This window comes from Alteromonas sp. 14N.309.X.WAT.G.H12, assembly GCF_036697315.1.
GTDB lineage: Bacteria > Pseudomonadota > Gammaproteobacteria > Enterobacterales > Alteromonadaceae > Alteromonas.
This window is the reverse complement of record NZ_JBAHZB010000010.1, coordinates 1-57,671: the sequence shown is the minus strand read 5'-3', so window position 1 is coordinate 57,671 and position 57,671 is coordinate 1. Positions and strand designations below refer to the sequence as shown.

The 57,671-nt window shown below is 46.6% G+C and carries 59 protein-coding genes (1 of these 59 running past the window's edge); 36 read left to right on the top strand and 23 right to left on the bottom strand.

Translation table 11 applies throughout. The features are described from left to right. Positions 1-86 carry the start of a benzoate/H(+) symporter BenE family transporter gene (locus V5298_RS05815; RefSeq protein ID WP_332930527.1) on the bottom strand. It extends 1,102 nt beyond the left edge of the window, so 86 of the gene's 1,188 nt are visible here — the first part of the coding sequence; it begins with the start codon at positions 84-86; the stop codon falls past the left edge of the window. Between the two features lie 115 nt (positions 87-201). On the opposite strand from V5298_RS05815, the gene V5298_RS05810 reads away from it, so the two are divergent. Then, positions 202-759 carry an XRE family transcriptional regulator gene (locus V5298_RS05810; RefSeq protein ID WP_332930526.1) on the top strand — a complete coding sequence of 186 codons (558 nt, stop codon included), beginning with the start codon at positions 202-204 and terminating at the stop codon, positions 757-759. A 56-nt stretch (positions 760-815) separates the two neighbouring features. On the opposite strand, the gene V5298_RS05805 is transcribed toward V5298_RS05810, so the two are convergent. Next, the gene (locus V5298_RS05805) at positions 816-1,811 is read right to left on the bottom strand and encodes a YhdH/YhfP family quinone oxidoreductase (protein ID WP_332930525.1); all 996 of its coding nucleotides are present in this window, start codon (positions 1,809-1,811) and stop codon (positions 816-818) included. A 141-nt stretch (positions 1,812-1,952) separates the two neighbouring features. Between V5298_RS05805 and V5298_RS05800 the strand changes: the two genes are divergently transcribed. Then, positions 1,953-2,324, top strand: coding sequence for a winged helix-turn-helix transcriptional regulator (locus V5298_RS05800; protein ID WP_332930524.1), 372 nt, complete (start codon positions 1,953-1,955; stop codon positions 2,322-2,324). A 37-nt stretch (positions 2,325-2,361) separates the two neighbouring features. Here the strand turns inward: V5298_RS05800 and rdgC are convergent, their stop codons facing one another. Further along, positions 2,362-3,270 carry a recombination-associated protein RdgC gene (gene rdgC, locus V5298_RS05795; protein WP_332930523.1) on the bottom strand — a complete coding sequence of 303 codons (909 nt, stop codon included), beginning with the start codon at positions 3,268-3,270 and terminating at the stop codon, positions 2,362-2,364. An 87-nt stretch (positions 3,271-3,357) separates the two neighbouring features. Beyond that, positions 3,358-5,088: a HAMP domain-containing sensor histidine kinase gene (locus tag V5298_RS05790; protein ID WP_332930522.1), complete on the bottom strand. Its 1,731-nt coding sequence runs from the start codon at positions 5,086-5,088 to the stop codon at positions 3,358-3,360. A 194-nt stretch (positions 5,089-5,282) separates the two neighbouring features. Between V5298_RS05790 and phoB the strand changes: the two genes are divergently transcribed. The 10 genes from phoB (at position 5,283) to V5298_RS05740 (ending at position 14,515) form a co-directional block, all read left to right on the top strand. Beyond that, the gene (gene phoB / locus V5298_RS05785) at positions 5,283-5,972 is read left to right on the top strand and encodes a phosphate regulon transcriptional regulator PhoB (RefSeq protein ID WP_332930521.1); all 690 of its coding nucleotides are present in this window, start codon (positions 5,283-5,285) and stop codon (positions 5,970-5,972) included. Between the two features lie 77 nt (positions 5,973-6,049). Continuing rightward, positions 6,050-7,348 carry a phosphate regulon sensor histidine kinase PhoR gene (gene phoR, locus V5298_RS05780; protein ID WP_332930520.1) on the top strand — a complete coding sequence of 433 codons (1,299 nt, stop codon included), beginning with the start codon at positions 6,050-6,052 and terminating at the stop codon, positions 7,346-7,348. After that, positions 7,345-8,301 (top strand): phosphate ABC transporter substrate-binding protein, encoded by a 957-nt coding sequence (locus V5298_RS05775; protein ID WP_332930519.1) that lies wholly within the window; start codon positions 7,345-7,347, stop codon positions 8,299-8,301. Before phoR ends, V5298_RS05775 begins: the two co-directional genes overlap by 4 nt. A 237-nt stretch (positions 8,302-8,538) precedes the next feature. Next, a complete protein-coding gene (locus V5298_RS05770; protein ID WP_332930518.1) occupies positions 8,539-9,297 on the top strand; it encodes a DUF3450 domain-containing protein in 759 nt (252 codons plus the stop codon). A gap of 12 nt (positions 9,298-9,309) precedes the next feature. Further along, the gene (locus V5298_RS05765) at positions 9,310-10,674 is read left to right on the top strand and encodes a MotA/TolQ/ExbB proton channel family protein (RefSeq protein ID WP_332930517.1); all 1,365 of its coding nucleotides are present in this window, start codon (positions 9,310-9,312) and stop codon (positions 10,672-10,674) included. 3 nt (positions 10,675-10,677) lie between these two features. Then, complete coding sequence (locus tag V5298_RS05760) at positions 10,678-11,205, top strand: MotA/TolQ/ExbB proton channel family protein (protein ID WP_332930516.1); 528 nt, start codon at positions 10,678-10,680, stop codon at positions 11,203-11,205. Positions 11,206-11,229: 24 nt separating this feature from the next. Next, the gene (locus tag V5298_RS05755) at positions 11,230-11,637 is read left to right on the top strand and encodes an ExbD/TolR family protein (RefSeq protein WP_216028619.1); all 408 of its coding nucleotides are present in this window, start codon (positions 11,230-11,232) and stop codon (positions 11,635-11,637) included. A gap of 3 nt (positions 11,638-11,640) precedes the next feature. Beyond that, positions 11,641-12,249, top strand: coding sequence for an energy transducer TonB (locus V5298_RS05750; protein WP_332930515.1), 609 nt, complete (start codon positions 11,641-11,643; stop codon positions 12,247-12,249). A 53-nt stretch (positions 12,250-12,302) separates the two neighbouring features. Then, a complete protein-coding gene (locus V5298_RS05745) occupies positions 12,303-13,562 on the top strand; it encodes a tetratricopeptide repeat protein (protein ID WP_332930537.1) in 1,260 nt (419 codons plus the stop codon). A gap of 305 nt (positions 13,563-13,867) precedes the next feature. Beyond that, positions 13,868-14,515, top strand: a complete 648-nt coding sequence (locus V5298_RS05740) for a class I SAM-dependent methyltransferase (RefSeq protein ID WP_332930514.1) — start codon at positions 13,868-13,870, stop codon at positions 14,513-14,515. 14 nt (positions 14,516-14,529) lie between these two features. Here the strand turns inward: V5298_RS05740 and V5298_RS05735 are convergent, their stop codons facing one another. Beyond that, positions 14,530-14,985 (bottom strand): hypothetical protein, encoded by a 456-nt coding sequence (locus V5298_RS05735; protein ID WP_332930513.1) that lies wholly within the window; start codon positions 14,983-14,985, stop codon positions 14,530-14,532. A 64-nt stretch (positions 14,986-15,049) separates the two neighbouring features. On the opposite strand from V5298_RS05735, the gene V5298_RS05730 reads away from it, so the two are divergent. From V5298_RS05730 to V5298_RS05705, 6 genes are all read left to right on the top strand, one after another. Further along, positions 15,050-16,171, top strand: coding sequence for a PQQ-dependent sugar dehydrogenase (locus tag V5298_RS05730; protein WP_332930512.1), 1,122 nt, complete (start codon positions 15,050-15,052; stop codon positions 16,169-16,171). A gap of 185 nt (positions 16,172-16,356) precedes the next feature. Next, positions 16,357-18,969, top strand: coding sequence for a bifunctional aconitate hydratase 2/2-methylisocitrate dehydratase (gene acnB, locus V5298_RS05725; RefSeq protein WP_332930511.1), 2,613 nt, complete (start codon positions 16,357-16,359; stop codon positions 18,967-18,969). 90 nt (positions 18,970-19,059) lie between these two features. Continuing rightward, a complete protein-coding gene (locus tag V5298_RS05720; protein WP_332930510.1) occupies positions 19,060-19,506 on the top strand; it encodes a DUF192 domain-containing protein in 447 nt (148 codons plus the stop codon). A 35-nt stretch (positions 19,507-19,541) separates the two neighbouring features. Continuing rightward, complete coding sequence (gene lysC / locus V5298_RS05715) at positions 19,542-20,891, top strand: lysine-sensitive aspartokinase 3 (RefSeq protein WP_332930509.1); 1,350 nt, start codon at positions 19,542-19,544, stop codon at positions 20,889-20,891. A 33-nt stretch (positions 20,892-20,924) separates the two neighbouring features. Continuing rightward, the gene (locus V5298_RS05710; protein WP_332930508.1) at positions 20,925-21,632 is read left to right on the top strand and encodes an AraC family transcriptional regulator; all 708 of its coding nucleotides are present in this window, start codon (positions 20,925-20,927) and stop codon (positions 21,630-21,632) included. Positions 21,633-21,741: 109 nt separating this feature from the next. Next, positions 21,742-22,680, top strand: coding sequence for a DMT family transporter (locus tag V5298_RS05705; protein ID WP_332930507.1), 939 nt, complete (start codon positions 21,742-21,744; stop codon positions 22,678-22,680). Here V5298_RS05705 and V5298_RS05700 read toward each other — a convergent pair. The 7 genes from V5298_RS05700 to V5298_RS05670 all read right to left on the bottom strand — a co-directional run bounded on the left by V5298_RS05700 (position 22,677) and on the right by V5298_RS05670 (position 31,595). Next, the gene (locus V5298_RS05700) at positions 22,677-24,701 is read right to left on the bottom strand and encodes a methyl-accepting chemotaxis protein (RefSeq protein WP_332930506.1); all 2,025 of its coding nucleotides are present in this window, start codon (positions 24,699-24,701) and stop codon (positions 22,677-22,679) included. The two genes, V5298_RS05705 and V5298_RS05700, sit on opposite strands and share 4 nt — an antisense overlap. A 253-nt stretch (positions 24,702-24,954) precedes the next feature. Next, positions 24,955-25,770 carry a symmetrical bis(5'-nucleosyl)-tetraphosphatase gene (locus tag V5298_RS05695; protein ID WP_332930505.1) on the bottom strand — a complete coding sequence of 272 codons (816 nt, stop codon included), beginning with the start codon at positions 25,768-25,770 and terminating at the stop codon, positions 24,955-24,957. A gap of 45 nt (positions 25,771-25,815) precedes the next feature. Next, on the bottom strand, positions 25,816-26,193 hold the full coding sequence (apaG, locus tag V5298_RS05690) for a Co2+/Mg2+ efflux protein ApaG (RefSeq protein WP_332930504.1): 378 nt from the start codon (positions 26,191-26,193) through the stop codon (positions 25,816-25,818). Continuing rightward, a complete protein-coding gene (gene rsmA, locus V5298_RS05685) occupies positions 26,193-27,014 on the bottom strand; it encodes a 16S rRNA (adenine(1518)-N(6)/adenine(1519)-N(6))-dimethyltransferase RsmA (protein ID WP_332930503.1) in 822 nt (273 codons plus the stop codon). The genes apaG and rsmA overlap by 1 nt, the downstream gene beginning before the upstream one ends. Then, a complete protein-coding gene (gene pdxA, locus V5298_RS05680; protein ID WP_332930502.1) occupies positions 27,011-27,994 on the bottom strand; it encodes a 4-hydroxythreonine-4-phosphate dehydrogenase PdxA in 984 nt (327 codons plus the stop codon). The genes rsmA and pdxA overlap by 4 nt, the downstream gene beginning before the upstream one ends. A 16-nt stretch (positions 27,995-28,010) precedes the next feature. Continuing rightward, the gene (gene surA, locus V5298_RS05675; protein ID WP_332930501.1) at positions 28,011-29,291 is read right to left on the bottom strand and encodes a peptidylprolyl isomerase SurA; all 1,281 of its coding nucleotides are present in this window, start codon (positions 29,289-29,291) and stop codon (positions 28,011-28,013) included. Between the two features lie 60 nt (positions 29,292-29,351). Continuing rightward, positions 29,352-31,595 carry an LPS-assembly protein LptD gene (locus V5298_RS05670; protein WP_332930500.1) on the bottom strand — a complete coding sequence of 748 codons (2,244 nt, stop codon included), beginning with the start codon at positions 31,593-31,595 and terminating at the stop codon, positions 29,352-29,354. A 311-nt stretch (positions 31,596-31,906) separates the two neighbouring features. On the opposite strand from V5298_RS05670, the gene djlA reads away from it, so the two are divergent. The 11 genes from djlA to mazG all read left to right on the top strand — a co-directional run bounded on the left by djlA (position 31,907) and on the right by mazG (position 42,852). Beyond that, on the top strand, positions 31,907-32,743 hold the full coding sequence (gene djlA, locus V5298_RS05665; protein WP_332930499.1) for a co-chaperone DjlA: 837 nt from the start codon (positions 31,907-31,909) through the stop codon (positions 32,741-32,743). A 3-nt stretch (positions 32,744-32,746) separates the two neighbouring features. Further along, complete coding sequence (gene xerD, locus V5298_RS05660) at positions 32,747-33,658, top strand: site-specific tyrosine recombinase XerD (protein ID WP_332930498.1); 912 nt, start codon at positions 32,747-32,749, stop codon at positions 33,656-33,658. Positions 33,659-33,820: 162 nt separating this feature from the next. After that, positions 33,821-34,591 carry a DsbC family protein gene (locus V5298_RS05655; protein WP_332930497.1) on the top strand — a complete coding sequence of 257 codons (771 nt, stop codon included), beginning with the start codon at positions 33,821-33,823 and terminating at the stop codon, positions 34,589-34,591. Positions 34,592-34,601: 10 nt separating this feature from the next. After that, positions 34,602-36,341 carry a single-stranded-DNA-specific exonuclease RecJ gene (recJ, locus tag V5298_RS05650; RefSeq protein ID WP_332930496.1) on the top strand — a complete coding sequence of 580 codons (1,740 nt, stop codon included), beginning with the start codon at positions 34,602-34,604 and terminating at the stop codon, positions 36,339-36,341. After that, entirely contained in the window at positions 36,325-36,600 is a 276-nt protein-coding gene (locus V5298_RS05645; protein ID WP_332930536.1) for a hypothetical protein, read from the top strand. Before recJ ends, V5298_RS05645 begins: the two co-directional genes overlap by 17 nt. An 8-nt stretch (positions 36,601-36,608) precedes the next feature. Beyond that, positions 36,609-37,304, top strand: a complete 696-nt coding sequence (recO, locus tag V5298_RS05640) for a DNA repair protein RecO (protein ID WP_332930495.1) — start codon at positions 36,609-36,611, stop codon at positions 37,302-37,304. Positions 37,305-37,391: 87 nt separating this feature from the next. Beyond that, positions 37,392-38,135 carry a pyridoxine 5'-phosphate synthase gene (gene pdxJ, locus V5298_RS05635; protein WP_332930494.1) on the top strand — a complete coding sequence of 248 codons (744 nt, stop codon included), beginning with the start codon at positions 37,392-37,394 and terminating at the stop codon, positions 38,133-38,135. Positions 38,136-38,138: 3 nt separating this feature from the next. Then, positions 38,139-38,525, top strand: coding sequence for a holo-ACP synthase (acpS, locus tag V5298_RS05630; RefSeq protein WP_332930493.1), 387 nt, complete (start codon positions 38,139-38,141; stop codon positions 38,523-38,525). A 3-nt stretch (positions 38,526-38,528) separates the two neighbouring features. Further along, complete coding sequence (gene rlmD / locus V5298_RS05625; protein WP_332930492.1) at positions 38,529-39,860, top strand: 23S rRNA (uracil(1939)-C(5))-methyltransferase RlmD; 1,332 nt, start codon at positions 38,529-38,531, stop codon at positions 39,858-39,860. 15 nt (positions 39,861-39,875) lie between these two features. Next, positions 39,876-42,062, top strand: coding sequence for a GTP diphosphokinase (gene relA, locus V5298_RS05620; RefSeq protein WP_332930491.1), 2,187 nt, complete (start codon positions 39,876-39,878; stop codon positions 42,060-42,062). Beyond that, positions 42,040-42,852: a nucleoside triphosphate pyrophosphohydrolase gene (mazG, locus tag V5298_RS05615; protein WP_332930490.1), complete on the top strand. Its 813-nt coding sequence runs from the start codon at positions 42,040-42,042 to the stop codon at positions 42,850-42,852. The genes relA and mazG overlap by 23 nt, the downstream gene beginning before the upstream one ends. On the opposite strand, the gene V5298_RS05610 is transcribed toward mazG, so the two are convergent. Beyond that, on the bottom strand, positions 42,849-43,745 hold the full coding sequence (locus V5298_RS05610; protein ID WP_332930489.1) for a hypothetical protein: 897 nt from the start codon (positions 43,743-43,745) through the stop codon (positions 42,849-42,851). The two genes, mazG and V5298_RS05610, sit on opposite strands and share 4 nt — an antisense overlap. Positions 43,746-44,064: 319 nt before the next feature. Between V5298_RS05610 and rplM the strand changes: the two genes are divergently transcribed. Next, the gene (rplM, locus tag V5298_RS05605; RefSeq protein WP_216028648.1) at positions 44,065-44,493 is read left to right on the top strand and encodes a 50S ribosomal protein L13; all 429 of its coding nucleotides are present in this window, start codon (positions 44,065-44,067) and stop codon (positions 44,491-44,493) included. Positions 44,494-44,505: 12 nt separating this feature from the next. After that, positions 44,506-44,898: a 30S ribosomal protein S9 gene (gene rpsI / locus V5298_RS05600; RefSeq protein WP_216024532.1), complete on the top strand. Its 393-nt coding sequence runs from the start codon at positions 44,506-44,508 to the stop codon at positions 44,896-44,898. A gap of 130 nt (positions 44,899-45,028) precedes the next feature. Here the strand turns inward: rpsI and V5298_RS05595 are convergent, their stop codons facing one another. Then, entirely contained in the window at positions 45,029-46,198 is a 1,170-nt protein-coding gene (locus V5298_RS05595; protein ID WP_332930488.1) for a M14 family metallopeptidase, read from the bottom strand. Positions 46,199-46,884: 686 nt separating this feature from the next. Here V5298_RS05595 and petA point away from each other — a divergent pair. From petA to V5298_RS05570, 5 genes are all read left to right on the top strand, one after another. Continuing rightward, positions 46,885-47,517: a ubiquinol-cytochrome c reductase iron-sulfur subunit gene (gene petA / locus V5298_RS05590; protein ID WP_332930487.1), complete on the top strand. Its 633-nt coding sequence runs from the start codon at positions 46,885-46,887 to the stop codon at positions 47,515-47,517. A 1-nt stretch (position 47,518) separates the two neighbouring features. Continuing rightward, a complete protein-coding gene (locus V5298_RS05585) occupies positions 47,519-48,784 on the top strand; it encodes a cytochrome b (RefSeq protein WP_332930486.1) in 1,266 nt (421 codons plus the stop codon). Then, positions 48,781-49,515 carry a cytochrome c1 gene (locus V5298_RS05580; protein WP_332930485.1) on the top strand — a complete coding sequence of 245 codons (735 nt, stop codon included), beginning with the start codon at positions 48,781-48,783 and terminating at the stop codon, positions 49,513-49,515. Before V5298_RS05585 ends, V5298_RS05580 begins: the two co-directional genes overlap by 4 nt. 109 nt (positions 49,516-49,624) lie before the next feature. Beyond that, complete coding sequence (gene sspA, locus V5298_RS05575) at positions 49,625-50,257, top strand: stringent starvation protein SspA (protein ID WP_216028654.1); 633 nt, start codon at positions 49,625-49,627, stop codon at positions 50,255-50,257. A gap of 5 nt (positions 50,258-50,262) precedes the next feature. Next, positions 50,263-50,712 (top strand): ClpXP protease specificity-enhancing factor, encoded by a 450-nt coding sequence (locus V5298_RS05570; RefSeq protein WP_332930535.1) that lies wholly within the window; start codon positions 50,263-50,265, stop codon positions 50,710-50,712. A 30-nt stretch (positions 50,713-50,742) separates the two neighbouring features. Here the strand turns inward: V5298_RS05570 and mgtE are convergent, their stop codons facing one another. From mgtE to V5298_RS05525, 9 genes are all read right to left on the bottom strand, one after another. Next, positions 50,743-52,101, bottom strand: a complete 1,359-nt coding sequence (mgtE, locus tag V5298_RS05565) for a magnesium transporter (protein WP_332930484.1) — start codon at positions 52,099-52,101, stop codon at positions 50,743-50,745. A 172-nt stretch (positions 52,102-52,273) separates the two neighbouring features. Beyond that, positions 52,274-53,026, bottom strand: coding sequence for a substrate-binding periplasmic protein (locus tag V5298_RS05560; RefSeq protein ID WP_332930483.1), 753 nt, complete (start codon positions 53,024-53,026; stop codon positions 52,274-52,276). Positions 53,027-53,185: 159 nt separating this feature from the next. After that, positions 53,186-53,461 carry an HPr family phosphocarrier protein gene (locus tag V5298_RS05555; protein ID WP_416351151.1) on the bottom strand — a complete coding sequence of 92 codons (276 nt, stop codon included), beginning with the start codon at positions 53,459-53,461 and terminating at the stop codon, positions 53,186-53,188. Then, positions 53,458-54,303, bottom strand: coding sequence for an RNase adapter RapZ (rapZ, locus tag V5298_RS05550; RefSeq protein ID WP_332930482.1), 846 nt, complete (start codon positions 54,301-54,303; stop codon positions 53,458-53,460). The genes V5298_RS05555 and rapZ overlap by 4 nt, the downstream gene beginning before the upstream one ends. Positions 54,304-54,349: 46 nt before the next feature. After that, entirely contained in the window at positions 54,350-54,793 is a 444-nt protein-coding gene (ptsN, locus tag V5298_RS05545) for a PTS IIA-like nitrogen regulatory protein PtsN (protein WP_332930481.1), read from the bottom strand. An 8-nt stretch (positions 54,794-54,801) separates the two neighbouring features. Continuing rightward, complete coding sequence (gene hpf, locus V5298_RS05540) at positions 54,802-55,089, bottom strand: ribosome hibernation promoting factor (protein WP_332930480.1); 288 nt, start codon at positions 55,087-55,089, stop codon at positions 54,802-54,804. Positions 55,090-55,116: 27 nt separating this feature from the next. Next, positions 55,117-56,604: an RNA polymerase factor sigma-54 gene (locus V5298_RS05535; protein WP_332930479.1), complete on the bottom strand. Its 1,488-nt coding sequence runs from the start codon at positions 56,602-56,604 to the stop codon at positions 55,117-55,119. Positions 56,605-56,673: 69 nt separating this feature from the next. After that, on the bottom strand, positions 56,674-57,399 hold the full coding sequence (lptB, locus tag V5298_RS05530) for an LPS export ABC transporter ATP-binding protein (RefSeq protein WP_332930478.1): 726 nt from the start codon (positions 57,397-57,399) through the stop codon (positions 56,674-56,676). Next, positions 57,399-57,671: LptA/OstA family protein (locus tag V5298_RS05525; protein ID WP_332930477.1), on the bottom strand; the 273-nt coding region annotated here is incomplete at its 5' end. The genes lptB and V5298_RS05525, both read right to left, overlap by 1 nt.

Below are 57,671 nucleotides of genomic sequence, written 5' to 3'. Positions count from 1 at the left end.
ACAATAACTACGGCACCACTATAGCCCACAAGTACGGCGGTAAATCCAGCGGTTAGATGACTGATATCGGGGAATTTTTTGCTCACAACCTATTACCTCACTAATAAATGTGCGTTATAGCGCACAAGTAGAGTCTATCATTGTGCGTTATAGCGCACAATGATAAAGTAATCCGCAGAATTGGCGAAAGAGTACGAGGCAATGAGCAACAATACTCAGGTTGGCAGGCAGATTGCCAACGTGTTGAAAAAGGAACGTCACGCCAGGGGATGGTCGCTGGATAAGACGGCGCAAATCACCGGTGTCTCTAAAGCGATGCTCGGTCAAATAGAGCGCATGGAATCCAGCCCTACCATTGCCACACTTTGGAAAATTGCTACTGGGTTACAATGCTCTTTTTCATCCTTTATTACGGCGCAAGAAAATAATGCGGTGCCAGTAACCCTGTTTGCCGATGATGACGGGTTCACTGAGGATCCCAATGTGGAAGTGAAAACCCTGTTTCGCTACTCACCCATCACCAAATTTGAAACCTTCGAAATTACCATTAAAAGTCATCATGAACAGCGCTCCGAGCCTCATCAGCAAGGGGTGTTAGAACACATTCATGTTATTGAGGGAAAGGTGACGGTGTTTGAGGGTGATCATGCCCATATTGTTGCAGCCGGCGAGCAATATATCTTTCATGCTGATAAAGCCCATGGCTATCGGGATGAAGCGGGAAAAACACGATTTTTGGATATTATTTTTTACCCATAAACCGTACTGGCAGATTATTAGGCTACCAGTACAGGGTTATCAAATTATTTTATTGTTTATGACAGCTTAACAACAACGCGGCCGGCAATTTTTCCCGCAAGGATGTTGTCAATATACGAGTCGACTTGTTCCAGCGTAATTTCTTCGGTCAGTGCCTCTAAACCATCCAGTTTCCATTCACTTGCCAGCTTGTTCCACAGTGCCTGGCGGGGAGGCATGGGACACTGAACAGAATCAATGCCCAATAATGATACACCGCGCAATATGAAGGGGAAGACATTAATGGGTAATTCTGGGGACGCAGTAAGACCGCAGCAGGTAACTGCACCGCCATAACGGGTGGATTTTATTGCCGCGGCCAGATAGTCACCACCAACACAATCTATACAGCCTGCCCAACGTTCTTTTAACATGGGCCGCTCATGGTTGGTTAATAATTCCTCACGGCTAATGACGTCACTTGCACCAAGGGATTTTAAAAAGTCGTGCTTGTCTGCTTTTCCGGTAACGGCCACGACTTGATAACCGATGTGATGTAGTAAGGCTACGGCCACAGAACCCACACCGCCAGTGGCGCCGGTCACTAAAACTTCACCGTCTTCTTTTTTTACGCCGGCATTTATTAACCCTTGCACTGATAAGGCAGCGGTAAAGCCTGCGGTGCCAATTACCATGGCATCGCGGGTGGATAAACCTTGGGGTAAGGGGACAACCCACTCGGCAGGAACCCGAATTTTACCGCCAAAGCCTCCGGGGGTGTTCATACCCAAATCGAACCCTGTTACCAATACTTGGTCACCGGCTGAAAAATCTGCACTGTCGCTGCTAACTACGGTACCTGCTGCATCAATGCCGGGGGTATGGGGAAAGTTGCGCGACACGCCGGGATTACCGGTAGCAGACAGGGCATCTTTGTAATTCAAAGAGGAATAGGCGACTTCGATGACCACGTCGCCAGCTGGCAGATCATCAAGTCGACGGGTGGTCAATTTACGGGTGAAGGTTTTCTTATCCACCTGCTCCACAAGTAGTGTTTTGAATGTATCGGTCATAAGTACTCCGTTTAATGGTGACGTTATGTGAAGGCAGCTTCTCAATGTTGCCAGTATGGGCTATTATGCACCTAACAAACTAAATGGCTAGTATGCACTTTTTGGTAGGGTACTTACTAAAAGGATACTATTGGAGGGGGAATGAAAGACGAGAATGATCCTGCGTGCCAGTCAGATTACTTGTGTGGCGTTGCGGTGGCACTGAGCCTGATCGGTGGTAAATGGAAGGGAGTTATTTTGTGGCACCTAACCTTTAAAACCTTGCGTTTTAGTCAGTTGCGAAGACGACTGCATGGGGTAACGCAAAAGATGCTGACCCAACAATTACGGGAATTGGAAAAAGACGGTCTGATCCATCGGGAAGTGTATGCCGAAGTTCCGCCGAGAGTGGAGTATTCATTGACTGAACGGGGCGCAAGTTTGCAGCCCATGTTGCAGCAAATGTGTGATTGGGGCCGGGCATATCACGAGAATTACGTTCGTCCAAAGGACACAGACAAAAAGGCGGGGTAAGTGTGCCGCGGCTTTTTCGCGGCGACACACAATACGATTATTCGTCTTCGGTTAAATTAAGGGTGGTTCGCATGAATGATAAAAATGCACAGAGTTCGGCAGACATGAGGGCAAACTCTGCATCCAGTCGGGCAGTGGCCTGATCCTTTGGAATGTCGTCGGTTTCTTCTTTTAGTCTGTCGGTAAATTTCACCCGTTTAAATGAACCGTCTTCTGCAATGGTGGCGGTGAGTACATCGTCATAGGCAAAACCCACTTTTTGCACCAGCTTGCCGTTATCCAGGTGCATGGTAATTTCATCGCTGTCTAAGGGCTGATTTTTACAACGAATAATGCTTTCCAGTTCGTCTGTTGATTTCAGTTCCGCTTCTTCGAGCAAGGTTATCCCTTCTGGCGCACCCTGGGTTAGCCAGTGAGTTAATTCACTTTGCAAGCTTCTACGGGCTAAAGGCACCACAGGCAATGAGGTGATGGCTTTTCTTACAAGGGCCAACCAGGCTTCTGCTTTGCCATCTGCCGAGGCATCCACCACAACGAGTTTTTCGGGAATAGAAATAAACCCGTGGGTATAGGTATTGCGTACAAAAGCCTGGGGCAACAACCTAAACATGATTTCTTGCTTAAGATCTTGCTGTTGTTTTTTGCCCACCGGGGAACCGGTTTCCGCTTCAATGGCAGCCACTTTTTCCGCCAATTCCGCGTTTACCACACTTGAAGGCAGAATTTTTTCCTGTTTTTTAACTGTCAGCCAATAGCGCTCTTGCACCTTATGAAACATCACCCCTTCGTTGCCTACCTGAGCGAAGGGGGAAGCAAACCCCATGGTGGCGGTATCTTGTTTGCCGCAAGGGCGAAATCCGTTGTCCATTAACGCTCTGTTTAAATCATCATCGTCTAGGGAGAGAGTTTGCGTGAGTTGATATGCCTTTAGGTTTTTAAACCACATAGAAATGAATCCTGATTTGCTCGATGAAAATTTTCGGGGGGCAAGCGTACCAACGGCGAGGCAATGCTGCAATGATGTATTTAACGGTTATTGGTGTTTATTTAAAAAGCGAATGATGTAGCGCAGACCTTTTCCCGGTTCACTTTGCGCTTCGATGGTGCCGTTTAAGGTTTGGGTGACAAGGTTATACACGATATGGGTACCCAGTCCGCTACCGCCTTTATCTCTGTTGGTGGTGTAAAAAGCATCGAAAAGATGATTAAGAGCCTTTTTCGTCATGCCCTTGCCATCGTCACGATAGTCCATTGTGACGTAACCGTTTTGTTCCGACACATTCAAGGTAATATGCCCTTCATCCCGATCTTCGAAACCATGTACCAGCGAATTGATGATCATGTTGGTGGTGATCTGGGCAATCACACCGGGTGCGCACAATATTTCCAAATCCAAAGGACAGGATATACTGACTTTATGCCGGCTTTTTTTGATGGTGGGCTGTAATGACAGTAATATCTCATGCAGGTAGGTGTTTAAGTTAAATAAGCGTTCTGCCTCACTGGTTTGATCCACCGCAACCTGCTTAAAGCTCGCGACCAGTTCTGAAGCCCGATTTAAATTGCTCATCAACAATTCTGCGGTTTGTCCGGCCTCTTCGATGAAGGTCGTCATTTTTTTGCCAGACAAGGCCTTCTCTTTATAGGCGGTATTCAATGCGTCTATACGTTCTTGCAGGTAACTGGCTGCGGTCACACTAACGCCGATGGGCGTATTAACGTCATGGGCGATACCGGCCACCAAACCGCCAAGGGAAGCCATACGTTCGGATTCCACCAACTGTTCTTTGATAAGATTCATCATTTCCATATTTTTCGCCAGTTCGCTATTACGTTTACGTAATTCATCTTCTATATATTGGCGGTTTTCATTTTCTTGGCGAAGCTCTCGCTGATTGGCAATCAGCTCGTCTTTTTGCTGCTCCAAATCGAGCATGATTTGTGACAATGACGCGGTTTTCTTGGCCACTTCCTGTTCAAGGATAAGGTTTTGATCGTCAAGCTTCTTGTTCGCTTGTGTCAGCGCCTTTTGTACACCTTTGAGTTTCGATTGGGAGCTGATGAGATCGTCGATAACCTGATTAAAGGATTGTTGTAACAAGCGCAGCTCATTATCGTCATCGGTGGTAACTTTAACTTTAGACTCTTCGGGGTATTCCGGATCGAAGGAGGTCATTTGCTCGGTGAGTTCAGACAGGGGCTCTGATAACATGCGTTTAAACGCAGTCATGAAAAGAAACACTAAAAATGCGGTTTTTACGATGGCGTTACCGATTAAAAAGAAAATTCCTACTTCAATACGGCTTAAAATAATGTCGAAACTAGAATAAAGGGTGACATCCCCCACATAAGACTGTCTTCCTGAAAATTCAAACACAAGGGGAAAGCTGTAGCTAAAAATCCCACCGGGATGATCTTGTTTGATGCCTGATTGAACCGGTGGGCCTGATACCGGTATGGTTTGGCCATCATCAGCGATGAGGTCGCCATTTTCGTCTCGTACCTGAACGCCTTCTACAATGGGCAGTTTGGTTAGCCCTTCAGCAATAACCCTGGCCTGCACTTTGTTGAGTTCCCAGTTGGCACGGGTCAGGCTTTCTGCAAAGGTATTCTTCAGGGTTTGGAGTTCACTTTCTATGTGATTTTTCGTACTGAGGTATTCAGTGAATATTTGACCGATGGTCACAAGCAGTGTGAGGATGAAATAAACGGACAGCACGCGGGTTAATAATTTGCGTGACAATCCTGTCTTCACAGTGGCCATCCTTTTGCGTCCTCACCGGTAGGAAATTCTGTATGCAACAGAATAGGCGTAAATTGCTGAATAAACAAGCTACTTCAATTTCCAAAGGCATTAAAAATACCTTTTGTCTTGACACAAAAATGTAATCGTTTTAATAAAAGTGTCACAGACCCCATCAATAATAGCGGCGATTTGTCATGAGCAGGAAAAAAGTTATGTCTCGATCAGTCTTAATTGTAGAAGACGAAGCGCCCATTCGCGAAATGTTGAAATTCGTCCTGGAACAGTCGGGTTTTGATACCGTTGAGGCTGAAGACTACGATGTCGCCCAACAAAAGATCTGTGAGCCTTACCCTGATCTTATCTTACTGGATTGGATGCTACCCGGTGGCTCAGGTGTGCAATTGGCGAAAGGCTTAAAGCAGCATGAATTTACCCGGGATATTCCGGTTATTATGCTCACGGCGCGGGGCGAAGAGGAAGATAAAATCAGAGGGCTGGATGCCGGTGCCGATGACTATATTACGAAACCTTTTTCACCTAAAGAACTCATTGCGCGCATCAAAGCGGTAATGCGCAGGGTAACCCCCACCTCAAGTGAAGAGCCCATCGAATTTAACGGTTTAAAACTAGAGCCTATTTCCCATCGGGTAATGGCCAATAATGATCCCTTGGATATGGGGCCCACAGAATTTAAATTGTTACACTTTTTTATGACTCATCCAGAGCGGGTCTATAGCCGCGAGCTGTTGCTTGATAACGTGTGGGGAACCAACGTGTATGTGGAAGATCGTACCGTCGACGTCCACATTCGGCGATTACGAAAAGCTGTCTCTTTGCATGGTCATGATGCCATGATTCAGACCGTGCGTGGCGCAGGTTATCGGTTTTCAACTAAAATGTAATTGGCCGGTGCAGATTGCATGCTGGCCCCAGCATTGTCACAATAGCCGTTCACCCTCATTACAAGGCCGTTTACTGCATGTATTATCCGTTTTCCTGGCTTAGAAGTGCGGTACGCTTAATTTCGTACTTGCTGATCTTTGCGATAACCGGCTGGTATATGGATGACATGTTACTGGCGGTGGCCGTTGGGGCTGTAGGCTTACTCGCCATTAATTACTGGCAGCTTTATAAGCTAAATCGCTGGCTATGGCATAGCCGTAAAATGTCGCCGCCTACGGTCACCGGTGTGTGGGAACATATTTATGAAGGTATTTACTATCTTCAGCGCCGGAACCGTAATAAGCGCAAAGAACTCGGCGAACTGGTTAAACGTTTTCGGGAAGGATCTGAAGCCTTGCCTGATGCGGCTGTGGTGGTGGACTCCAAAGCCTGTATTATCTGGTGTAACCGCTTAGCACGCCTTGAATTGGGGCTGAAATGGCCCAGTGATGCGGGTCGTCGTCTTGATAACCTGATCCGTCACCCCAGCTTTATTGCCTACTTCCATGAAGGTGATTTTAAACATCCTATAGAAGTGCCATCACCCACCAATGCCAGCAAAACCTTCGAATATCGGGTGATGCCCTACGGTGAAGAGCACCTATTGGTGATTGCCCGTGACGTTACCCGTGTATCCCAACTGGAGGAAATGCGTAAAGACTTTGTGGCCAATGTCTCCCATGAATTACGCACCCCTTTGACGGTGATTTCCGGCTATGTTGAAATCTTACCCAATGATGAACAAAACCCCATGGTTAACAAAGCCCTTGGTGAGATGAGCGCGCAAACCCAACGCATGCAAAGCCTTATTGAAGATCTGCTGGTATTGTCCCGTATTGAAGCCAGTTCAGAACGGATTTACGAAAATACCGTCAATATGCCTGCTATGCTAACCCAGTTAGAAAAAGAAGCCGGTAGCCTAAATAAAGAAAAACAGCACCAAATTCACTTTCATGTGGATAGGGAATTAATTGTGTATGGTGTGGAAACCGAGTTACGCAGCGCCTGCTCCAACCTGGTTTTCAATGCCGTAAATTACACGCCTAAAGGGGGAGAGATCCAGGTGTGCTGGTGTCGTGATGGTGATGGCGCGAGATTTACCGTAGCCGATAACGGTGATGGGATTGAGCAGAATCATCTCGCCCGGTTAACCGAACGTTTTTATCGGGTTGATAAAGCCCGTTCTCGAAAAACGGGGGGATCAGGACTTGGGTTATCCATCGTGAAACATGTGCTTAGTCACCATAATTCCCACTTGGAAATTTCCAGTGAAGTAGGAAAAGGCAGTACGTTCTCATTTCTTTTAGATAAAGAATTAATTACGGAGAAGCCATGATGAACATGAAGTGGCGTTTATTGCTGGTTTGTTGTTTTTGTTCATGGACTGTATTGGCTCAAACTGCGGTGCCTGAGTACAAACGTGTGCCGGGCGTGGCGGGTAAAATTACATCGGTGGGATCCGATACGCTGGCCAACTTAATGGCCTTATGGTCTCAGGAATTTCAGGTTTTATATCCCCAGGTTAAATTTCAATTACAAGCCTCAGGATCGTCAACGGCACCGCCGGCGCTAACCGAAGGTACTGCCACCATCGGCCCGATGAGCCGGGAACTGAAGCCCAGTGAAATACGGGATTTTGTGCGCGCCCATGGTTACCCGCCTACGGTGCTTAAGGTGGCTGTGGATGCCATTGCCATTTTTGTTGAGCGGCGTAATCCTATACAAGGGCTTACCACCGAGCAGGTCGATGGGATTTTTTCTGTCACCCGTTACTGTGGGGCAAGCACCCCGATTACCCATTGGGAACAGTTACAGCAAATTTCCCAAGATACCGTTACTCCCATTCGCCTGTTTGGCCGTAATTCGGTGTCAGGCACCTATGGCATGTTTAAATTAATGGGGTTGTGCAATGGTGATTTTCGCCCCACAGTAAATGAACAACCAGGATCAGCGTCTGTGGTGCTATCTGTGGCCACCAGTAAAAACGGTATGGGCTACACCGCCTATGGCTATAAAACCGCCGGCGTTAAAGCCTTGGCCATTGGGCGGGGGAACGGTGAAAAAGTGCCTCTTACCAGAGAGACTGTACGGAATGAAACCTACCCCTATACCCGTTTTCTTTACCTGGTGGTAAATAAAGTGCCCGATGAACCCCTGCCAACTTTGGAGCGGGAGTTTTTGCGCTATGTATTGTCACGTCAAGGTCAACAACAAGTTGAGCGAGATGGCTATTTCTCGGTGCTTGATGATGTACTGCTGCGACAGCGACGGCTACTGAGCAACGACTAGGTCACGACATCTTCTCTTGTTACGGGTTCATTATGTGTAGTGAGCCTGCCTGTTTTGCTTTTTCCTTTACCCATCAGCCAGCGCGGCTAATGGGACACGGTTTTTATGCTTCGCTCTCTTTTTATGACACAACAATATGACAGTCATGTAATAAAACTGTCATGGAAACTTCCTATCCTACCCGCAGAATTTTTAGTCGGTGATTACCGATTTCTATTAACAGTAAGGTTTGAATGTATGAAGCTTTTCAACTCGTTGCTGCTGGCGAGTGCCTTGTCGGCCACGTCTGCCATGGCACAAGACGACAGCGTCTTGAACCCCGTTGTCGATGAAGCGGCCAAGATTAATGAAAGTGCCGCTAAGTCACAGGATAAAATCAACACTATCGCTGACCAAATCGATAACAAACTTCAAGCGTTCAAAACGTTGAATAAGGAAATCGAAGGGCTGGAAGTTTATAACGACCAATTGCGTAAACAGATTGCCAATCAGGAACAGGAAATGGCGGATCTTAATGCGTCCATTGATGAAGTGTCGGTGATTGAGCGTCAGATTACGCCGCTGATGATTCGTATGATTGACGGTTTAGAGCAGTTTATCGCACTGGATGTCCCCTTCCTTGCCGAAGAGCGTGAAAACCGTGTTGCCGATCTTAAAGCCATGATGGATCGCGCCGACGTGGCCCCTTCAGAGAAATTTCGTCGGGTTATGGAAGCCTATCAAGTTGAGATGGATTATGGCCGGACCTTGGAAGCCTACAGTGGTATTCACACCATTGACGGCACAGAGCGCGATGTAGAGTTCCTGCGCCTAGGTCGTACCGCATTGATTTATCAGACGCGTGACGCGAGTAAGCAAGGCGTGTGGAACAAGCAAACCCGACAGTGGGAAGAGTTAGACAGCAGTTATCGCACGCAAATTACCAAAGGCCTTCGTATGGCGAAGAAACAACTTGCGCCAGACTTACTCATGCTGCCTGTAGCAATCACGGATTAAGAGGTAAAGACCATGTTTAAACAAATGAAATGGTTAGCAGTAGGTCTGACCGCTGCCACATTGAGCGTAAGCGCCCTAGCACAAGATGATCGAGCGCTGGATCTTGATGCTCTGCTCAAACAGTTAGAAGAAGGCCAGTTTGCCCAGTCGCAACAAAACAAACAGCGTGAGCAGGCATTTATCAGTCAGCGTGCCCAGCAGGATCAAATTCTTGCCGATACCCGTACAACGCGGGATCAAAAACTGGCCGCCTCAGAAGCACTGGAAACCCAGTTTGAAGAAAACGAGTTTAAGTTGGCAGACCTTAACCAAGCCCTTGACGCGCGGTTAGGCTCACTTAAAGAACTGTTTGGTGTATTGCAGCAAGTTGCTGGCGACACCAAAAGTAAGTTTCAAAATTCCATGATTTCAGCCCAAATTCCAGGACGAGCGGATTTTCTCGATAACATGGCACAGGAAATGGGGAAAAGCTCCAAACTGGCGTCAATCGACGAAATCGAACGCGTCTGGTTTGAAATGCAACGGGAAATGACCGAATCGGGCAAGGTCACTAAATTTACCACCAACGTGGTGGAAGCCGGTGGCGAGAAGGTGAGTAAAGAAGTGGTGCGGGTTGGCCCCTTTGCTTTGGTCTCCGATGGTAAATACCTCGATTACAACGGCATTACCGGCACGGTGGCGGAATTGATTCGCCAACCCGCCGACCGCTACGGCAACTCTGCGGCGGATTTGCAGGCTTCTAACGGTGAGTTGGTCCAATTGGGTATCGACCCCACCGGTGGTTCTATCTTAGGTTTGCTGGTACAAGCCCCTGATTTACAAGAACGTGTAGAACAAGGGGGTGTTGTGGGTTATATCATTCTTATTGTGGGCGCCTTTGGTTTACTGCTGGCGTTAGAGCGATTGATTACCCTTACCTTGGTGCGCACTAAAGTTAACAAGCAGCTTAAAAGCAAGTCTATTAACCCTAACAATCCATTAGGGCGCGTATTAAAAGTACGTGAAGATTTCCCTAAGGCGGATGTAGAAGCACTGGAACTGCACCTCACTGAAGCTATTTTAGGTGAAGTACCTAAGCTAGGTCGCAACCTTACCATCATAAAGATCATTTCTGTTGTTGCGCCACTGATGGGACTGCTAGGTACGGTCACCGGTATGATCAATACCTTCCAGGCCATTACCTTGTTTGGTACGGGCGACCCTAAATTGATGGCGGGTGGTATCTCTACTGCGTTGGTTACCACGGTGCTAGGTCTGGTGGTTGCTATTCCTATGACATTGCTTTACGCCATGCTTAATACTCGCAGCAAGAACATTGTGTATATTCTGCAGGAACAAGCTTCTGGTGTAATCGCAGAGCGCGCAGAGCGGGGCTAAGCCATGATCGCATTTCTCGAAGCAATACGCGATTTTACAGAGACAGGTGGTCAGGTTCTCCTGGTCATCGGTCTGCTGATATTCACCATGTGGTTGTTGATCCTCGAGCGTGCGATGTACCTGATGATTTGGCATAAGAACTTTAAAAAGCAAGCGGTAGCAGACTGGAAAGCGCGACAAGATCGCTCCTCCTGGCTAGCAGAACAGATACGTCAAAAGACCATCTCCCGTTTGTCCATTCAGTTAACCGGCAGTATTCCTATTATTCAGTCGTTAGTGGCACTTTGCCCACTACTAGGATTGCTAGGTACTGTCACCGGTATGATTGAAGTGTTCGACGTTATGGCTATTTCAGGCTCAGGTAACGCCCGTTCTATGGCCTCCGGGGTATCGAAAGCCACCATCCCAACCATGGCCGGTATGGTGGGAGCCCTGTCAGGCGTATTTGCGTCTACTTGGTTAAACAGAAAAGCAAAAACTGAGCGCTCGCACCTTGAAGAAGCGCTAATTATTGACCGTAAAGCCAGTTAACGGCACGAGTCTAAGGTAATCACTATGAAGCAGCACTTTCAAAATCTGGTGGATGAAGAAGAAGCCACTATCGATATGACGCCCATGCTGGACGTTGTTTTTATCATGCTTATCTTCTTTATTGTAACAGCCTCGTTTGTTAAAGAAGCCGGGATCGATGTGAATCGACCAGAAGCCGCCACAGCGGTAAAACAAGACCGAGCGAATATTCTTATTGCCATTTCTGATACCGGTGAGATTTGGATCAACAAACGTCGAGTGGATGTACGGGCGGTACAGGCAAACATTGAACGCTTGCATGCCGAAAATCCCCAAGGGACGGTGGTGATTCAGGCGGATCAAAAATCCACCACAGATACATTAATCAAAGTTATGGATGCCTCCCGAGCGGCAGGTGTTTACGAAGTTTCCATTGCTGCACAAGAGCCATAAACCATGCCACGATTTATCATTGCATTTGTTATATCGCTGGCCATTACGCTGGGCTTATTTTTCTTAATGCAGTCACTGATCAAGATGGGCGGGAGTGCTTTAACCGAGCCGCCAAAAGGCAGTGTGCTCGATTTTGTGCGGGTAAAAAAGGAAGAATCCGTTGAACAAAAAGATCGTAAACCCCGTAAGCCGCCGCCTCCGAAAGCGCCGCCGCCTCAGATGAGTCAACCGCAGATGGACTCACCGTCACCGGATGCCAATGGAACCTCCATGAACTTTGGTGGCGATGTGGCCGCAGATGTTTCCTTAGAGGGTGGATTAGCTCTGGAATCTGGCGATGGTGAATACCTGCCCATCGTCAAGGTGGCACCGGTTTATCCCCGTCGGGCATTGCAGCGGGGGATCGAAGGCTTTGTGATTGTGGAGTTTACGGTTACTAAGCTCGGCACAGTGCGGGATCCTGTTGTGGTGGAAGCCACACCAGAAGGCATTTTCGAGCAAGCGGCCATGGATGCTGCACTTAAATTTAAATATAAACCTCGGGTGGTAAATGGTGAAGCAACGGAAGTTTCCGGTGTGCAAAACCGTATTACCTTCCAGATTGATGGGTAAATGATATGAAATGGGTATTATCCACACGTTTGGTTTTTGCAATGTCGTTGGCAATGGGGCTGGTATTCACCAGTGCATCGTTGACCTATGCCTACGGGCAGGACGTAAAAGCCAGTGACAAAAAGACCCGAAAAGTACCTACGTTGCGCGCTAAGGTGTATGAACAATTGGCCCGGGCACAGGCGGCGGCAGATGAGGACGATACTGCGCAAGCCATTGCTATTCTCGATGAAGTAGAAGCTAAGAAAGGTTCAATGAATAGTTATGAGCGTGCCATGCTGTATAATTTTTACGGCTTTATTTACTACAATGCTGAAGCCTATGATGATGCCTTGGCATCCTTCGCCCAAGTTGTGGAACAGCAGCCCATTCCTGAAGCTTTTGAGTTAACCACCTTGTTTACGTTGGCCCAACTCAATTTAATGCAGGGTAACTATGGGCAGAGTATTCATTATCTGGAACGTTGGGAAGCGTTAAATACCGGCCCCGTGCCGCCTAAAAATTTGATAATTAAAGCCCAGGCTTATTATCAGAGCAAGGAATACGAGAAAGCCGAAAAATACATTACCCAAGCCATTAATGATCATGAAGCTCAAGGCATGATCCCTGATGAGAACTGGTTGATTCTGCAACGGGCCATTTATTACGAACTCAAGCAGCCTGAGAAAGTTAAAGCGGTGTTGGTCAAGCTGGTTAAATTGTTTGATGAGCCCAAGTATTGGCTGCAATTAGCGGGCATGTACGGTGAGCTTGGTGAAGAACGCAAGCAGCTGGCCATCATGGAAGCGGCCTATCAGCAAGGTTATGTTACTTCAAGTGCAGACATCTTTAATCTTGCGCAACTGTATTACTACCATAAGGTGCCTTACAAGGGCGCAAAACTCATGGCTCAGGCGATGAAAGAAGGGCTGTTGGAAGAAAACCTGCGTAACTTAAAGTTTTTAGGACAAAGCTGGATATTGGCAAAAGAGCAGGATAAAGCCATTCCGGTGATGCGTCAGGCGGCCCAGTTGTCCCAGGACGGTGAGTTGGATGCCCAACTTGCGCAAATCTTACTGAATGCTGAACGCTGGGATGAAGCCATTGCCGCGGCAGATAGCGCCATACAAAAAGGCGATTTGCGCAATCCAGGGCTGGTGCATTTGGTTAAAGGCATGGCGCTGTACAATCAAAAACAGTATGCCAATGCATTAAATCAACTGGCTGAAGCAGAGAAACATCAAAAAAGCCGAGCCATGGCCCAGCAGTGGAAGCGCTTCGTTGAGACAGAAAAACAGCAGCAGGAACGGCTAAGTTTAGAGCTATCCAGCTAATAGTTAGCGTGCCTTTTTTATCTCTTAACGAGACAAGATAAGCAAGATGCCGGCCTTCTTTGTTGCCGGCTTTTTTTATACTTAAAGTATCATCGTCTTTACACAATTTAGTACGGCGTCTATGCTGTTTTTACGTCTATCAATACATTTTAAACGTCCTGATATTCATGCTTAGGTATGACTTGTTACCTCATGATGCCGATATGTATCGGTTATACTAGGAAAAGATAGCGGTACTAAAAATTCAAAACGGCCACAGTACTGGGTACTAAACAGTACGCATATTCATTTTAAGGGCGACGTTAATGTCTGATACAAGTAATATTAATGAAAATAGTTATAACCTCACGCCTATTTTGTACGATATTCGCGGCTTTTTTATTCTCACCTTTGCCTACAGAAACACCTTATCTTCTCAGGTACGCTTTTTTGCCGAAAACTTAAAAGGGCATCATCTCGAATGTGCCATAGGTACCGGAACCTTTACCGAAATCTGTATGAAACATGCCCGTAAAAAGCAACCGCATCAGGCATTTTCGCTGGTGGGTGTGGATTACTCAAAGGCGCTAATGGGCGGCGCTAAACGTAAATTGAAAGGGGCCGAGCTGGCCATCGAAGATTTGCGCAATATGAGCTACGAGGATGAAACCTTCGATACCGCCAATTTACCCAATGGATACCACACCATTGCCGATATTGATAAAGCGATGTACGAGATTGTTCGAGTGTTGAAAACCGGCGGCCAACTGTACATGAATGTGCTCTTGTACCCTGGAACTGGCTTGATGAATAAAATCAGTACTAAAGTGAATGACTATGGGCAAAGTATCGGCATTTTAAATCGCCCGTACAGCCGTGAGGAGATACTTGAAAGTTTACCCAAGTATGGTTTACGTATTGACGATGAACGTACCATCCAAAATTGTATTTTTATAAAGACAACCAAGCTTTAATATTCGACGCCCGTTTACCCTTTAGTGGGAACTTGACGGGCGCACAGATACCAAAATAAACATCCGCCACAAAAGCCGGCCATACATTGCGCGAATAAGCCTGTGCCACTTCTGGCACCGGCAATCAGGGTGATCCCCATTATCGGTTGTAATGACAGTAGTAACGTCAACAGAGCGATCATGCCGGCGACGGGTAACAGAAATCGCCGCCGTGTAAACCCTGCGGTCACAAGGCCGGTGAATCCAAACCCCAGCAATAAGGCGAGTGCGATACCACTGCCGTAGGCTGGCAGTAATCCATAAATATCGTACAAGGTGGTTTGTATGTTATCGCCTAAGGTGATGTTCACATCCAGCTTGTGTAATTCATACAACACCGATTGCGTATGCGCAGTACTGGCAATAAGGTATGTGACGCACCAAACCGGTAGGAAGATGCGTAAAAATGACAGGGATAGGACTTGGGGCATAGCTGACCACTTGGCAATCACTAAACCCCTGCATCATTTCATGCTAGGGTAGAGAACTCAAGTTTTGAACAATGATAAATCCATTAGAATGTATCGCCTTATTGTTTTTATATTGCTTTGGTCATTATGCGGTGCTGTGGATGCACAACAGCCTGGTGATCTTTACTTGCAGGCTAAACGCATTGCTCCGAATACCTTACAGTCGCCCTGGGCATTGGTACAGTTGCCTGATGAACGTTGGCTTATCACAGAACGGGCTGGCAATCTGGTATTGCTCGGCGACGAACCGCGCATAAAACGCATTCCCCTTAGCTTACCGACACTTTATCATGCTGGACAGGGCGGTTTGCTCGATATTGCCTTAGCCCAGGATTTCGCCCTTTCTGGCCGTATATTGCTAACCTTTTCCCAAGGTACTGCGGATAAAAATCACCTGTCTGTGGCCACCGCGGTTTTTAAAAACGATACCATTAGCAACCTGAACGTCATCTTTTCGGTGACACCGGATAAAGACACGCCGGTCCATTTTGGCGGGCGTTTGGCGGTGATGAATGATGGTACCTGGCTGGTGACCTCTGGTGACGGGTTCGACTTTCGCGAAGAAGCGCAAAAGCGTAGTAGTCAATTAGGCAAAATACTGCGTATTAGAGAAGATGGACAAGCGCCCTTAGATAACCCTTTTGTCGACACGCCTTATATTTATTCCTACGGTCATCGAAACCCTCAAGGGTTAGTGATTGATGATGTTAGCGGTGATATTTATGCCCATGAGCACGGCCCGGATGGGGGTGATGAAATTAATCTAATTCAACCCGGCGGTAATTATGGCTGGCCAGTGGCAACCTATGGGCTGGATTATTCCGGCGCACGGATATCACCCTTTACCGCCTACGATGGAATGATTGCGCCTTTGCTAAACTGGACGCCTTCTGTGGCGCCTTCTTCGATGATCTTGTACGATGGGACATTGTTCCCCATGTTAAAGAATCAGCTGCTGATAACCACACTCAAAGCGCAAAAACTGATTGCGGTGGATATTCATGCTAAGCCTGTTCATTGCAGAGAGATTTTTGCTACTATTATGCAGAAGACGCGTTTGCGTGATATCGCTGTGGGTAACGATGGCGCTATTTATATTTTGACAGATGGAGAAAACGCAACCGTATTTCGTATTGTCCCGTTATGATTAATAAGTCTTCGTTTTAAACTTCTTATTCTGCATAAACAGTATGAATAGTGGTTATAAGTCGGCTTCAGGGGCAATTAAATGTTATTTCGTTGTATGAGCCGGTATAATCTCGGCGTTTAATAGTCATTTTTGGTCCCAAGACCGTTAATTTTACGGGCCAGAATAAATAAGAGGAAGCAATCGTGTTAGAAGACTATCGCAAACACGTTGAAGAACGTGCTGCTGAAGGTATCCCCCCGAAACCCCTCAATCCAGAACAAGTTGCAGGCTTAGTTGAATTATTAAAGAACCCCCCTGCAGGTGAAGAATCATTCCTTTTGGAATTGATCTCAGAACGCGTTCCTCCGGGCGTGGATGAAGCAGCCTACGTAAAAGCAGGCTTCCTAAGTGCTATCGTTAAAGGTGAGGACAGTTCACCGCTAATCGATCGTGAGAAAGCCGTTGAACTGCTAGGCAATATGCATGGCGGTTATAACATCATCACCTTAGTTGATTTGCTTGACGACGCTGACCTTGCACCACTGGCAGCGAAAGAGTTAAAGCATACATTACTGATGTTTGATGCCTTCCACGATGTCGAAGAAAAGCATAAAGCCGGTAACGCCTATGCAACGGAAGTTATTCAATCCTGGGCTGATGGTGAATGGTTTACTTCTCGTCCGAAATTGGAAGAGAAAATCACTTACTCTGTCTTTAAAGTAACCGGTGAAACCAATACCGATGACCTGTCTCCAGCACCGGATGCTTGGTCACGTCCTGATATTCCTTTGCATGCCCTCGCAGCTTATAAAATGACCCGCGATGGTCTTGAGCCTGAAGAGCACGGCGTTAAAGGTCCAATGAAACAAATTGAAGACGTCAAAGCAAAAGGTTTCCCTGTTGCATTCGTCGGTGATGTTGTGGGTACGGGTTCTTCACGTAAATCAGCAACGAACTCTGTGTTGTGGTTCTTCGGTGAAGATTTGCCGGGCGTTCCAAACAAACGCGGTGGTGGTGTCTGTATTGGTAGTAAAGTTGCACCAATCTTCTTTAACACCATGGAAGATGCCGGCGCATTGGTATTTGAAGCCGATGTGGAAAAAATGAATATGGGTGATGTCATCGACATCTATCCTTATGAAGGCAAAATCACCAACCATGAAACCGGTGAAGTACTGGCCGAGTACAGCTATAAATCAAAAGTGATTCTGGATGAAGTGCGTGCCGGTGGCCGTATTAACCTGATCATTGGTCGTGGTCTTACCGACAAAGCCCGTGAAGCATTGGGCTTAGGGCCAGCTGATTTATTCCGTTCGCCAGAACAACCTGCTGATAGCGGCAAAGGCTTCTCACTGGCTCAGAAAATGGTCGGTAAAGCCTGCGGTGTTGAAGGTATTCGTCCTGGTACGTATTGCGAACCTAAAATGACGACAGTGGGATCGCAAGATACCACAGGGCCAATGACCCGTGATGAACTTAAAGATCTTGCGTGTTTGGGCTTCACTGCCGATTTAACTATGCAGTCTTTCTGTCACACAGCGGCTTATCCAAAACCTGTTGATATTGAAACGCAGCACACGTTGCCAGACTTTATTATGAACCGTGGTGGTGTTTCATTGCGCCCAGGCGACGGTATCATTCATAGCTGGTTAAACCGTATGTTATTGCCTGATACTGTAGGTACAGGTGGTGACTCTCACACCCGTTTCCCTCTGGGTATTTCCTTCCCAGCAGGTTCTGGCTTGGTGGCTTTCGCAGCCGCAACAGGGGTGATGCCTCTGGATATGCCAGAATCTATTCTGGTCCGTTTTAAAGGTGAACGTCAGCCTGGTATCACATTACGTGATCTAGTACATGCCATTCCGTTATACGGTATTAAGCAAGGCCTGTTAACGGTTGAGAAGAAAGGTAAGATCAATCAGTTCTCCGGTCGTATCCTAGAAATCGAAGGCTTGGAAGACCTGACGGTAGAACAGGCATTTGAACTATCTGATGCCTCGGCAGAACGTTCTGCGGCAGGTTGTACCATTAACTTGTCAGAAGAATCCATTGCTGAATACCTGCGTTCTAACATCACCATGTTGCGTTGGATGATTAACGAAGGCTATGGCGACCCACGTACCCTTGAGCGTCGAGCTCAGAAAATGGAAGAGTGGTTGGCTAACCCAACACTGATGCGTGCGGATGCGGATGCTGAATATGCAGAAGTTATCGAAATTGATTTGGCTGACATTAAAGAGCCTATCGTATGTTGCCCTAACGATCCTGATGATGCGAAAACATTGTCTGAAGTTGCCGGTAATAGCGTAGATGAAGTCTTCATCGGTTCTTGTATGACCAATATCGGTCACTTCCGTGCAGCAGGTAAACTGTTAGAGCAATACAATAAAACATTGCCTACCCGTTTATGGATTTCTCCACCGACGAAGATGGATAAAGCCCAGTTAATGGAAGAAGGCTACTACAACATTTACGGTCGCGTAGGTGTACGTACAGAAATGCCAGGTTGTTCATTATGTATGGGTAACCAAGCTCGTGTAGATGCCGGTGCAACAGTCTTGTCTACGTCTACTCGTAATTTCCCGAACCGTCTTGGTGATGGTGCCAATGTGTATCTTACTTCTGCAGAATTAGCCGCAGTAGGTGCCATTATTGGCCGTATTCCAACTGCTCAAGAGTATATGGAATATGCCGGTAAGATCGACTCTATGGCAGCCGATGTATACCGCTACCTGAACTTCGATAAGATGGATAGCTTTAAGAAAGCTGAAGAAGATGCGAAGGCTAATATCATTCCAACATTGAATGTTGCCTGACTTGGCGTATAAACTAGCAAGCTGGGCACCCTAGGGGCCCGGCTTTTTTTATGCCTATTTTTTAAATACCCTTACAACAAGGTAAACACAATGAAATTATTGCCAGTGATAAGAAACCTGTTATTGATCAGTGCAGTGGCGCTAGCTGCTTGCCAATCATTGGCACAGGAGCCGGTGGAATTTGCCCAGGCAACCATCGTTATCAATGAGAAGCCATTGACCGTTGAGTTTGCTAAAACCCAAATGCAACGGGCCCGCGGCCTGATGTTCCGAAAATCATTGTGTGATGATTGTGGTATGCTTTTCTATTTTTCGCCTGCCCGTAAGGCGAGTATGTGGATGAAAAATACCTACGTTGCCCTTGATGTGGCATTTATCGACAGAAACGGCGTGATTACCGATATAAAACCGCTGATGCCCCAGGATTTAACCTCAGTGGGCGCATCCAAAGTGGTAACCTATGCGCTGGAAATGAATCAAGGCTGGTTTGCCGCCAACAATGTTCGTGTGGGTGACCAGATAAGTGTCAATTTATAGCTCAGTAAAAGATTGAGTTTTCATCGGAGAACGCAGTGACCAATTCTCTTAATATTGCCAAATTTGGTGGTACCAGTGTAGCCACATATGAAGCCATGGAAAATTGTGCGCGTATTGTGGTGGCGAATAAAGCAACCCGTATCGTTGTTGTGAGTGCCCAAGCAGGGGTAACGAATCATTTGGTGAGCATGGCCCATACGCCTCTTACCAGTGAGCAAATAGAAACCACTTGTCAGGCCATTGTGGATATAGAGCGGGCGGTACTGGATAAGTTAGCAGACAAAGACAGTGTTGCTGGGAAACTTGATGATTTGTTTGATGAACTTCGCGGGTTAGCCTTCCACGAAGAAATCCTTCATCGGGATGACTTAAAAGACCAGCTATTATCTATGGGCGAGCGCATGTCGTCGCTGCTGTTTAGCGCCGTATTGGCAGAGCAATCGGTACCAACATTAAACTTTGACGTGCGAAAAGTATTACGCACTGACGATGTTTATGGTGAGGCGGCGCCACAACTTGAAGACATTGCTACCCTGGCAACCCGATTGCTACGACCTGAAATTGAACGGGCCATTGTGGTGACCCAAGGGTTTGTCGGCGCCGATAGCCAAGGCAAAACCACCACCTTAGGCCGGGGGGGATCGGACTTTACCGCGGCATTATTGGCAGAAGCTTTAGATGGCGATACCTGTGAAATCTGGACTGATGTAACAGGGGTCTATACGACCGATCCTCGTATTGTTTCTGCCGCATATCCGTTACCGGAACTTAGTTTTGAAGAGGCGGCTGAAATGGCCACTTTTGGCGCAAAAGTGCTGCATCCAGCGACGATGGAGCCCGCCCTTCGTAAAGACATCAAGGTGTTTGTGGGATCAAGCAAAGCGCCGGAAAAAGGCGGTACCTGGATCATGCGTAACTGTGAGCATGAACCGCCATACCGGGCCATCACCCGTCGCAAAGAGCAGGTGATGGTGACGGTAAAAACCCCGAAAATGATGTACGCACAAGGTTTTCTACAACAGGTTTTTGCCATTATTGCCAAGCATAAACTCAGTGTTGATTTGGTGACTACCTCGGAAATATCAGTGTCTTTCACTCTGGATAACCCAGCCAATTCTGTGGCTCAGCGATTAAACAAAGCCACCTTGGCAGAATTGGAAACCATTTGCGATGTGACCGTGGAACATGGCTTTGATTTGGTCACCGTGGTGGGCAATCATATGCAAACCGCTAAAGGGGTATCCAGTAAAATATTTGCGGCGGTTCACGATTACAATTTACGGATGATTTGTTTCGGTGCCAATCCACACAATATGTCCTTTTTGGTTAACCACCAAAACAGTGATGATATTGTGCAGAAGTTGCATCGAGAACTGTTTGAATAGAACGATGGCAATCTACAAGGTTGCCACAACCTGATGATCAATACCTTATCAGTACGTGCGTATAGCCGGCAAAAAGTTGGCCATGCGCATCCCTTCTATCAACTGGTTTTGCCGTTACATGGCGTGATTAATATCTCTGTGGGAGACTTTAACGGTAGCGTAGGGCCTAGTGAATGCGTAATCGTAAAACCCCATCAAATCCATCATTTTACTGCCGAAGAAAATGCCCGCTTTTTGGTGGCTGATCTTGATACCTTGCCCACGACGCTGAGTGATTCTGAGGTCAGCGTGTTTTCAATCAGCCAACCCATGGCTAAGTTACTGCCGTTTATCGCTTGCCAACTTGAAACCAAAGTGAGTGCTCAAATCGAACAAACAATGATAACCACATTTCTTGCGGTTCTTGATGAACAACAACTGGGGCTAACCATGACGCCCCGTATGGGTAAAGTGGTTCATTTCATTCATGAGCATCTTCATGATTCCCTGAGTATTCCTGTTCTCGCCGAGGTGGCTTGTCTAAGCGCAACCCAATTTAAAAAACAATTTCGTGCCCAACTTAACACCACGCCTGCTCGTTATATTCTTGCTTTACGGATGGAAAAATCCAAGGCACTGCTTATTAATACGGATCTGAGTATGCTGGATATTGCACAAGCAGTAGGGTATCAGGACGTCTCCGCTTTTAGTCGCCGCTTTTCCCACTACTTTGGTTTACCGCCGTCTAAAATCACCCGTTAGAGGGCGTAAATAATGCGTCTTTTTGAGCATGGGAAGTGTCCAATCTGCAAAGAGAAAATAAACCTAAACTTATATAATGAGCATATAATCCTAGGTTGAGTTTTTCATTATGTCTGAACAGCAATATAGATTCCGTTGTGTTTTTGCCATCGTTGTTGCCAGTATTTTGTGGGGAACCACCGGCACCGCGGCGAGTTTTGCCCCGGATGTGAGTCCATTGGCCATCGGTGCTATCGCCATGGGTGGCGGCGGTTTACTCATGTGTTTGCGGGTACTAAAAGGCCTGTTACAACACCGTGGCGCATTGTGGATGCAGGGCCGAGCCTTATTGCTGGGCGCCGCTTGCGTGGCCATATATCCGTTAGCGTTTTATTCTTCCATGGCTATGGCCGGGGTGGCCATCGGAACCATTGTTTCTATCGCTAGTGCGCCGTGTTTTGCGATGATCCTTGATATGTGGCTCAACCGAAAGCCATTAACCGCGAGGTGGGTGCTGAGCTTGGTGTGCGGGGTCGCCGGCATTGCCTGTTTAACCTTGACTAAATCCCCTGAACACAGCGAGACTGTGATGAAGACAAGAGAGTGGGGCATCGGTTTGGGGTTGCTGGCAGGGTTGACCTACGCTGGCTATTCGTGGATCACAAAACACCTGATTACCGGTGGTGTTGTCTCCGGTGTGGCAATGGCAGCCCAGTTTGGCCTGGCTGCTTGTGTGTTACTTCCTTCACTGCTTTTTACCGGCGCTAATGTTACTGACTCCATAACCAATATGAGTGTGGCGATTTATATGGCAGTAGTGCCCATGTTTTTAGGCTATCTGTTATTTGGCTATGGCTTACGTAAGATTGATGCTAGCACCGCAACGCTGATCACCTTGTTAGAACCCGTTGTGGCTACATTACTGGCGGTGTATTTGCTTACAGAGCGATTTACGCTAACAGGATGGATAGGCATAGGATTGATTGGCTTGTGCTTAAGTATACAAATGGGCAAAAAGCCGTTTAAGAGGAAAACGGCCGCACCGGATAGTGCGGCAACCAAAACTTAAACTTTAAATTGTCGAATGGACTGTTGTAATTCCTCAGCCAAGCGAGCGACCTCGGTGCTGGATTCTGAGGTTTGCTGGGCACCAGCGGTGGTTTCTTCGGCAATATCCACAATGGTTTCCAGCTTTTCACTGATTTCCTGTGAAACGGTATTTTGTTCTCGGGCTGATTGCTCGATTTGTGTACTGACATCATAGGCTTTACGTACAGCGTCAGAAATCATATCTAACGCCCGAGTCGCGTTATCGGTTTGTTCCACACATACCGTGGTCTGATCTTTGCCCTGATTCATTACAGATACCGCTTTTTCAGCACCGGCTTGCAGTACTTCAATCATTTCATTGATTTCTTGGGTTGATTGCTGGGTCCGTGAAGCCAATGTACGTACTTCATCGGCAACCACCGCGAAGCCACGACCGTGTTCACCGGCTCGGGCGGCTTCAATGGCGGCATTTAATGCCAGCAGATTGGTTTGGTCGGCGACACCGCGGATAACATCCAGGATCCCGCCAATGCTGGCACTGTCTTGATGCAATTTATTGATAACTTCAGCCGCTTGTTGCACGTCTTCAGCCAGCACTTCAATGGTGCGTTTATTTTCCGTGGAGATGGCACGGACTTTTTCCGCTTCTGTATCTGCATTACGGATTTCATTTAAGGTATCTTCGGCTCTTTGTGTCACCATTTGAGATGTGCTGTGCATCTCTGTGGTGGCGGTGGCAACCTGAGCAATTTGAGATTTCTGGTTTTGAATAGAGTGGGTGGTTTGTGTAGTCACCGTTGATGTTTGTTCAGATGCTGCCGCTAATTGCTCCGCCCGGGTATTAATGCCCACGATCAGGGTTTTCAGGTTTGCAATGAGGGTATTACAGTTTTTCGCTAGCTGTCCAAATTCATCCTCAGCGGAGTCGTCAAGGCTTTGGGTAAGATCACCGGAGGAGGCCACGGTTAGCAGTTTATTCACACGATTGAGCGGACGGGTAATGGCAGTCACTGTCCAGTAACCAATACCCAGAGCGATGGCCAATGACGCCAAGGCAATGATGATAACGATAAGATTACCGGTGCTCACTTTACTGGTCACCTGCTCATCGATTAAGTCGGCTTTTTCGTCGGCGGCACGAAGGAGTATTTCCAAGGCGGTGATGCCTTCAAGGCTGTTGGTATCTGAACGGGTTAAGGCTTCCTCGGCGGCATTACGGTGATCTAATCGGGATTTTTGTAATGCTAACACGCCATCGCTACCGCTAATGGCATCAATGGCATCATTCACCAGTGTGGCAATTTCATCTAAGGAGCCGGTGGTATCGTTGCCCCGTGCAGCACCCTGTATACTATTAAGTAATTCTCTGACATTACCCACCGTCAGCTCAACTTCGTTGCCAATCACTTGGGCACGAACTTGGGTTTGGGTTTTGGTGTATTCGGTGGAAACGGTAATCAGTGACATCAGGGTGGATTCGAGTTTGTCACCTATTTTAGCCGCCTCCTGTAAAGCGGTATTGTCGGCAACATCATCAGATTCTGAAAAATCCAATAAGTAGGTAGAGGCATCATCGGCGTTATCTTCAAGCTCCCCCATGCGATCAGAAATGGCATTGCGCATCTCCATGGATTGTCGATGGTTAGCATACATGGCTTCAACATTACTTTCGTATGCTTGATAAGCAGATTCGATGTCTTTGAGGCTTTTTTGCATAGCGCTGTCATCAGCCAGTACGGTATTGAGTTTTTTGAGTTCTGACGCGAAGGTAGCTTTACTGGAGGTAAATACTTTATATTTTTCTTCTAAACCGCTAATACTTTCTTCGATATAGGCTTCAAAGGTCACCCGTCCCATATTAAGAAAACTGGCTTTAAGCGCGTTGCTACTCGATAACGTCGGTACGGCTACCTGATTAACTTCATCTATTGCTGAGCCGACGGAGTTTAAATTTATCAGTGATGAGACACTTATGACGATCAGTAATAAACTGATGGTGATAAAGCCACCGATAATTCGCATTGCGACCGTGATTTTCATCCGAACTCCTAAAAACACAGTGTCATTATTGTGTATTTGTAATTTTGTGTTTGTGTGACATTGTTGCCACCCGTTGTTTATAGCCTCTGAGCTGCCAACATAGTTGAATTGCTGCTGGCTCTAATACATATCGACGTGAAAATATTATTCTTTAGTCGCATAGTTGCAGATTGGCCACGATTGTAACCAGAACAATAAGACAATCGCCACCGATAATCAAAATGTCAGAGTATCCATACCTCTGAATGGGTATTTATGCAGATACGCAAACGTAAGAATTCGATTCTATGCATAAGGCAGTAAGGGTATTTCCCCATACATAACCGGTATCCAAACCAATAAACTGATTTGAGTTGGTTTCCCCTTCAAGGGCGGCCCAATGTCCAAATACAACCGTCTGATCCTGGCTTAAGCCGTGGTTTGGCACGGTAAACCAGGGGCATAGTCCATAGCCAGCATCATCGGGATGGGATTTAGTGGCAAATTCCAATTGATGTTTATCACCCAAAAAGCGCATTCGTGTACAGGCGTTAATGATGAAGCGTTCTCTATCGATACCACAAAGATCATCGCGCCAAGTATTTGGACCATCGCCATACATGCTTTTTAATAGCGAAACCCATTGTGGGCTTTTTAGTTTGTTGCTGATCTCATCGCTTAACGCCAATAATTTATTGGTGGACCAGTGGGGATAAAGACCGGCGTGGACAATCGTATGGTTGTTGGTAACTTGCAGGGCTAAGGGAAATTGGCGAAACCAGTGGATGATTTTTTCTAGCGACGGCGATTCTAACAAGGAGCTCAGCCGGTCATTTTTCTTGGCTTTTTTGAGGCCTTGGGTAATGGCCAAAAAGTGAAGATCATGGTTGCCAAGGACGGTGCTAAAGCGGTCTTCAAGTTTCATTAAATATTGCACGGTGGATAATGAGTCTTCGCCACGGGCAATTAAATCACCTACGGCAAATAAGCGATCACGCTTTTCATTGAAATTGGCTTTTTCAAGCAATTTCATCAGGCCACCATAGCAGCCCTGTATATCTCCCACGATGAGGGTTTGAGATGGGGTCATTATATGCCCTGTATATTTATCTTTGAGAAATCGAAATGCAAATAGCTAATTAAGTGCGTTAGGTACACTCAGACTGAAAATATCGATGGGAACACGGAATCGTTCACCGTTTTCGTTCTCCATTTCGTAATAGCCTTGCATACTTCCCACCGGTGTGTCCAGTAATGCGCCACTGGTATACTGGTATTCGCTGGTGGGTTCGATAATCGGTTGTTTGCCAACCACGCCTTCGCCCTTTACCTCAGTATTTTTGCCGTTACCGTCGGTAATTAGCCAATAGCGGTTAATCAGCTGTACCCGCATATTACTGTAATTTCTAATGGTGATATGGTACGCAAAGGCGTACTTATCTGAACCGCTGGCAGGGTGGTCCGGTAAATGTTTGGTGGAAACCGACACTAAGATATTTGATGATGAGTGCATTACGCCACCTCATCACGTTCTGCAACAAAGTTTGCAATGGCGGCGAAATCCGCAAGGGAAAGGGTTTCGGCTCGGGCCGTGGCCGACAGATCTAGCTGCCCCAGTTCTTCTTCACTGACATAGTCTTTTAAACTGTTGCGAATTGTCTTGCGACGCTGATTGAATGCCGCCGCACAGACTTTTTCTAGCAATGGCACACTTTTAAGGGCCACTGGCGGTGCACTGTGGGGGATTAAACGTACTACCGCAGAATCCACTTTCGGTGGTGGCTTAAAGGCCTCAGGCGGCACATGTAGAACTGGGATCACCGTACAATAATATTGAGCCATCACTGAAAGACGCCCGTAGCTTTTCGAGCCCGGCGCAGCGGCTAAACGATTCACCACTTCTTTTTGCAGCATAAAATGCATGTCGTGTACGTGAGACGAGAAGGAAAACAGGTGAAACATCAATGGCGTGGAAATATTGTAAGGTAAATTTCCAAACACCCGAAGTTTACCTTTGGGGTTGGGCATTTGCTCCAATAAGTCGGTAAAATCCAGCTTAAGGGCATCTTGTTCCACAATGGTCAGCTTTGTACCATGAAATGGATGATGGCGTAAGCGATCAGCCAGGTCGCGGTCAAGTTCCACCACGGTGAGTTTAGAAACTTCTTCACAGACAGGATCTGTCAGTGCGCCTAAACCCGGACCAATTTCTACCAGATTTTCGCCTTCCTGTGGGTTGATAGCATTGACTATATTACCGATTACGTAATCGTCGTGCAGAAAGTTCTGTCCAAAGCGTTTACGCGCCGTGTGCCCTAGGTGTGTTTTACTCATTGTTGTCGATTCGCTAGCTCTATGGCTTTTTGTAGTGCAATTCTGAAGCTACCGGCATCTGCCTGGCCTGTGCCAGCAAGATCGCAGGCCGTACCGTGATCCACGGAGGTTCTAATAAACGGCAGTCCGAGTGTGATATTCACTGCCGCACCAAACCCTTTATATTTTAGCACCGGTAGTCCTTGATCATGATACATCGCCAGTACCACATCGGCATCATCCAGATATTTCGGCTGGAAAATGGTATCTGCCGGCAGTGGCCCAGTAATATTCAGTCCTTCCTCTCTTAATGACTCCAATGCAGGAATGATGGTCATCAACTCTTCGGTGCCAAGATGGCCACCTTCACCGGCATGGGGGTTTAAGCCACACACATAAATGTGGGGGGAGGGAATACCAAATTTCAGTTTAAGATCGGTGTTAATAATGTGAATCACTTTATACAAGCGTTCACGGGTAATGGCTTTTGCCACGTACTCTAAGGGAATATGGGTGGTGGCCAAGGCCACGTTTAGCCCTTCTGTGGACAGTAACATCACCACATCCATGGTATTTGACTGATGGGCGAAATACTCGGTGTGCCCACTAAAGGAAACGCCTGCTTTATTGATAATACTTTTATTCACCGGCCCGGTGACCACTGCATCAAACCCTTCTTCCATGTTGGCATGACAGGCTTGTCTGAGGGTTTCAACAACATAATGGCCATTATCGCTGTTAAGTTCGCCGGGCACCACCTCGGTGCTGGTATCGATCTGTTTAATATACAAGGAACCAGGAGGTTGAATGGCATCAATCTCTGGCGTATATGGAATTAGCGAAATGGGCAAACCCAGAATAGCGGCCCGAGCCTTGAGCATTTCAGCATCGCAAAAGACCACAAGTTGCGCATCCCAGGCTTCTTGTGCGAGTGAAATGATAAGATCCGGGCCAATGCCCGCCGGTTCTCCGGGTGTTACCGCTATGCGTATGGGTTTCATATAGTCAACGCCTGTCTTACTCTAATACTTCAATGTAGGCGGAATCACGCATTTCACGCAACCAGGTTTCAGATTCTTCTTTAAACTTTCGGCTATATAGCAACTGACGGGCCTTGTCTTCTTTGCGCTTTTCGGTGGCGTCATCGAAACGTCGGTCGATAAGTTGCAATAAATGCCAGCCATGAACAGAGCGCACCGGTTGGCTGTATTCACCGGGCTTGAGTTTTGCTAATGCGTCTCTAAAAGCAGGAACATAAATGGTAGGGTCAGCCCAACCTAATTCGCCGCCTTTAAGTGCGGAACCGGGATCTTCCGAATATTCTTTGGCCAGTTCTGCAAAGTCGGCTTCGCCGTTAATCAGCTTCTCACGAAACTCCAAGAGCATCTCTTTGGCTTTATCATCACTTAAAATAATAGAAGGCTTGATAAGAATGTGACGGGAATTCACTTCTTCAATGGTCACTTTTTCAATACCACGGGTATCTTTGATTTTAAGGATATGGAAACCGGCGCCGCTGCGGATCGGTCCCACTAAATCGCCTTTTTCTTTACCTTGTACCGCTTCGGCAAACAATGTTGGCATGGAGTTAATGTTCAACCAGCCCATGTCACCGCCTTCCAGGGCATTGGAACCCGAGGACGAAGTAATGGCGATTTTGGTAAAATCTGAGCCACCTTCTAGCAATTCAAGTACTTTGTCGGCTCTTGCACGGGCACTGGCTAGTTCTTCTGCAGTTGGATCTGATGGTAAACCAATAAGAATGTGACCTAGATGGTATTCTGCCTGCTCTGCACCTTGTTGGTCCATGAGATTGACCAAGCTTTCTACTTCTTGAGGCGTAATATAAACCCGACGGCGGACGTTGGCGCGGCGAACTTCACCTATGATGAGTTCTTCTCGTACATCTTCACGGTAATCGTCGTAGGACATGCCTTCTTTTTGCAATTCAGAACGTAAATCCGCCACCGTTGCTCCCTGTTGCTGAGCGATGTTGCTGATGGTTTCTTCTAATTGGGGATCGCTAACCTGTATGCCCATGCGTTCAGCCATTTGCATTTGCAGGCTTTTCACGATGAGTCTTTCGATTGCTTGAGTACGCAGCACGCGATCTGAGGGTAACTCTTGCCCCTGTGCTAGGGCATTTTTTTTCACTTCTGCAACCAGATCTTGGATTTCACTTTCCAGTATAACCCCTTGATCGACAATAACGGCGACCTTGTCTAACGAGACAGGCTGAGCCATGCTCATAAATGTGAACAGAGCACTGATACAAATCGCGCGGATAATGAACTTCATAATCACTCTTTTTATAGGTTTACTTTATGCAGACCATTGTTTCACAGAACAACGGGCGCGTTAATTTAAACTATATGGCTTTCTGTAGCCAAATAATCCTTTAGACAACATATCGCTGCTGCTTGAGCTTGATCCCAACCCTTTGAAAATGAACTGCATGGAAATGCTGGAATCAAATTCGTCGGTAGATTGCTCGCCGTCAGATGAATAACGGTTACTCAGCTGCCGTTGCGCAATGATTTGGATCGCCCAACAACATGACTCATATTGCACACCGAAATAGTTTTCTATGCTCCGGTGTCCCTCCAGATCGCGGTAAGTACGCCCTACGACTTGCCAGCGATCAGAAATTGGCCAACTGGCAGACAACCCTACTTGGTCAATGGTTTCGTCAGAGAGTTCCCTTACATAACGATGAGTAAGTTTCACCAGCTTATTACTGCTTAGACGATATTCCAGCGTTGTACTGCTGCGCTCTACTTTATCGGTTTCCGTGGCAAGTTGTAAATCTGCGTGAAAATTCCAATCTTCATACAAGCGCCAATCTACCTCACCAGCCAGCAATGAACGATCGGTTTCTTTTGCCGCAGCAATAACGCGATTATCATCGAGATAAAATATCTGACCTACACTGGCGACAAATTGTTCCCGATTGGCACTATCAAGTAAGCGACTGGTTAATGCTAGGGTGACTTGGTTATTGTCTGTAATGCGATCAAAACCGGTAAAATCTTGGGCTCTAAATAGCCCTTCCACGTCTGTTAGCCATATGGTGGTATCGTAAAAGCCTATGTTACTCTGATCTTCATAGGAGGTATAAAGATATTGCATGCGCGGTTCTAATGTCATGGATAAATCATCGCTAAACCAGCTATCATCCCGCTCAAAATACAGCGCACCATAGAGTTTTGCCTGCCCTAAAGTACGATTAACGGTTTTGTCTAACTCGGTTCCCTCAATATTACTTTGTCGATAATAGGTATTTAACGCGCTAAATTCTGCGGAAAATTCACCCCATTGACGTTGGTAGGGGATGGCAATGGTGGGGGCGGCGTGAAAACGCATGGCCGTAGGCTCATCTGCCGAGGTATTATCAAACCATGCCAGCTCTGAATTTAAGCGAAATTCCAAATATTCCGCTAACGGCAAGGTGTAATTCATTTTCGCTTCCGGCAGTGCCCGGTAGGTATCTGGGTAGTCACCGATAATTTCAAAATCCTTAGCGTGTAAGGTAAACAATAAATTTTCAGAGGTATAGCTGATACTGCCCGTGCGGGAAAGATGGGTATCTGCACGAGAATAGTAATCAGAGCCTAGATCCACAATGTAATTGTCGTCACTGATCCCATTTAAATCAACGGACGTGCTCCAATCTTTATTGAGCTCTCCATGATGGTAGAAGCGATAGAAATACCGATCGGGGCTACCGGCCATGTCCGTATCATTAGGGAGATACTCTACATTTACTTGGCTGGTACTGTTTTGGGACATGTGCCTGAATTCTGTTTTAAGTTGAAGGCCGCGGTTGGTCATTAAACGCGGCGATATGGTCATATCGTAGTTGGGCGCCATGTTCCAGTAAAAAGGCTGTTCGTAATCGATACCGGTGGAGGACGAGTTAGACAGCGTGGGAAATAAAAAGCCCGTTTGCCGTTCCGTTGTCAGCGGAAATGCGAAATAAGGCAAATAAAAGACAGGTACATCACCGAGATAAAAACGGGTATGTTTGGCTTCGCCCCAGGCTTTACCCCGTCGAATACTGATTTCCGATGCTTTTATTACCCATTCTTCTTCGCCTTCCGGACAGGTCGTAAAGCGCGCATCCCGCAAGATCAAACCGTCCTGGGTATTTAATGCAATGGTGCTGGCATCACCACGACCTGCGGAATCATTAAAATGGTAGACCGTAGAAGACATGGTTAAGCTTTCATCCACAGAATCGACATCTACGGTATCCGATGATACCTGTATTTGCTTGTCGGCATAGTTGACGTCGCCCTTGGCATGCAACTGCTTACCGTTTTCAATGATCTGGGCTTGATCCGCTGAAATGGTGGCTGAATCAGACACAATATCAACGTCACCGGTAAATTGCGCAACTTTACGTTCAATGATTTCGGCGCGATTTGCTTCCACCTTTATCTGGCCGGCGGGCATCAATTGTTTGCTATTAAAGGTTATGGAAGTTACCGGGCAAAGTCCTACAACATCGTCGTCTGACGGTTTTTTAGATGGAGCTTGCTGAGCCAGTGCAATGGGACTGCTCAGTGAAATTACCAAAAAGAAGGCACAGGTGTTTTTCATGCGTTAGTGGAAGGCCTGTTTAATTATCACACTCTACGTATATGACAGTACGTTCAGAACAGGTGTTACTGTGTGTGAATCGTGTCCGAATCAAGGCATAATCCCCTTGAAATGGGTACTTGCCATAAAAGCGTTAATTCTAAGCACTTCTGCGTCAAGAACCAACCTTCAGACTAAAAAAATTGTTAAGTTTTACATAGATTCTCGTTTACAGTGGATTTTTCCCTTTAATCTTCCCTCAACAATGCCATATAAAGGGGATTGTTAAGGCGTAAGCTTGGGTATACGGGAATAAACAGGAGAGTAGTGGTATGTCATATTGGGGAAAGATCCTCGGTTTTATTTTTGGATATATGTTTCTGAGACTTCCCGGCGCCATTTTGGGGTTAGTTGTCGGGCACTTTTTTGATAAGGCCTATAGTCAGGATTTTAGTCAACTAGGCGGTTTCGGACGTTTTTTTACTGATCAGTCTGGCATGAAGCAACAGGCCGTCTTCTTCCACGCGTTGTTTTCATCCCTTGGCCATTTAGCGAAAGCCGACGGTCAGGTCACCGATCGTGAAATTAAAATTGCCACCTTGCTCATGGATGACATGCAATTGTCAGGGGAGGCGAGACAAGAAGCTCAGCAGGCATATAGAGAAGGAAAGGCTGCGGATTTTCCGTTATCGTCCACATTGAAAGGCTTCGTGGAATCTTGTCACGGACGCCGCGATATTTTACAGATGTTTTTGGAAATCCTGATCCAGGCCGCCTTTGCCGATGGTAATTTATCTGCGCCGGAGTATAAGGTGTTGGAAAAAGTCGCGATGACGTTAGGTTTTAAACGTCGGGATCTGGATTTTCTTATTGCTGCTTTTGATGCCCAAATGCGCTTTCGTCAACGTGGAGGACAGCAAGGTCAACAACAACGGACTTCATCTTATACCGACACCCAAACCTTAGACGATGCCTATCGGATACTCGGTGTATCGGCCAGTGATGATGATAAAACCATTAAGCGGGCTTATCGGAAACAAATGTCTGAGCACCATCCGGATAAACTGGCCTCAAAAGGCTTACCCCAGCAGGCGATGGATATTGCCAAAGAGAAAGCCCAGGATATTCAAGCAGCCTATGAACTGATTAAAGAAAAGCGCGGTTTTTAATTGATGGATAAAGGGACACTCAACGATAAGAACCAGACACATATCGATAATTTTATTGATATGTTGTGGCTGGAAAAAGGATTAAGCGACCATACCCAACAGAGCTACCGCACTGATTTGGTTAAGTTGGCGCTTTTCTGCCAGTCTAAGGGGCTAAACGACATTAGTTTATTGACCTCTGAAGACTTGCAATCTTATCTTCACTTTCGCCACGAGATGGGATTATCGGCCCGCAGTACCCAGCGGGCAATGTCGGCCATGCGCAGCTTTTTTACCTATATGATCGGCCAGCATGTACGCAGTGACAATCCCGTAACTCAGCTGGCGAAGCCAAGAATGCCCAAAACACTGCCTTCCTCCTTAAGTGAGCGACAGGTGGAAGACTTACTCAATGCGCCCGACGTTGAAAACCCCGTGGAATGCCGCGACAGGTGCATGCTGGAAGTGCTTTATGCCACGGGATTACGGGTAAGTGAATTAACCGGCTTACGCATGGATCAGGTCAGTTTGCAGCAAGGTGTGGTGCGAGTCACGGGTAAAGGCAATAAAGAACGCTTAGTGCCCTTAGGGGAAGACGCCATGGACTGGATTTTAATTTACACCAAAGAAGCCCGTCCCACGTTAATTAAACACAATACCGATGTGTTATTTGTGAGTCTACGGGGCGTACAAATGACCCGGCAGACTTTCTGGCATCGGATTAAATGCTATGCACAACGGGCCGGTATTGTGCAACCTCTTTCACCCCATACCTTGCGCCATGCCTTCGCCACTCATTTATTAAACCACGGCGCAGATTTACGGGTGGTGCAGATGTTACTAGGGCATAGCGATTTATCCACCACGCAAATATACACACACGTGGCCACAGAACGGCTTCAAAACCTGATCCATACCCATCATCCTCGAGGCTAGCACCCCGTAGTCGATAAAAAGTGCATAGAGTGATATCAGATACCTTTGTCGTGGGTGGCTTTGTGGTAGTATCAAACAATTGAATATTTTTGACATTCCACCCGGTCTAGTATGACCGTAGTAGAAATCATCATTAATAACCGGGTCCCCATAGGAGTCTTTGTGAAGAAAATTCGTCGAGCGGTCATGCTATCGCTAGGTATTGCAATGTCAGTAAGTTGTTCTGCTGAGTCTGTTGAATCACAATCTGGCCAATCAGCAAAGGCTGCTGTGAGCGCCGACAATAGCGCATTAATCACCAGTAAGGTCAAAGACTTGGTGGGGGTTGCGCCAGACTCTATTGCGAACTCACCGGTTAATGGATTACTTGAGGTTGTGGCGGCAAATCAGGTGTTTTACCTAACAGAAGATGCCGATTACATGTTTTTTGGTCATATCTATGATGTCAATGCCGACATGAAAGACATAACCGAAGCGACCTTAGGACAGGTGCGCCTTGACACCATTGCCCCCTTTGAAAAAGACAGCATTGAATTTAAAGCCGAGGATGAAAAACACGTCATTACGGTGTTTACCGATTATAGCTGCGGTTATTGCAAAAAATTACATCGTGAAGTGGATGAACTCAATGAGGCCGGTATTACCGTGCGTTATCTTGCATGGCCTCGCGCTGGTTTGGGTACGGATAATTATCGCAATATGGTTTCTATTTGGTGTTCTGATAACCCCAAAGAGGCCTTGTCCCGTGCAAAAGCCGTATCTAATCCTACCTTTAGCGGTGAGACCTGTGAAAACACCGTGGCTGAACAATTTAAAGCAGGCAGAAAATTGGGCGTACGTGGTACACCGGCGATTATCTTTGATAACGGCAAGATGGTACCCGGCTATAAACCGGCCGACGTGTTAATCGAAGAAATTTACGCTGCTGATTAATCCTACGGTTATGTCTCTTCCTATTGTTAGGCGCGCGGTGAATACTGATGCGCCCTTAAGCACGGATCTTCACCCTGTACTCGATCGCATCTACCGTGGGCGGGCCGTTCAATCCTTAGCTGAGCTGGATAATGCAACGGGGCAGTTGGCGCATTTTCATGAGCTTAAAGGTATTGATACGGCGGCCCAGTGTTTAGTGAATGCCATCAAAACCAATAAGCGCGTCACCATCATTGGTGATTTTGATGCTGACGGTGCCACCTCCACGGCAGTGTGTATGCTGGCGTTAAAACAAATGGGGTTGGCACAGGTCACTTATTTGGTGCCTAATCGCTTTGATTTTGGTTATGGTCTTAGCAAAGAAATTGTGGATGTGGCGTACCAACAAGGTACAGATATTCTGCTTACTGTGGATAATGGCATTGCCTGTGTTCCTGGGGTTACGCACGCAAAATCACTGGGCCTTGAGGTCATTGTCACCGATCATCACCTGCCTGCTGAAACCTTGCCGCCCGCCGATGCAATTGTGAATCCAAATCAACCCGGATGTCCTTTCCCTTCTAAACATTTAGCGGGGGTTGGCGTTGCCTTTTATTTGATGTTGGCGGTACGGGCGGCGTTAAATAAAGCCCAGTGGTTCAACGAGCAAAATCCCGCGCCAAATCTGGCATCCTTACTGGACATTGTGGCGGTGGGGACGGTAGCCGATGTGGTGCAACTGGACAAAAATAACCGCGTACTTGTACACCAAGGGCTACAGCGCATTCGCAGCGGTCGCTGTCGACCGGGAATAAAAGCCCTATTTGAAATCGCCAACAGAAATAAGCCCTTAGGCTACTTAAATGCCACCGATTTAGGCTTTGTGATCGGGCCAAGATTAAATGCCGCAGGCCGCTTAGATGATATGGCATTGGGCATTGAGTGTTTACTTTGCGAAGATGCTCTGCAAGCGCGGCACATGGCGGCGGAGCTTGACCGATTGAATCTGCAGCGCAGAGCCATCGAAACGGAAATGAAAGAAGAAGCCGAAGGGGTATTGGCGTCCTTAACCATGGCCGATTCGTTACCGCCGGCACTGGTTGTGTATCAGCCTCATTTCCATCAAGGCGTAATAGGTATTGTGGCTGGTCGCTTAAAAGAACAACATCACCGTCCGGTTATCGTTTTTGCAAACCAGGACGAGGACACATTAAAAGGCTCTGCCCGTTCCATTCCCGGGCTACATATTCGGGATTTACTTGACGAGGTAAACACCAATTGGCCGGAGGTCATAACCAAATTCGGTGGTCATGCCATGGCAGCCGGGCTAAGTTTACCCGTTAGCGCATTGGCCGAGTTTGAACACGCTTTTCATCAGGTAACGGCTCGCCATATGGCCGCCATAGATTGTGAAAAAAAGATCCTCTCTGATGGCGAGTTAAGTGGTGATGATATTCATTTATCTTTAGCCCACACGTTACGCCAGGCCGGCCCGTTTGGTCAGGGGTTTGAATTGCCGTTATTTGATGGGGTATTTGATGTGGTTGATCAGCGCATGGTGGGAGAAAACAAAAATCACCTCAAGCTAGTGCTGCGAAAAAACGATGGCGAGGAAGTTGACGGCATTGCCTTTTCTGTGGATACCAACATCTGGCCCAATGGGGGCATTCAACGGGCTCAAGTGGCATACCGACTGGACATTAATACCTTTCGTGGGCGAGAATCAGTGCAACTGTTGATCGAAGAGATTGCCCCTGTTGAACCAGAGTAAAGCGCTGTTAAAAAAACATCCCTCACTGACTCACAGTGAAAATTGTCGGGTGGTGTCCCATGTACAGCGTCAAGACGATGACTGGATAAGGCATACCCTTATGATAGAGGGCTTTGATGTGCCTTTCGTGTTCAAGCGAAAAAAGGCATATCGATCGTTACGTGGTGCGCGGGTGAATATGACTTACTATCCACAGTGTGATGTGGTGGCAGGCATGGAATTTGAGTTTATGAAAGTGGTCAGGATAAAACGCAGCTAAGCCTACACATGCAAAATAACGACTGGCTGGACACCTATGTATTGCATCGGCGACCCTATCGGGAGACGTCATATATCGTTGACTTTTTTTCCCTGCAAAGCGGGCGGGTCAGTGCCGTCGCCAAGGGCGTGCGCAATAGCAAAAATGATAGAAAAAGCGTGTTACAACCTTTTCGCCTATTACGTATTCAGTTATCAGGGCGCAGCGAGTTAAAAAACCTCCGATTAGCGGATTGCGTAGGCCCGATGTTAATGCTCACCGGTCATGCCTTATTTTGCGCCATGTACCTCAATGAACTAATAAACCGCCTTTTGCCTGTGGGGGTGGTGAGCGAGTCTGTTTATCGTCAATATCAACAGGCCCTTTCTCAACTGCACCAAAATACCCATATCGAACAAACATTGCGGGAGTTTGAATTTGCCTTGTTGGATGAAATGGGAATGCTGGCCGATTGGTTTACCGATGGCGTAACCGGCGAACCCGTTGCACCGGATAAATGGTACTTGTATTCTCCTGAACAAGGTTTTGTCCGTTGCTTGCAAGCAAATCATAAACATCGGATTTCAGGGGCAGCATTGATGTTACTTGGCAATGGCCAATGGAGCGGTTTGTCTCTTGGCGCAGCAAAGCGTATCAATCGTCTTGCACTCAATTATCTTTTAGGCGACAAACCGCTAAAGAGTCGAGAACTCTTTCGGCAATAAATACACCATATTTAAGGGATTTGCAGCGGCATCGCGCAATGCTTTTTGCTACAATTTCTTTATTTTATCTTAAGGGCAGATGTATAGATGAATGAGATCCTTCTTGGCGTGAATATAGACCATATCGCTACTCTTCGTAATGCAAGGGGCACCCGTTACCCTGATCCTGTTCATGCGGCAGATATTGCAGAGCGAGCCGGTGCCGATGGCATCACAGTGCATTTGCGAGAAGATCGCCGCCATATTAAGGATCGGGACGTTACGCTGCTTGCACAAACCATCAATACCCGGCTGAATTTAGAAATGGCCGTGACTGATGAAATGATTGCTATTGCACTGGCAACCCAACCCGCATTTTGTTGCCTTGTACCGGAAAAACGCCAAGAGTTAACCACCGAAGGCGGCCTGGATGTGGCCGGTAATATTGATGTTATCAAGCAGGCTTGTGACAAGCTGGCACGTGCAGGGATCCAGGTATCGCTGTTTATCGATAGCGATGAAGCGCAAATTGATGCGGCCATTGAGTGTGGTGCTCCTTATATCGAAATTCATACCGGCCAATATGCCGATGCGAAAACCGAGGCTGAGGCGGCTAAAGAATTAGAACGACTGATCCAAGGCATTAAATATGCAAGTAAACGGGGTCTTAAGGTGAATGCCGGTCATGGTTTGCACTATCACAATGTTAAGGCCATTGCCGCCATTCCAGAGATTATTGAACTTAATATTGGCCATGCCATTATTGCCCGGGCGGCCTTCGATGGACTGGCAAAAGCGGTATCTGACATGCGTCTTCTTATGCAAGAAGCCCGTTTAGGTCATGCGGTTTAGCCGATGGCCATTGTAGGGATCGGCACGGATATCGTCGAAATCAGCCGGATAGAAACGGCACTTAACCGCAGCCAGCGATTACCTGAGAAAATTTTAACGCCCAATGAGCTGGCGTTGTTTCGACAAAGTGCACAGCCTGTTCGTTATCTGGCTAAACGTTTTGCCGCCAAAGAAGCGGCGGTTAAAGCCTTGGGGACAGGCATAGGCCGCGGTATTGGTTGGCAGCATATTGAAGTCAGTAATGACGATTTTGGTGCGCCACAGCTGACCTTTAGTGATGAGTTTGCCCACCGTTGTGATGCAAAAGGGGTGGCCTACTGTCACGTTTCCCTCTCCGATGAGCAACACTATGCTGTGGCAACAGTGATCCTTGAATCAGGGCAAGAGTAAATCATGGTAAGTTTTTATAAACCCGCAACGGTTAAAAAAGCACGGTCAACACGACGTACCGTGACCGTTGATTCATGGGATATGCTGGGGCAAGGTGTATGTACAGAACAACAGCCAGTGTTGTTTGTAGAAGGCGCTTTGCCGGGAGAAACCGTCGAAGTTACCGTGCACAAACAACAAAAGCGAGTTGCTTACGGTTCGGTGCACCGTATTATTAAAAAGAGCGAGGCGCGCCGCCAGCCGCTGTGCCCAGTGGCAGACCAGTGTGGTGGCTGTCAGCTGCAACATGTTGACGCACAACAGGCCTTGTCTTTCAGGCAGCAAGCGCTCACAGAATACTGGCATAAACAGCTGGGTGTTGCTGATTTACCTTGGGCGCCACCCATTGTTAGTGAGCCTCAAGGCTACAGACGAAAGGGGCGATTGGCTGTGGATGCTAGGCATGACAAGGATTTTAAGCTTGGCTATCGAAAAGCCAATGGCAAAGATGTGATGGACATTGACGCCTGTCCTATCCTTGTACCCGCTCTGTCATCGCTGATTGCGCCCTTAAAAAGGGTCTTGGCGGCACACCGGGATCGCCGCTATATTGGTCATGTTGGTGTGATGGCCGGTGATAATGTGACGGTCATAAGCCTTCGCATGACGCGAGCGTCGACTCCGGCGTTTGACGCTGCTCTTATTGGGTTTGCTATCAAACACCAAACCAATATCCAGCTTGAGTTGAGCGATGGCATAAAACGATTACACCAGTGTGCTCCGTTGACTTGTGAAACGGAACCCGGTTTGTTTTTACGTCCTGAACCGGATGATTTTATTCAAGTTAACAAATCGGTGAATCAGCGTATGATTCAACAAGCGATGGACTGGTTGAACCCGTTACCGGCAGAGAAAATTGCCGATTGGTTTAGTGGCTTGGGGAATTTTTCATTATCGTTGGCACAGCGGGGGGCCGAGGTGTTTGCTGCCGAAGGCGTGGCACAAATGGTGCATCGTGCTAAGGATAATGCGCTAAAGCAGAGCATTGACGGGATCCACTGGGCGCATCTTGATTTGGGATGTGCCGATTCAGCGGAACAGGCACTTCAGCATGGATTCCACAAAATTCTTCTGGATCCGTCACGAGACGGTGCCCAGGTGGTATGTGAAGCGTTGGCAAGACACAGAGTAAAAGCAATTTTGTATGTTTCTTGCAACCCCAGTACGCTCACACGAGACGCCCGTTGCCTGCTGGCGTCAGGTTATAGCATTGCAAAGGTGGGGTTAGTGGAAATGTTTCCCCAAACCCGGCACCTTGAAGTCATGATGCTATTTACGGACAAAAACAACGCATAAGCGAGTTGATGTTTTATGGTATCAACACGAAAAGTTCATGAGGCACAAAGGCCTCCTTTTGATGATTGGTTAGACAGTTTATCTATTAGCGAAACATCGAAAGAAAAATTAAAAGCGGTTTCACATATGCCTGAACGCCTGTTGGTGGGACAGGAAATGGTGGAGATCCTGCATCAACTCAATATGGATGATGCCACGCTGCAAGCCGCCTTGGTATATCCGTATTGTGAAAAACACAAGCTGAGTGAGACCGATATCGTTGCAGAATTTGGTCAGGAAATCAGTGATTTAATTAATGGTGTTCGCCGTATGGACGCCATTAAAACCTTGCACAGTCGCCGCCTTGGTGATTCTGTGTTGGCCACCGCCGATGAACAGCATATCGACAGCATAAGACGTATGTTGCTGGCCATGGTTGAAGACGTACGTGCCGTGGTGATTAAAATGGCTGAGCGTATCTGTGAGCTTCAACAGGTGAAAAAAGCAGATGAAGAAACCCGGGTGCTGGTGGCGCGTGAATGTGCCACCATCTATGCGCCATTGGCTAACCGATTAGGGATCGGGCAGTTAAAATGGGAATTAGAGGATCTGGCCTTTCGGTATCTGCATCCAAAAACCTACAAACAAATCGCCAAACAGTTAGATGGCAAGCGCAAAGAGCGCGCTGAATATATCGATAATGTGGTGGAAGGCTTACAAGCCTTGATGGACAAAGAACACATTAAAGCTGAGGTCTATGGACGCCCCAAACATATCTACAGCATATGGAAAAAGATGCAGAAAAAGCATCTTACCTTTGAGCAACTTTTTGATATTCGTGCGGTAAGAATTATCGCCGAACGTCTACAGGATTGTTATGCCGCATTAGGTACGGTGCATGCCAATTTCAAGCATATTCCCAAGGAATTTGATGATTACATTGCGACGCCGAAACCCAATGGGTATCAGTCGATTCATACGGTGATCGTGGGGCCAAGCGGCAAACCGGTGGAAATTCAAATTCGTACACAGCAGATGCATCAGGATGCCGAGTTAGGTGTGGCGGCGCACTGGAAATACAAAGAAGGCTCCACCGGCAAAACCTCCGGGTATGATGAGCGTATCAACTGGCTTCGCCGTATTTTACAGTGGCAGGAAGAAGTTGCAGAAAGTGGCGACCTGGTAGAGGAATTACGCAGCCAGGTGTTTGATGACAGGGTATATGTTTTCACCCCCAAAGGCGATGTTGTGGATTTGCCTCAAGGCTCAACACCACTGGATTTTGCGTACTATATTCATAGTAACGTGGGTCACCGCTGCATAGGCGCAAAAGTTAACGGCCGTATTGTGCCTTTTACCTACCAATTGCAAAGTGGGGATCAAGTGGAGATCCACACAGGAAAAGAATTGAATCCATCCCGAGACTGGATGCATCCCGGTCTCGGCTATGTGCACTCGTCCCGGGCACGGGCCACGATCCATTCTTATTTTAAGAAGCAAGATAAAGAAAATAATCAGCAGGCGGGTAAAGAGCTGCTGGAGCGGGAGCTACAACGGGCGCATTTACCGGTAAAAGTGCCGCCAGAAGCCTGCGAAAAATACAATATGCAAAGCGTTGAGGACTTATATGCCGCTGTGGGTGTGGGTGACATTCGTGTGATGACGGTGGTCAATCATATTCAACAGTTACTGGCACCTGAACCGGCCCCAGAACCGGATGAAATCAGTCCCAAGGTGAAAACCCGGCGTAAGGCAGGGGCAAAAGGCAAGGTCGATTCGGTGATTATCGAAGGGGTGGGCCATCTGATGAGTCAGTTGGCCAATTGCTGTAAGCCGGTGCCCGGTGATGCCATTATGGGCTATATCACCCAAGGACGCGGTGTCAGTGTACACAAAGAGAATTGTGACCAATTACAGCACTTGTTATCTGAGCATCCAGAACGTCAAATAGAAGTGAGTTGGTCGCGGGATCTAGCGGTGGGTTTTGAAGCCGCCATTGATATATTTTGTAGCGATCGCACTGGGATTTTGCGTGACATCACAACGGTGTTGGCGAACGAAAGCGTGGCGTTGCTGGGGGTTAACAGTTTAAGTGATAAAACCCGTCAGACCGCTATGATCACCATTTCTGTGGAAGTGCCGGACCGGCAGGTGCTATCGAAAGTCATTACGCGATTACGGCAATTGAAGGATGTGGTGGATGTCAAACGCAAAAACGGTTGATATGACACCACCAATAACGCGGTTGCTTGATATTATGTCCCGCTTGCGGGATCCCCAAAAGGGGTGTCCCTGGGACTTATCTCAGACCATGGTCACCCTGACTCGCTATACCATTGAAGAAACCTACGAAGTGGTTGATGCCATTGTAAAAGGCCAGCCCCAGGCCATTTGCGATGAACTGGGCGATTTGTTATTTCAAATCGTCTTTTATGCGCAAATTGCTGAGGAAGAGGGCTCCTTTTGCTTTGATGATGTGGTCAATGCCATCAGCGAGAAACTCGTGCGACGCCATCCCCATGTGTTTGCGGGTAAATCCATTCCGAAAGAACAACTTGCTGCCCAATGGGAGGCAATCAAACAGCAAGAGCGTGCAGAGCAACCTCAAGCTAAGGGTTTGTTAGCTAATGTCCCAGTAAATCTTCCGGCTTTAATGTATGCCCAAAAACTGCAAAAACAGTGCGCAAAGGTGGGATTTGACTGGACCGACACGCCCCCTGTATTGGCGAAGGTGCAAGAAGAAGTTGATGAAATCGCCGAGGAACTCGCGGCTACCGATTGTAATGCCCATCGGGTGGAAGAGGAAATTGGCGATGCTTTATTCGCAATGGTGAATCTTGCTCGCCATTGCAATGTGGATGCAGACACGGCGTTACGAAAAGCCAGTGAGAAATTTGCATCCCGCTTTCATCAGGTAGAGCTACTAGCGGAAAAAGCGGGTAATCGGGTACAAAGTTTATCGTTGGCTGAACTGGAAGCCTTATGGCAAGAGGTTAAAGGCAACGAGCACTAAGGGGACAAGTCATTTCGGGTATTAAACTCTTGTAAAAACGCATCGGGGGCGGCTTCCCAATTTGCGTTGCTCCAAGTATAAGACAATACACTGGAAGTTAACTGGTGTACTACGCGCTGAGGGTCGTTAATAATTTCTCTGGCTTTTCTATGGGCCGGATAGCGATTAAATAATTTAGCTAATTCACCGTTTTGCAGCAGTATTTTGATTCCCTCGTAAAGCCGAGTCTGTAATTCGGGGCTGTGAGGCGAGACAAAATAATACTCGTAGCTGGGATAAACAAGGAGGTGGTTTTTCTCGATAGTCAGTTGCTCGTTGAGGTGATAATTGAGATCCCGCTGTGCCTCGACCACATTGCGCGGGAAATAATCCACCATCCCTTCTTCTACGCTTCGGTACATGCTGGTGTACCAATCAGACCAGATGGCGGTGTGTACGTTGAAACGATGGGCTTCTAATATTTTTGAATCTGGCCAATCGCGGCCTTGTACACAGGCCATGCGTTTTATATTGTCCAGGGTTTGATCTGCCGGAAAATTCCCTTGCTTGGCTTGGTTTATAACAAAGATCCGATAGCCACCTAACCCTTGAATAAGGGGAAATCTCACCGGCAATAAGGTTTTTTCTAATTTTTCTGTGCTGATACTCCACATAATATCAGCCTGACCCGCCATCAAGGTGGCGATTTGACGGCTTTGCGACATAGGGAAAGGGTGGGGCGTGATAGTGCCTTTGTCGTATTTATCCGCTGTTATCTCAAGGGCCGCTCGAAGAACATCAAGTTGGTAACTGCCATACTCAGAGCCAGTGAATGACTGGGTATAGGTATAGGTTTTTGAATAGCATACAGCTGATGTAAGCATGTATGTCATGACAATCAAGTACTTCCACATTAATCTTCATTTCCCTGGAAATTGATGCATAAATGACGTGTGTAAAAAACAAAAACGTGAGTAATATCCCGCAAAGTGGGTGTTTTTAAATTAGCTGAATATTATAAAAACGCCAATGTAGTTAATTATATTTTGCGAAATTTCTTGTTAGGGGTTCGCTTTTTACGCAAATCCTGTATAATTCGCGCCCTGCCCAGTTACACCCACCTTTGGGAAGGTGGAAGAATCAATGGGCTCGAAGGGGTCCGGTCATTGATTTTCATGAGATTTCCGGGTGTTCCGGTAATCTGTAACGAAGAAATTTTTCGGGTGATTTTAAATGAAAACTTTTGTTGCTAAGCCAGAAACGGTACAACGTGACTGGTATGTGGTTGATGCCACAGACAAAACTCTAGGTCGTTTGGCGACTGAAATTGCGCGTCGTCTGCGCGGTAAGCATAAAGCTGAATACACTCCTCATGTTGATACTGGCGATTACATCGTTGTTATCAATGCGGATAAAGTAACCGTGACGGGTAACAAAGCGCAAGGTAAAATGTACTACTCGCATACTGGCTACCCAGGTGGTCTGAAAGAAACTAATTTTGAAAAGCTGCTTGCTCACAAACCAGAAATGGTTATTGAAAAAGCGGTTAAAGGAATGCTGCCAAAAGGTCCTCTGGGCCGCGCAATGTTCCGCAAAATGAAAGTTTACGCTGGTGCTGAACATAAGCATGCAGCACAGCAGCCACAAGTTTTGGACATCTAAGGAGCGTTTGACATGGCAGATACTCAATACTACGGCACAGGCCGCCGCAAAAGTTCTACTGCTCGTGTGTTCCTGCGTCCTGGTACAGGTAACATCGTAGTAAACCAACGTGCTCTTGATGAGTACTTTGGCCGCGAAACCGAGTGCATGGTTGTTCGTCAGCCACTTGAGTTAGTAGAAATGACTGAAAAGTTTGACCTTTACATCACTGTTAAAGGTGGTGGTTCTAACGGTCAAGCTGGTGCAATCCGTCACGGTATTACCCGTGCACTGATGGATTACGATGAAGCATTGCGTCCTTCACTGCGTAAAGCAGGCTTTGTTACGCGTGACGCACGTCGCGTTGAACGTAAGAAAGTGGGTCTGCATAAAGCACGTAAGAAGCCACAGTTCTCCAAACGTTAATTCGTTTATTGGAATTAAAAAAACCCGGTCATGTACCGGGTTTTTTATTGCCTGTAAAAGGGTTTTTAATCGCGCAAGTTTAGTGCAGGTTCGCGATCTCCTACTCGCGGCTGGTCATCTATCCCCCTTTTTATTGTTCTGCTTGCTTTTGGTTATTTTGGCTCGTTAGGTAAGCGTCGTCAGGGAAAGAAAGTAGGGTTTCCATAAGGGTTCTTGCCGCTTTATGGGCAATATAATCAATCTTATGACCTGGTGTGGTATCGCCCACTTCATAGGTCACACCATGAGCATGAAACTTGTCGGCGATATATTGTTTAAATACCCCAGAGCCGGCCTCGTTACCCGGTTTTATTATTAAATCGAATATACGTTGGGTTTGCTCTTTCAATTGTGACAGCCAGTCATTGACCAAGGTAGAAGGGGTACAGTCGGCCTCTTGTGGGATGGTATAGAACACATCGTAAAAGGTAGAGTGAAAATCCAACGCCATGGCAATGTTGCCCCCTTTTTTCACAATATTTGTTAAATAGTCATCAACCAGTTGGGTTTCAGGTTGGGTAAGGTTATGCCAGTCTCTATTCAGATCAATATGACCATCACTATGTCGCCAGTTCCCCTTTGCCATGCCATCAACGTTTAGTGCAGGAACGATTAAAAGGTTAAAACGAGATAAAAAGGTTGTCGACAGTGACGTCCTGTTTGACAGTTCATCCACAAAGGCAAGTAATGCCTGTGCGCCGGTTAATTCAGGGGGATGCTGTCTGCCCAACACCACTAGCCATTGTTTACTGCTGCCGGAATGAATTAAACCGTATATTGGCCGTTTGTCCAGGCTTTGCCCCATGACCATCACCTTGGTATTTAGCCGTTTTCCTACCTTAGTTAGCCAACGATGGTAATCCTCGTTTAATAAGGGAGGTTGGGCTGCTACATAAACCGGGGCCTTGCCCACAGATATGGTGACTTGCATGGTATTACCATCTGAATCAAAGGCGATGGGAGTCCAGGTTTGTTTATCATGACTGATTTTAGGGAGGTAGCGAGGGGAAAACTCGCCGAAATCAAGGGAAACCCGGATGGTACGCTCTTGGGGGCTTTGGGCACTAAAATAAAACCAAGGGCTCGGATTGATAGGGGTATCTTCCGGTGTGAAATGCAAAATAAACTGATTGTCAGTGTCAGCTTCACAACTGGCTAATCGGCCCGCTTCAAATTGATTGGAAAACTGTACGCCGTTGATGGTACATGCAAGAAGATAGGCAGGTAGGAATGCAAAAACAAATGTGAGTAAACGAACCATGTTGACTCCTGATAATGGCACCAGAACATGGCATTTTGCTGGTACAAAGAGGAAAAATAGACATTAAGAATGACTCGCCCCTTACGTTAAAAACAGGTCAATCTTAATGAAATAACAGCATTCGTAGACGCTTATTACGACCATCCTTGCTGTCATTTATTCATCATACAGGATTCCCGTTAGCCTGCTGACAATTCCTGATGGTATTGATAATTTTCCGAGAAGGTTCTCTTTTGGGTTACTTTAACCTGTGAATACCACGCCTATTTTAATTTGTGTGGTAGCAGGACTAATTCTAAGGGGTAGGCTATATTTCATTTCGTCGGGATAGAAAAGGCAGCCATCTTTGTTGCTGAAAGTTAAAGATAATTTAACAGGATCAGAATGTGCAGATAAAAGAGATATGATGGGCTTTTGAAATTCACGTTATATCATTGCGTTATGCACATAAAATGTATGATATCTTTGATTGAACGCAGGTTATCGACGTTTTATCGACGATAAAACCTTGTAACAATAAGGGCTTTTCACTTATCATTCCCGATCGAAATAAACTATAACTAACGAGTTGTTCAGTGTCCCTGACACTGGCTGCGCAAATAAGACAGGCCAAAGCAGTACTTTTGTAATTAAAACGTTAATTGATTACAACGGGGCCCAAAATATCCAAATCTGGAGAAATGTGGATGAGTAACGTATCAGTCGATGCAAAAGACTCTGCACTCAACGGGAGCCAACCTGATAACAATAATCGACGCCGTTTTTTAACGGTGGCCACATCGGTTGTTGGAGCAGTAGGCGTTGTTGGCGCGGCGGTTCCTTTTGTGACTTCGTGGAATCCCAGCGCAAAAGCAAAAGCTGCTGGTGCTGATGTGGAAGTCGACATCAGTGCGATTGAACCAGGGCAGTTAATTCGCGTGATGTGGCGAAGCAAACCTGTGTGGATCGTACGCAGAACACCGGAAATCCTGGAAGAACTGGCGACCCATGAAGATCATCTTCGCGATCCTAATTCAGAAGCGGAACAACAACCTACTTTTGCTAAAAATCGCTATCGGTCGTTAAAAGAAGAGTACTTAATTCTTGTTGGTATTTGTACCCATTTGGGATGCTCCCCCCAATATTTGAAAGATGGTGCTTTTGAAGAAGCAGTAGAAGGTGTTCCCAATGGCTTCTTTTGCCCTTGTCACGGCTCGAAGTTCGATATGGCAGGACGCGTGTTCCAAAGCGTACCTGCGCCGTTAAATCTTGTTGTACCACCTTATCAATTTGTTGATGACACCACCGTCATTATTGGTTCGGAAGCGGAGGCTGTATAACATGAATGCATTCTTAAATTGGATAGAAGAACGCATCCCGATGATGCGAGTGGCGAATATGCACGCCATTCAGTACCCCGCGCCCCGGAACATGAATTTCTGGTACGTGTTCGGCTTTTTGGCCACCATCGTATTAGTTAACCAAATTGTTACCGGTATCTGGTTAACGATGAACTTTAACCCCACAGCAGAAGGCGCTTTCTTCTCGGTGGAATACATCATGCGGGAAATCGACTTCGGTTGGGTTATCCGTTATATGCACAGTACGGGTGCCTCGGCATTCTTCATTGTTGTCTACGCTCACATGTTCCGTGGCATGATTTATGGGTCTTACCAGAAGCCCCGTGAATTGCTATGGGTATTTGGTATGTTTATTTACCTGGCGTTAATGGCCGAAGCTTTTATGGGCTATGTGTTACCGTGGGGACAAATGTCCTATTGGGGAGCGCAGGTTATTGTTTCGCTGTTCAGTGCGATTCCTGTTATCGGGCCTGATCTGGTGATTTGGATCCAGGGCGACTATGTTATCTCTGGCGCAACGTTGAATCGTTTCTTTGCATTACATGTCATTGCCTTGCCCTTGGTCATCGTGATCCTAGTGTTTTTGCATATTATTGCACTGCATGAAGTGGGGTCAAATAATCCTGATGGCGTGGCCATTAAACATAAAAAAGGGTCTTTGCCTGAAAGTGAAAAGACCAAGTACGAAATTCATGAATACTACACCAGCAAATATGATATCGCTGATGATGTAGTGCCTTTCTTCCCCCATATCGTGCTAAAAGACTTGGTGGCATTTTGCATCTTCTTATTTGTTTTTTGTTACATCATGTTCTTTGCCCCTGAAATGGGTGGCAAGTTTCTTGAACATCCCAACTTTGAGATTGCAAACCAGCTGAAAACGCCAGAGCACATTTTCCCTGTGTGGTACTTCACGCCTTTCTACGCCATATTGAAAGCCATACCGGATAAACTGTTCGGGGTTATCGCCATGTTTGGGGCAATTGCAGCACTGTTTGCCTTACCATGGGTGGATCGTGGTCGTGTGAAATCTTGGCGTTATCGTTGTGGCTTACACAAAGTAAACCTTTTACTTTTCGCTGCGGTGTTTGTATTCCTTGGTTATCTGGGTGGAACGCCACAGGAAAACTGGAAAATCATTGCCTCACAAATTGCCACAGTACTGTATTTTGGCTTTTTTGTGGCATTGTTCCTGTACAGCAAAAATGAACGGACTAAACCTGTACCTGCGAGGATCCCGAAATGAGAAAATTGATGTTAGTACTCACATTCCTCATCCCGGGTATGGCTTTGGCTGCCAGCGGCAGTGTGCATTTAGATAAAGCGCCCGTTGATTTAACGGATAAAGCCTCTTTGCAACGAGGTGCTAAAATCTTTATGAACTATTGTCTGGGTTGTCACGCCATGCAATATCAGCGTTATCAGCGTACTTTCCATGATTTAGGGATTCCCGATGAATTGGGACAAAAATACCTTCAGTTCACCGGTGAAAAGGTTACCGATTATATTACCCGCTCCATGCCTGAAGCGTCTGCGGCCACGTGGTTTGGTGCGGCGCCGCCGGATTTAACACTGGTTAATAGGGTGCGAGGTTCTGACTGGATCTATACTTATTTGCGCAGTTTCTATGTGGATGAAAGCCGTCCGTTTGGTGTTAATAATGCGGTTTTCAAAGATGTGGGTATGCCTCATGTACTTCAGCCGTTGCAAGGCACGCCACGCATGGCCCATGAAGAAGTGCTGGTGGACGGTGAAATGAAATCCCAATTTGTGGGTATTAAAACCGATGGCGACGGTGCGCTGACAACGGAAGAATATGATCAAGCCGTGGCGGATTTGGTGAATTTTCTTGCTTATTCAGGTGAACCTTTCCGCCTACAGTCTGAAAGTATCGGAAAGTGGGTGCTGGTATTCATCGTTGTTCTTTTCTTCTTCGTCTACTTATTGAAGAAAGAATACTGGAGAGAAGTACACTAACAGCGCATATTTTGTGTATAATACGCAAGGGGGCATTCCGCCCCCTTTTTTAGCATATGGCAAGCGACATTAGCGCTTGCGTAGTATTACTCTCGACGGAGGAAAATGAATGGCCGTAGCCGCGAATAAGCGTTCAATCATGACGTTGTTCTCAGATACCATCGACATTTACAGTCACCAGGTTCGTATTGTTTTGGCGGAAAAAGGTGTTGGTGTTGAAATAAGCTACACAGATCCCACGAATCTGCCTGAGGATTTGCTTGATTTGAACCCATACGGTACCGTGCCAACCCTCGTTGACAGAGAATTGGTTCTATATAAATCCCATATCATCATGGAGTATCTCGATGAGCGTTTTCCTCATCCGCCCCTGATGCCTGTTTATCCCGTATCGCGAGGACAAAGTCGCTTAATGATGCACCGGGTTGAGCAGGACTGGTATTCTTTAGCGAATAAAATTTTCCGTAATGAAGGTGATGTGGAAGCGGCTCGTAATGATTTACGCGAAGCCCTGTTAGCCCTAGGCCCTGTATTTGATGAAATGCCTTATTTCATGAGTGAAGAGTTTAGCTTAGTGGATTGCTACCTTGCACCACTGTTATGGCGTTTACCTGCATTGGGTATCACTCTAACCGGCAATGGTAGTAAAGAAGTTAATGCGTATATGACGCGCATCTTCTCTCGTAGCTCCTTTAAAGCCTCGTTAACGGATCAAGAACGGGAAATTCATAACCCGTTATGAGTATGATGACCCCTAATCAACCCTATCTGTTAAAAGCATTCTACGATTGGATAGTGGATAACCAGCTTACGCCCTACATTGTGGTGGATGCCACTATGGAGCGGGTTGATGTGCCTCAGGAGTTTGTAAAAGACGGTCAGATAGTACTGAATGTCTCTCCGGCAGCGTGTATGAACTTTGCTCTGGATTTGGAAGCATTGTCTTTCCAGGCTAGATTTGGTGGCCAACCTCGCCAAATTTACATCCCTTGTCATGCGGTATTAGCCGTATATGCAAGGGAGAACGGCGCAGGTACGGTGTTCTCGTTAGAAGAAGAGACCGAAAAGCCAGATTCTGCACCTAAAAGTAATAGCGATGGGGTAACACGACCATCGGGGGATACCAGTGATGGCGATTCACAAAACGCGCCGGTACCACCGAAAAAAGGTAAACCCAACCTGAAAGTCATTAAATAAAAAGTCGGCAATGCCGACTTTTTTTATGCCTTACATCAATAGTAAGGTGGCGGTGCCAAGAAAGGCAAAAATACCAACAACGTCGGTAATGGTGGTGAGAATAACACTACCGGCAAGGGCAGGATCGATTTTTAAGCGCTTCATGATAATGGGCAGTGTTGCACCGGCCAACGCCGCCGCTATCATGTTAACCAGCATAGCGAAGGCGATCACCACACCCAGTATCAAATTTTGTTTCCATACGCCAATGACCGTGGCGATAAGTAATGCCCAGATAATGCCATTTAAAAAGCCGATGGCGATTTCTTTGCTAATGAGCCAGCGGGCGTTACTGCCGTTAACGTGACCTAGGGCCATACCCCGGATCACCAATGTGAGTGTCTGATTTCCCGCAACACCGCCCATACTGGGAACAATGGTGTTTAAAATGGCCAATACGGCCAGTTGACTGAGAGTGGCTTCAAATAGATCGCTGACAGCGGCAGCCATCAGGGCCGTAACCAGATTTACGGCTAACCAAACCGAGCGTCGCTGGGTACTTTGTAAAACGGGGGCAAAGGTATCTTCTTCATCATCTAAACCGGCCATACTCATCATGGAGTGCTCCGCATCTTCTCTGATGATATCCACCACGTCATCGATGGTAATACGTCCAACTAGGCGATGATTTTCATCCACAACGGGGGCAGACAGCCAGTTGTACCTTTCAAATAGGCTGGCCACTTCACCATCAGGCATATTCACCGGCACCGCTTCGGCATCTTCATCCATGACTTCTGCCACCTTATCTTCAGGGTCGGCGGTGAGCAGTCGGGCTACCGGGACAAGGCCGACAAGGTTGTCGGTGCGGTTTACCACGTAAAAGGTGTCGGTGTTTTCTGGTAATTCACCTTTTAGCCGTATATAACGCAACACCACGTCAACGGTCACATCTGGACGCAAAGTAATGGTGTCAGTATTCATAATAAAGCCGGCGGTTTCTTCACCATACGCCAGCGCTTGCTCCGCACGATGCCTGTCTTGGGCATCCATGGATTGCAAGATACCCTGTAAGACTTCATCGGGAAGACTGCTTAGTGTTTCTGCTAAGTCATCGGTGTCCATTTCCTCTAGGGCATCGACAACTTTTTCCGGCACCATCTTACTGATAATACCGTTACGTACATCTTCGGACAGTTCTTCGAGAATATCGCCGTGAAAATCACTGTCGATAAGATCCCACAATTCATCCCGGGTTTTGGTTGGGCTGGATTCTAGGATCAGTGCCACATCGCTCGGCGGCAGCTCATGCAGCATTTTTCTTACAGACACAAATCGCCCATCACCCAAGGCGTCGTTAAGTGAGCGTAATTGACTTTGTGCTGATTTACTGTCCAATGCTTCTGCCACTGAAATCCTTTGAGAAACAATATGGAAGGGATACCTATAGGATACCCCAACAAGCAAATTCTGTCATGAATATTGATGCTGAAAATACTAGCAAAAGTGGGGGAATAGGCAGGTTAAACCTGAGGGTGTTGAAGTCTTATGATCAAGTGCGACAAATTGTTATGGTTGTCATTTATTCGTCATCATTTTGCGGTTCAATTTTTAGCCGTTCTGCTAGCAAGCGATTAAATGTCTGCATAAATTGTTGATCAACAGAATAACGACTAAACATAAAATGTACCTCTTGGCGCTGAATGTTTTCTTCACTCACCGTTATTTGAATGCCTTGCTTTTTGGCGCTGTAAGCCAAGACCTCTTTGTCATCTAAAATCAAATCCACACGACCTAAAGCGAGGGCGTTTATCCGACGTGCCACACTTTCAATATGCACCAGTTGATGGTGAAAAGGATTGGCGATATGGGATGAAAAGTACTCACCAAACCAGCCACCTGTATTGAGCGCCAGTGTTTTACCCTGTCGTAAGCGTGTGAGCAGATCTTGCTGTGCCGGTGGCGCAGAACCGCTGTTAAGGTATCCGTAACCAATGCTTTCTGTGCGATAGGGAATGGAAAAATAGTTATTTTGTGCCCGTTCCGGTGTATAAGCAGCGCCTAACACCACATCGATTTTGCCTTGGTTAACGTCATGAGCTAGGCGTTTTTCCGGTAAAACTTGGGGTATTAGGGCGTAGTTCATCTTCGAAAGAATGGATTTTAGCAACAAATAATCTTTACCCGCTGCCTGATTTTGATTTTGCAGAACAAAGTAGGGGGGCCATTCTGCACCGCCTAAATACAGGGAGTCCTGCCCATAAACCGATGACAGAGGAAGGAAAAAGAGTAACGGCACCACTAACACCATCGATAAACGATGAACAAAATACATGTTCAGATCCTTGAACTTACGCTGAGCAGTTTAGTGGTTCACTACTTAAGCAAAAGTGAGAGTAGGTTTATTTAGCAATAGAAGTGGCCGGGAAGCAATGGATCAGAGGTTTTCATGGGTTGTATGGGGAAGTATTACCGGTGAGTGACCATAATGCGGTTATTCATCTTCGTTGAATTTTTGGACAATCAAGCTTTCTACCGCATCAAGTGCCGCCTGTGCATCTGGGCCTTCTGATATAATGGTTACCTGCTCACCCTGATGACTTTCCATCATCATTAGCCCTAACACACTGTTTGCATTGGCCGTTTTATCCCCTTTTTGCAAGGTAACTTCGGCATCAAATTGATTCGCCAGTTGTACCAGTTGAGTGGCTGCCCGGGCATGTAAGCCCAGTTTGTTAACAATGGTGACAGATTTTTCTAGGCGCATCATTCTTTTTGCTCTCGATGACGTATTTGCACATCAGAATGGCTCTCCCGCAAGTTCTTAGCTAAGCATTCAGCAACGTAAACACTGCGGTGCTGGCCACCGGTGCAGCCTATGGCAACGGTCACATAGCTTCGATTGTTGCGTTCTAGATGGGGTAACCATGTGGTGATGAGGTTTTGAATTTGATAAATAAATTTGGTAACGATGGGCTGTGAACTTAAAAATACTTGCACAGGCGTGTCTAAGCCAGTGAGATGTTTTAAGTCGGGCTCCCAATGGGGATTAGGTAAGAAACGGGCATCAAACACGTAATCGGCGTCTTTAGGAATGCCATGTTTAAAGCCAAAGGATTCGATAACCAGTACTAAACGCGCGCTTTTTTTACCTAAAATGCGCTCGCGTATGAGTTCGGCAAGCTGGTGGATGCTTAAGGAATCGGTATCAATATTAAGATCTGCCCGTTCCGCAATGGGGGCAAGCAGTTCTTTTTCTGTGAGAATGGCATCGGATAAAGACTTGTTTAATTTGGCCAGTGGATGCAAACGCCGGGTTTCACTGAAGCGCTTCATCAGCATGTCTTCACTGGCATCGATATACACAATGGTAACCGTCCAAGATTCGGGCAAATAATCCAGTATTTCCACTAATTCAGCGGGATCTTTGGGCAGGTTACGAACATCGATGCTCACGGCCACTTGTTCGTATTCGTCGGCGACAGTATGGGTTAAAGCGGGAAGCAGGTTAACGGGGATATTATCAACGCAGTAATATCCCAAATCCTCTAAGGCCCGTAATGCTACAGATTTTCCCGAGCCTGAACGGCCACTTATGATGATCAGATTCACCGTGTCTCTCCTAAATCCGCAGGCAACAAATGTCCTTTTCTATAACTTACTGTAATGCGCGAATAATATCATCATTGGTTTGCGCTTTTCTGATGCTTTTTATGGTTTCTTTGTCGCTGAGTTTTCCCGCCACTGTGGCTAGGGTTTGCAAGTGACCTTCTGTTTGATCATGAGGCACTAACAGGGTGAAAAAAATATCCACAGGTTTATTGTCAATGGCATCAAAGTCTATCGCAGGTGTACTAGTGACAACAATAGCGATAACGTGATCCAACCCTTCTAGTCGACCATGGGGAAGTGCGATGCCGTTGCCAATGCCAGTACTGCCCATTCTTTCTCGGGAAAGCAGACTGCTCAGCACTGTGGCTTCGTCAATGTCAGGGTTATTTTGGGCAGCGATTCCGCTGATAATTTCCAAAATACGCTTTTTACTATTGCACTGGACCGCACATTTAGTGCGGTCCAGGCTTACGATGGCTTGAATATCCATAAGTGACGTTAATGCTTTTTAAGCTTCTCTTTGTGCTTTAATACCTGCCTATCCAGTTTATCAACCATATTGTCTATTGCGGCATACATATCCTGGTTTTCTGAAGAGGCAAACACTTCCGCGCCGCTAAGGTATACTGTAGCTTCTGCTTTTTGATTGAGTTTTTCAACATTTAATATGACGTGCACATTTGATATGTGATCAAAGTGGCGCTCTAATTTGCTGAATTTAGTATCGACATAATTACGCAAAGAGTCAGTGATCTCAACATGACGACCGGTAAGGTTGATTTGCATATTTCGTCTTCCTTATTTTAAGCAGCCCTAAATCAGGCTTTTGCGTTGGTTAGACGGTGGAATCGACAAAGATTCCCGGTATTTTGCTATTGTTCGCCGAGCTACCATAATACCTTGCTCGGCCAACAACGAAGCAATCTTACTATCGCTAAGCGGTTTACTGGGTTTTTCAGCCGCCACTAGCTTTTTAATTAATGCGCGTATTGCCGTTGATGAACATTCGCCACCTGATTCCGTTGCGACGTGGCTGGAGAAAAAGTATTTCAATTCGAAAATGCCCCGTGGGGTATGCATGTATTTTTGCGTGGTTACGCGGGAAATTGTTGATTCATGCATATCCACCATTTCTGCGACATCATTGAGCACCATTGGTTTCATCATTTCCGGTCCGTGCTCAAAAAATCCCATTTGTTGCTGTACGATACAGTTCGCCACCTTCAATAGGGTTTCGTTGCGACTTTCCAGACTCTTTATAAACCATTTCGCTTCTTGCATATGAGAGCGAATAAACTGAGAGTCGCTGCTGTTTTTCGCTTTACGGCTCATGGCCGCATACTGCTGATTAACACTTAATTTAGGTAGACTATCTGGATTAAGTTCCACCACCCATCGTCCGTTTTTCTTCGCCACAGACACATCAGGAATGACATATTCTGGTTCTTTGGTGATAAGGGCGCTACCGGGCCGTGGATTCAATGTTTGTAGTAAACGCATGGCTTCACGAAGTTGATCTTCTTTGAGCCGAGTTTTACGCATTAGTGTTCGATAATCTTTGCTACCGAGTAAATCACAATGGTTCTCCAGCAGCATTTTGGCTTCTTCCAGCCAAGGCGTCTCAGGGGCAAACTGTTTGAGTTGCACAAGCAGGCATTCCTGAGGTGAACGGGAGCCAGAGCCTATGGGATCAAACAATTGGATACGTTTTAGCACGCATTCCACTTCGTCTTCTTCCACCGGTTCTTCGGTTTCGTCACTATTAACGCTTTGCAGAATATCCTCAACGCTAACGGTGAGGTAACCACTTTCATCGATGGAGTCGATAATCGCCAAGGCGATGGCTCGGTCTATTTCTGAAAAGGGCGTCAAGCGCATTTGCCAAAGCAAATGATCCTGAATGTTCTCGGTGGTTTCTCCCTGAAAGATCTGTTCATCATCGCCACCAGAGGAGCCGGATATGCTGGTTGCCGGTGCGGAGGAAGCTGAGATATATTCATCCCAAGTACTGTCTAAGGGTAATTCTTCGGGAAGGTCGTTTTTTTCTAACGCTTCTCCAGTGTCCATACTTTCAGTGGCAGATGCCGATTCCTGAACCGTATCGTCGTTCTCTAAATTATTTTTTTCGCCAACATCGTTGTCGGTACTTTCATCCACTTCTAACAACGGGTTGGAATCCAAGGCTTCTTGAATTTCCTGTTGTAAATCAAGTGTCGACAACTGCAATAATTTGATCGCCTGCTGTAACTGCGGCGTCATTGTAAGTTGTTGGCTAAATTTTAACTGTAACGATGGTTTCATCTACGTCTTATATAACTCTATCAAGGGATACCCAGTATGGGTCACGATTAACCGAATCCGATATCCTAACTATAGCCTGAATTGCTCTCCCAGGTATACATCACGAACCTTTTGATTACTTAATACTTGTTCCGCGGTACCCTGCGCAATGAGCTCGCCATGACTGACGATATAGGCTTCTTCACAAACATCAAGGGTTTCTCGAACATTGTGATCCGTAATAAGGATTCCTATACCTCTGTCACGTAAATGCTGAATAATCTTCTTTATATCATTCACTGAAATTGGATCAACACCAGCGAAGGGCTCATCCAACAAAATAAATTGTGGGTTAGCAGCGAGTGCTCGTGCAATCTCCACCCGACGGCGCTCTCCGCCGGATAAACTCATACCCGTACTATTACGTATATGGTTGATATTAAATTCATCAAGTAGTGAATCCGCTTCGGCTTCACGTTGTTCTTTTTTCAAATCTTTGCGGGTTTGCAGAATCGCCATGATATTCTCATGAACGGTGAGTTTACGGAATATGGATGCTTCTTGTGGTAAGTATCCAATGCCTCTGCGTGCCCTTTCATGCATGGGTTGGTGCGTCAACTCCTGGTCATCGATTTTGATTTTTCCTTTGTCTAAAGGAACCAGCCCCACAATCATATAGAAGGTGGTGGTTTTCCCCGCGCCATTGGGCCCTAACAAGCCCACAATTTGGCCCGTTGATACTGACAAGCTGACATCCCGTACAACCTGGCGGGATTTGTACGATTTAGCTAAATGGGATGCAGACAACGTAGCCATTATTGATTATCTTCCTTGTTATCTTCGTCATTATCATCGTGCTGTCTTTTGCTCTCAATGGTATCGGGTCTAAACACGGTAGTCACGCGTCCTGAAGCGCTTTCGGCCCCCCCGGTGGCAAGTAATTGTTCTTTGCCCATATCATAAGTGATGCTGTCTCCTTGCACCACGCTAGTGTCTTGCTGAATTTGGGCATTGCCGTTCAATGAAATCATTTGTTTTGCCACTTCGTAACGGATTTCCTTGGCGCTGGCTTTTACATTTTCGCCATC

Bases quoted from the DNA above. Each gene is read 5' to 3' on its own strand.
- lptB (WP_332930478.1), bottom strand. From the start codon at position 57,399: ATGGCTACGTTGTCTGCATCCCATTTAGCTAAATCGTACAAATCCCGC.
- V5298_RS05765 (WP_332930517.1), top strand. From the start codon at position 9,310: ATGTTTAAACAAATGAAATGGTTAGCAGTAGGTCTGACCGCTGCCACA.
- V5298_RS05560 (WP_332930483.1), bottom strand. From the start codon at position 53,026: ATGTATTTTGTTCATCGTTTATCGATGGTGTTAGTGGTGCCGTTACTC.
- pdxJ (WP_332930494.1), top strand. From the start codon at position 37,392: ATGAATGAGATCCTTCTTGGCGTGAATATAGACCATATCGCTACTCTT.
- V5298_RS05580 (WP_332930485.1), top strand. From the start codon at position 48,781: ATGAGAAAATTGATGTTAGTACTCACATTCCTCATCCCGGGTATGGCT.
- V5298_RS05770 (WP_332930518.1), top strand. From the start codon at position 8,539: ATGAAGCTTTTCAACTCGTTGCTGCTGGCGAGTGCCTTGTCGGCCACG.
- V5298_RS05595 (WP_332930488.1), bottom strand. From the start codon at position 46,198: ATGGTTCGTTTACTCACATTTGTTTTTGCATTCCTACCTGCCTATCTT.
- sspA (WP_216028654.1), top strand. From the start codon at position 49,625: ATGGCCGTAGCCGCGAATAAGCGTTCAATCATGACGTTGTTCTCAGAT.
- V5298_RS05740 (WP_332930514.1), top strand. From the start codon at position 13,868: ATGTCTGATACAAGTAATATTAATGAAAATAGTTATAACCTCACGCCT.
- recO (WP_332930495.1), top strand. From the start codon at position 36,609: ATGCAAAATAACGACTGGCTGGACACCTATGTATTGCATCGGCGACCC.
- hpf (WP_332930480.1), bottom strand. From the start codon at position 55,089: ATGCAAATCAACCTTACCGGTCGTCATGTTGAGATCACTGACTCTTTG.
- pdxA (WP_332930502.1), bottom strand. From the start codon at position 27,994: ATGAAACCCATACGCATAGCGGTAACACCCGGAGAACCGGCGGGCATT.
- djlA (WP_332930499.1), top strand. From the start codon at position 31,907: ATGTCATATTGGGGAAAGATCCTCGGTTTTATTTTTGGATATATGTTT.
- V5298_RS05670 (WP_332930500.1), bottom strand. From the start codon at position 31,595: ATGAAAAACACCTGTGCCTTCTTTTTGGTAATTTCACTGAGCAGTCCC.
- V5298_RS05750 (WP_332930515.1), top strand. From the start codon at position 11,641: ATGCCACGATTTATCATTGCATTTGTTATATCGCTGGCCATTACGCTG.
- V5298_RS05710 (WP_332930508.1), top strand. From the start codon at position 20,925: ATGATCAATACCTTATCAGTACGTGCGTATAGCCGGCAAAAAGTTGGC.
- V5298_RS05570 (WP_332930535.1), top strand. From the start codon at position 50,263: ATGACCCCTAATCAACCCTATCTGTTAAAAGCATTCTACGATTGGATA.
- V5298_RS05805 (WP_332930525.1), bottom strand. From the start codon at position 1,811: ATGACCGATACATTCAAAACACTACTTGTGGAGCAGGTGGATAAGAAA.
- V5298_RS05735 (WP_332930513.1), bottom strand. From the start codon at position 14,985: ATGCCCCAAGTCCTATCCCTGTCATTTTTACGCATCTTCCTACCGGTT.
- relA (WP_332930491.1), top strand. From the start codon at position 39,876: ATGGTATCAACACGAAAAGTTCATGAGGCACAAAGGCCTCCTTTTGAT.
- V5298_RS05760 (WP_332930516.1), top strand. From the start codon at position 10,678: ATGATCGCATTTCTCGAAGCAATACGCGATTTTACAGAGACAGGTGGT.
- ptsN (WP_332930481.1), bottom strand. From the start codon at position 54,793: ATGGATATTCAAGCCATCGTAAGCCTGGACCGCACTAAATGTGCGGTC.
- V5298_RS05535 (WP_332930479.1), bottom strand. From the start codon at position 56,604: ATGAAACCATCGTTACAGTTAAAATTTAGCCAACAACTTACAATGACG.
- V5298_RS05755 (WP_216028619.1), top strand. From the start codon at position 11,230: ATGAAGCAGCACTTTCAAAATCTGGTGGATGAAGAAGAAGCCACTATC.
- V5298_RS05555 (WP_416351151.1), bottom strand. From the start codon at position 53,461: ATGATGCGCCTAGAAAAATCTGTCACCATTGTTAACAAACTGGGCTTA.
- petA (WP_332930487.1), top strand. From the start codon at position 46,885: ATGAGTAACGTATCAGTCGATGCAAAAGACTCTGCACTCAACGGGAGC.
- V5298_RS05585 (WP_332930486.1), top strand. From the start codon at position 47,519: ATGAATGCATTCTTAAATTGGATAGAAGAACGCATCCCGATGATGCGA.
- V5298_RS05700 (WP_332930506.1), bottom strand. From the start codon at position 24,701: ATGAAAATCACGGTCGCAATGCGAATTATCGGTGGCTTTATCACCATC.
- phoB (WP_332930521.1), top strand. From the start codon at position 5,283: ATGTCTCGATCAGTCTTAATTGTAGAAGACGAAGCGCCCATTCGCGAA.
- V5298_RS05745 (WP_332930537.1), top strand. From the start codon at position 12,303: ATGGGGCTGGTATTCACCAGTGCATCGTTGACCTATGCCTACGGGCAG.
- surA (WP_332930501.1), bottom strand. From the start codon at position 29,291: ATGAAGTTCATTATCCGCGCGATTTGTATCAGTGCTCTGTTCACATTT.
- phoR (WP_332930520.1), top strand. From the start codon at position 6,050: ATGTATTATCCGTTTTCCTGGCTTAGAAGTGCGGTACGCTTAATTTCG.
- rdgC (WP_332930523.1), bottom strand. From the start codon at position 3,270: ATGTGGTTTAAAAACCTAAAGGCATATCAACTCACGCAAACTCTCTCC.
- V5298_RS05800 (WP_332930524.1), top strand. From the start codon at position 1,953: ATGAAAGACGAGAATGATCCTGCGTGCCAGTCAGATTACTTGTGTGGC.
- V5298_RS05610 (WP_332930489.1), bottom strand. From the start codon at position 43,745: ATGTGGAAGTACTTGATTGTCATGACATACATGCTTACATCAGCTGTA.
- recJ (WP_332930496.1), top strand. From the start codon at position 34,602: ATGTCTCTTCCTATTGTTAGGCGCGCGGTGAATACTGATGCGCCCTTA.
- rplM (WP_216028648.1), top strand. From the start codon at position 44,065: ATGAAAACTTTTGTTGCTAAGCCAGAAACGGTACAACGTGACTGGTAT.
- V5298_RS05705 (WP_332930507.1), top strand. From the start codon at position 21,742: ATGTCTGAACAGCAATATAGATTCCGTTGTGTTTTTGCCATCGTTGTT.
- rsmA (WP_332930503.1), bottom strand. From the start codon at position 27,014: ATGAGTAAAACACACCTAGGGCACACGGCGCGTAAACGCTTTGGACAG.
- V5298_RS05790 (WP_332930522.1), bottom strand. From the start codon at position 5,088: ATGGCCACTGTGAAGACAGGATTGTCACGCAAATTATTAACCCGCGTG.
- V5298_RS05720 (WP_332930510.1), top strand. From the start codon at position 19,060: ATGAAATTATTGCCAGTGATAAGAAACCTGTTATTGATCAGTGCAGTG.
- mazG (WP_332930490.1), top strand. From the start codon at position 42,040: ATGTCAAACGCAAAAACGGTTGATATGACACCACCAATAACGCGGTTG.
- xerD (WP_332930498.1), top strand. From the start codon at position 32,747: ATGGATAAAGGGACACTCAACGATAAGAACCAGACACATATCGATAAT.
- rlmD (WP_332930492.1), top strand. From the start codon at position 38,529: ATGGTAAGTTTTTATAAACCCGCAACGGTTAAAAAAGCACGGTCAACA.
- acpS (WP_332930493.1), top strand. From the start codon at position 38,139: ATGGCCATTGTAGGGATCGGCACGGATATCGTCGAAATCAGCCGGATA.
- rpsI (WP_216024532.1), top strand. From the start codon at position 44,506: ATGGCAGATACTCAATACTACGGCACAGGCCGCCGCAAAAGTTCTACT.
- apaG (WP_332930504.1), bottom strand. From the start codon at position 26,193: ATGCACTCATCATCAAATATCTTAGTGTCGGTTTCCACCAAACATTTA.
- V5298_RS05695 (WP_332930505.1), bottom strand. From the start codon at position 25,770: ATGACCCCATCTCAAACCCTCATCGTGGGAGATATACAGGGCTGCTAT.
- V5298_RS05775 (WP_332930519.1), top strand. From the start codon at position 7,345: ATGATGAACATGAAGTGGCGTTTATTGCTGGTTTGTTGTTTTTGTTCA.
- V5298_RS05810 (WP_332930526.1), top strand. From the start codon at position 202: ATGAGCAACAATACTCAGGTTGGCAGGCAGATTGCCAACGTGTTGAAA.